The sequence below is a fragment of the Streptomyces sp. NPDC014623 genome (assembly GCF_043088245.1).
Lineage (GTDB): Bacteria > Actinomycetota > Actinomycetes > Streptomycetales > Streptomycetaceae > Streptomyces.
Window position 1 is genome coordinate 108,433 of sequence record NZ_JBIBZU010000002.1, and the last position, 57,393, is coordinate 165,825.

The 57,393-nt window shown below is 72.7% G+C and carries 43 protein-coding genes and 5 pseudogenes (1 of these 48 only partly in view); 23 read left to right on the forward strand and 25 right to left on the reverse strand.

The window, feature by feature from the left end; all coding sequences use genetic code 11:
- On the reverse strand, positions 1-430 hold a 430-nt coding region (locus ACF1FZ_RS04520), incomplete at its 3' end, for a hypothetical protein (RefSeq protein ID WP_391771886.1).
- A gap of 251 nt (positions 431-681) precedes the next feature.
- Here ACF1FZ_RS04520 and ACF1FZ_RS04525 point away from each other — a divergent pair.
- Positions 682-1,010: pseudogene (locus tag ACF1FZ_RS04525) on the forward strand (VOC family protein); the annotation flags it as partial.
- A 130-nt stretch (positions 1,011-1,140) separates the two neighbouring features.
- Here the strand turns inward: ACF1FZ_RS04525 and ACF1FZ_RS04530 are convergent.
- Positions 1,141-1,797, reverse strand: coding sequence for an NAD(P)-dependent oxidoreductase (locus ACF1FZ_RS04530; RefSeq protein WP_391771887.1), 657 nt, complete (start codon positions 1,795-1,797; stop codon positions 1,141-1,143).
- A gap of 14 nt (positions 1,798-1,811) precedes the next feature.
- Here ACF1FZ_RS04530 and ACF1FZ_RS04535 point away from each other — a divergent pair.
- The 7 genes and pseudogenes from ACF1FZ_RS04535 to ACF1FZ_RS04565 all read left to right on the forward strand — a co-directional run.
- Positions 1,812-3,466 (forward strand): annotated as a pseudogene (locus ACF1FZ_RS04535) (TerD family protein); the annotation flags it as partial.
- 157 nt (positions 3,467-3,623) lie between these two features.
- The gene (locus ACF1FZ_RS04540) at positions 3,624-4,898 is read left to right on the forward strand and encodes a phosphoribosyltransferase family protein (RefSeq protein WP_391771888.1); all 1,275 of its coding nucleotides are present in this window, start codon (positions 3,624-3,626) and stop codon (positions 4,896-4,898) included.
- 826 nt (positions 4,899-5,724) lie between these two features.
- Positions 5,725-7,248: a sugar ABC transporter ATP-binding protein gene (locus ACF1FZ_RS04545; RefSeq protein ID WP_391771889.1), complete on the forward strand. Its 1,524-nt coding sequence runs from the start codon at positions 5,725-5,727 to the stop codon at positions 7,246-7,248.
- A complete protein-coding gene (locus ACF1FZ_RS04550) occupies positions 7,245-8,297 on the forward strand; it encodes an ABC transporter permease (protein ID WP_391771890.1) in 1,053 nt (350 codons plus the stop codon). The genes ACF1FZ_RS04545 and ACF1FZ_RS04550 overlap by 4 nt, the downstream gene beginning before the upstream one ends.
- A complete protein-coding gene (locus tag ACF1FZ_RS04555; protein WP_391771891.1) occupies positions 8,281-9,396 on the forward strand; it encodes an ABC transporter permease in 1,116 nt (371 codons plus the stop codon). Before ACF1FZ_RS04550 ends, ACF1FZ_RS04555 begins: the two co-directional genes overlap by 17 nt.
- Entirely contained in the window at positions 9,383-10,468 is a 1,086-nt protein-coding gene (rhaS, locus tag ACF1FZ_RS04560) for a rhamnose ABC transporter substrate-binding protein (RefSeq protein ID WP_391771892.1), read from the forward strand. The genes ACF1FZ_RS04555 and rhaS overlap by 14 nt, the downstream gene beginning before the upstream one ends.
- 17 nt (positions 10,469-10,485) lie before the next feature.
- On the forward strand, positions 10,486-10,800 hold the full coding sequence (locus tag ACF1FZ_RS04565; RefSeq protein WP_391771893.1) for an L-rhamnose mutarotase: 315 nt from the start codon (positions 10,486-10,488) through the stop codon (positions 10,798-10,800).
- A 68-nt stretch (positions 10,801-10,868) separates the two neighbouring features.
- Here the strand turns inward: ACF1FZ_RS04565 and ACF1FZ_RS04570 are convergent, their stop codons facing one another.
- From ACF1FZ_RS04570 to ACF1FZ_RS04580, 3 genes are all read right to left on the reverse strand, one after another.
- Positions 10,869-12,461, reverse strand: coding sequence for a von Willebrand factor type A domain-containing protein (locus tag ACF1FZ_RS04570; protein ID WP_391772208.1), 1,593 nt, complete (start codon positions 12,459-12,461; stop codon positions 10,869-10,871).
- A 125-nt stretch (positions 12,462-12,586) separates the two neighbouring features.
- Positions 12,587-13,477, reverse strand: coding sequence for an ABC transporter permease (locus tag ACF1FZ_RS04575; protein WP_391771894.1), 891 nt, complete (start codon positions 13,475-13,477; stop codon positions 12,587-12,589).
- The gene (locus tag ACF1FZ_RS04580; RefSeq protein ID WP_391771895.1) at positions 13,474-16,188 is read right to left on the reverse strand and encodes an alpha/beta fold hydrolase; all 2,715 of its coding nucleotides are present in this window, start codon (positions 16,186-16,188) and stop codon (positions 13,474-13,476) included. The genes ACF1FZ_RS04575 and ACF1FZ_RS04580 overlap by 4 nt, the downstream gene beginning before the upstream one ends.
- 170 nt (positions 16,189-16,358) lie before the next feature.
- Between ACF1FZ_RS04580 and ACF1FZ_RS04585 the strand changes: the two are divergent.
- The 3 pseudogenes from ACF1FZ_RS04585 to ACF1FZ_RS04595 form a co-directional block, all read left to right on the forward strand.
- Positions 16,359-16,628 (forward strand): annotated as a pseudogene (locus ACF1FZ_RS04585) (zinc ribbon domain-containing protein); the annotation flags it as partial.
- A gap of 178 nt (positions 16,629-16,806) precedes the next feature.
- Positions 16,807-17,238 (forward strand): annotated as a pseudogene (locus ACF1FZ_RS04590) (GNAT family N-acetyltransferase).
- A gap of 90 nt (positions 17,239-17,328) precedes the next feature.
- Positions 17,329-17,916 (forward strand): annotated as a pseudogene (locus ACF1FZ_RS04595) (phosphatase PAP2 family protein); the annotation flags it as partial.
- 81 nt (positions 17,917-17,997) lie between these two features.
- On the opposite strand, the gene ACF1FZ_RS04600 reads toward ACF1FZ_RS04595, so the two are convergent.
- The 4 genes from ACF1FZ_RS04600 to ACF1FZ_RS04615 are packed head-to-tail and all read right to left on the reverse strand — an operon-like array spanning position 17,998 to position 20,990.
- Positions 17,998-18,681: a response regulator gene (locus tag ACF1FZ_RS04600; RefSeq protein WP_391771896.1), complete on the reverse strand. Its 684-nt coding sequence runs from the start codon at positions 18,679-18,681 to the stop codon at positions 17,998-18,000.
- Positions 18,682-18,688: 7 nt separating this feature from the next.
- On the reverse strand, positions 18,689-20,152 hold the full coding sequence (locus ACF1FZ_RS04605; RefSeq protein ID WP_391771897.1) for a sensor histidine kinase: 1,464 nt from the start codon (positions 20,150-20,152) through the stop codon (positions 18,689-18,691).
- A gap of 52 nt (positions 20,153-20,204) precedes the next feature.
- Positions 20,205-20,816, reverse strand: coding sequence for a DUF4291 domain-containing protein (locus ACF1FZ_RS04610; protein ID WP_391771898.1), 612 nt, complete (start codon positions 20,814-20,816; stop codon positions 20,205-20,207).
- A gap of 27 nt (positions 20,817-20,843) precedes the next feature.
- Complete coding sequence (locus ACF1FZ_RS04615) at positions 20,844-20,990, reverse strand: DUF397 domain-containing protein (protein WP_391771899.1); 147 nt, start codon at positions 20,988-20,990, stop codon at positions 20,844-20,846.
- A 35-nt stretch (positions 20,991-21,025) separates the two neighbouring features.
- On the opposite strand from ACF1FZ_RS04615, the gene ACF1FZ_RS04620 reads away from it, so the two are divergent.
- Positions 21,026-21,490, forward strand: a complete 465-nt coding sequence (locus ACF1FZ_RS04620) for a hypothetical protein (RefSeq protein ID WP_391771900.1) — start codon at positions 21,026-21,028, stop codon at positions 21,488-21,490.
- On the opposite strand, the gene ACF1FZ_RS04625 is transcribed toward ACF1FZ_RS04620, so the two are convergent.
- Genes ACF1FZ_RS04625 through iolC form a run of 6 tightly spaced genes read right to left on the reverse strand, consistent with a single transcriptional unit; the run spans position 21,491 to position 28,859 of the window.
- Complete coding sequence (locus ACF1FZ_RS04625; protein ID WP_391771901.1) at positions 21,491-22,534, reverse strand: phosphotransferase family protein; 1,044 nt, start codon at positions 22,532-22,534, stop codon at positions 21,491-21,493.
- A gap of 51 nt (positions 22,535-22,585) precedes the next feature.
- A complete protein-coding gene (locus tag ACF1FZ_RS04630) occupies positions 22,586-24,085 on the reverse strand; it encodes a CoA-acylating methylmalonate-semialdehyde dehydrogenase (protein WP_391771902.1) in 1,500 nt (499 codons plus the stop codon).
- A gap of 12 nt (positions 24,086-24,097) precedes the next feature.
- Positions 24,098-26,014 (reverse strand): 3D-(3,5/4)-trihydroxycyclohexane-1,2-dione acylhydrolase (decyclizing), encoded by a 1,917-nt coding sequence (gene iolD, locus ACF1FZ_RS04635; protein WP_391771903.1) that lies wholly within the window; start codon positions 26,012-26,014, stop codon positions 24,098-24,100.
- On the reverse strand, positions 26,011-26,895 hold the full coding sequence (gene iolB / locus ACF1FZ_RS04640) for a 5-deoxy-glucuronate isomerase (protein WP_391771904.1): 885 nt from the start codon (positions 26,893-26,895) through the stop codon (positions 26,011-26,013). Before iolB ends, iolD begins: the two co-directional genes overlap by 4 nt.
- Before the next feature lie 54 nt (positions 26,896-26,949).
- The gene (locus ACF1FZ_RS04645) at positions 26,950-27,840 is read right to left on the reverse strand and encodes a deoxyribose-phosphate aldolase (RefSeq protein ID WP_391771905.1); all 891 of its coding nucleotides are present in this window, start codon (positions 27,838-27,840) and stop codon (positions 26,950-26,952) included.
- Complete coding sequence (gene iolC / locus ACF1FZ_RS04650) at positions 27,837-28,859, reverse strand: 5-dehydro-2-deoxygluconokinase (protein WP_391771906.1); 1,023 nt, start codon at positions 28,857-28,859, stop codon at positions 27,837-27,839. Before iolC ends, ACF1FZ_RS04645 begins: the two co-directional genes overlap by 4 nt.
- Positions 28,860-29,027: 168 nt before the next feature.
- On the opposite strand from iolC, the gene ACF1FZ_RS04655 reads away from it, so the two are divergent.
- On the forward strand, positions 29,028-29,954 hold the full coding sequence (locus tag ACF1FZ_RS04655) for a sugar phosphate isomerase/epimerase family protein (RefSeq protein ID WP_391771907.1): 927 nt from the start codon (positions 29,028-29,030) through the stop codon (positions 29,952-29,954).
- 51 nt (positions 29,955-30,005) lie between these two features.
- On the opposite strand, the gene ACF1FZ_RS04660 is transcribed toward ACF1FZ_RS04655, so the two are convergent.
- Entirely contained in the window at positions 30,006-31,052 is a 1,047-nt protein-coding gene (locus tag ACF1FZ_RS04660; RefSeq protein WP_391771908.1) for a zinc-dependent alcohol dehydrogenase family protein, read from the reverse strand.
- Between the two features lie 223 nt (positions 31,053-31,275).
- Here ACF1FZ_RS04660 and ACF1FZ_RS04665 point away from each other — a divergent pair, with 223 nt between their 5' ends.
- The gene (locus ACF1FZ_RS04665) at positions 31,276-31,578 is read left to right on the forward strand and encodes a heavy-metal-associated domain-containing protein (protein WP_391771909.1); all 303 of its coding nucleotides are present in this window, start codon (positions 31,276-31,278) and stop codon (positions 31,576-31,578) included.
- A gap of 152 nt (positions 31,579-31,730) precedes the next feature.
- Positions 31,731-34,148 (forward strand): heavy metal translocating P-type ATPase, encoded by a 2,418-nt coding sequence (locus ACF1FZ_RS04670; protein WP_391771910.1) that lies wholly within the window; start codon positions 31,731-31,733, stop codon positions 34,146-34,148.
- Positions 34,149-34,662: 514 nt separating this feature from the next.
- On the opposite strand, the gene ACF1FZ_RS04675 is transcribed toward ACF1FZ_RS04670, so the two are convergent.
- The gene (locus ACF1FZ_RS04675; protein ID WP_391771911.1) at positions 34,663-35,958 is read right to left on the reverse strand and encodes a citrate synthase; all 1,296 of its coding nucleotides are present in this window, start codon (positions 35,956-35,958) and stop codon (positions 34,663-34,665) included.
- Positions 35,959-36,126: 168 nt separating this feature from the next.
- Complete coding sequence (locus ACF1FZ_RS04680; protein WP_391771912.1) at positions 36,127-38,388, reverse strand: ATP-dependent RecD-like DNA helicase; 2,262 nt, start codon at positions 38,386-38,388, stop codon at positions 36,127-36,129.
- Positions 38,389-38,630: 242 nt separating this feature from the next.
- Between ACF1FZ_RS04680 and ACF1FZ_RS04685 the strand changes: the two genes are divergently transcribed.
- Both ACF1FZ_RS04685 and ACF1FZ_RS04690 read left to right on the forward strand, forming a co-directional pair.
- Positions 38,631-38,789, forward strand: coding sequence for a hypothetical protein (locus ACF1FZ_RS04685; protein WP_391771913.1), 159 nt, complete (start codon positions 38,631-38,633; stop codon positions 38,787-38,789).
- A gap of 471 nt (positions 38,790-39,260) precedes the next feature.
- Entirely contained in the window at positions 39,261-40,007 is a 747-nt protein-coding gene (locus tag ACF1FZ_RS04690; RefSeq protein WP_391771914.1) for a class I SAM-dependent methyltransferase, read from the forward strand.
- A 165-nt stretch (positions 40,008-40,172) separates the two neighbouring features.
- Here the strand turns inward: ACF1FZ_RS04690 and ACF1FZ_RS04695 are convergent, their stop codons facing one another.
- Positions 40,173-41,423: a hydrogenase expression protein HypA gene (locus tag ACF1FZ_RS04695; RefSeq protein ID WP_391771915.1), complete on the reverse strand. Its 1,251-nt coding sequence runs from the start codon at positions 41,421-41,423 to the stop codon at positions 40,173-40,175.
- 535 nt (positions 41,424-41,958) lie between these two features.
- Positions 41,959-42,366 carry a RidA family protein gene (locus tag ACF1FZ_RS04700; RefSeq protein ID WP_391771916.1) on the reverse strand — a complete coding sequence of 136 codons (408 nt, stop codon included), beginning with the start codon at positions 42,364-42,366 and terminating at the stop codon, positions 41,959-41,961.
- 128 nt (positions 42,367-42,494) lie between these two features.
- Between ACF1FZ_RS04700 and ACF1FZ_RS04705 the strand changes: the two genes are divergently transcribed.
- The gene (locus ACF1FZ_RS04705) at positions 42,495-42,878 is read left to right on the forward strand and encodes a winged helix-turn-helix transcriptional regulator (RefSeq protein ID WP_391771917.1); all 384 of its coding nucleotides are present in this window, start codon (positions 42,495-42,497) and stop codon (positions 42,876-42,878) included.
- Positions 42,879-42,943: 65 nt separating this feature from the next.
- Here the strand turns inward: ACF1FZ_RS04705 and ACF1FZ_RS04710 are convergent, their stop codons facing one another.
- The 4 genes from ACF1FZ_RS04710 to ACF1FZ_RS04725 all read right to left on the reverse strand — a co-directional run bounded on the left by ACF1FZ_RS04710 (position 42,944) and on the right by ACF1FZ_RS04725 (position 46,860).
- Positions 42,944-43,228: a hypothetical protein gene (locus tag ACF1FZ_RS04710; RefSeq protein WP_391771918.1), complete on the reverse strand. Its 285-nt coding sequence runs from the start codon at positions 43,226-43,228 to the stop codon at positions 42,944-42,946.
- Positions 43,229-43,739: 511 nt separating this feature from the next.
- Positions 43,740-44,573, reverse strand: a complete 834-nt coding sequence (locus ACF1FZ_RS04715) for a sugar phosphate isomerase/epimerase family protein (protein ID WP_391771919.1) — start codon at positions 44,571-44,573, stop codon at positions 43,740-43,742.
- Entirely contained in the window at positions 44,570-45,712 is a 1,143-nt protein-coding gene (locus tag ACF1FZ_RS04720; RefSeq protein WP_391771920.1) for a dihydrodipicolinate synthase family protein, read from the reverse strand. Before ACF1FZ_RS04720 ends, ACF1FZ_RS04715 begins: the two co-directional genes overlap by 4 nt.
- Positions 45,709-46,860: a Gfo/Idh/MocA family protein gene (locus ACF1FZ_RS04725; RefSeq protein ID WP_391771921.1), complete on the reverse strand. Its 1,152-nt coding sequence runs from the start codon at positions 46,858-46,860 to the stop codon at positions 45,709-45,711. The genes ACF1FZ_RS04720 and ACF1FZ_RS04725 overlap by 4 nt, the downstream gene beginning before the upstream one ends.
- A 110-nt stretch (positions 46,861-46,970) precedes the next feature.
- Here ACF1FZ_RS04725 and ACF1FZ_RS04730 point away from each other — a divergent pair, with 110 nt between their 5' ends.
- The 5 genes from ACF1FZ_RS04730 to ACF1FZ_RS04750 all read left to right on the forward strand — a co-directional run bounded on the left by ACF1FZ_RS04730 (position 46,971) and on the right by ACF1FZ_RS04750 (position 56,629).
- Entirely contained in the window at positions 46,971-48,035 is a 1,065-nt protein-coding gene (locus ACF1FZ_RS04730) for a LacI family DNA-binding transcriptional regulator (protein ID WP_391771922.1), read from the forward strand.
- A gap of 231 nt (positions 48,036-48,266) precedes the next feature.
- The gene (locus tag ACF1FZ_RS04735; protein WP_391771923.1) at positions 48,267-51,332 is read left to right on the forward strand and encodes a type 2 lanthipeptide synthetase LanM family protein; all 3,066 of its coding nucleotides are present in this window, start codon (positions 48,267-48,269) and stop codon (positions 51,330-51,332) included.
- A gap of 11 nt (positions 51,333-51,343) precedes the next feature.
- A complete protein-coding gene (locus tag ACF1FZ_RS04740) occupies positions 51,344-51,538 on the forward strand; it encodes a hypothetical protein (RefSeq protein WP_391771924.1) in 195 nt (64 codons plus the stop codon).
- Positions 51,539-51,618: 80 nt separating this feature from the next.
- Entirely contained in the window at positions 51,619-54,534 is a 2,916-nt protein-coding gene (locus tag ACF1FZ_RS04745; protein ID WP_391771925.1) for a helix-turn-helix transcriptional regulator, read from the forward strand.
- 214 nt (positions 54,535-54,748) lie between these two features.
- Entirely contained in the window at positions 54,749-56,629 is a 1,881-nt protein-coding gene (locus ACF1FZ_RS04750) for a BTAD domain-containing putative transcriptional regulator (RefSeq protein WP_391771926.1), read from the forward strand.
- Here the strand turns inward: ACF1FZ_RS04750 and lanKC are convergent.
- A protein-coding gene (gene lanKC, locus ACF1FZ_RS04755; RefSeq protein WP_391771927.1) for a class III lanthionine synthetase LanKC crosses the window boundary here: on the reverse strand, positions 56,616-57,393 show its end. It continues 1,820 nt past the right edge of the window; 778 of the gene's 2,598 nt are visible here — the last part of the coding sequence; its start codon lies off the right edge, out of view; its stop codon occupies positions 56,616-56,618. The genes ACF1FZ_RS04750 and lanKC overlap by 14 nt on opposite strands.

Consider the following 57,393-nt stretch of genomic DNA (forward strand, 5'->3'; position numbering starts at 1 on the left):
GGCACGTGCCCGTGTCCTCCCCGATGGAGTTGATCTCGGCGTTGGACCGCGGGTCGCCCGCGTAGTCGAGCTGGTCCGTGCACTTCACGTCGGACGGCGGCTTCTGGACCGGCGGGCACGTGCCCGTGTCCTCCCCGATGGAGTTGATCTCGGCGTTGGACCGCGGGTCGCCCGCGTAGTCGAGCTGGTCCGTGCACTTCACGTCGGACTGGGCGGGCGCGCCCGACGTCTGGGCCGGGGTGCCCGGCGCCTGGGCCGGGGTGCCCGGCGCCTGGGCCGGGGTGCCCGGCGCCTTGCTCTCCGCGGCGCCGGACCGGGGGGTGCTCGCGGCCGCCGCTGATGAGCTGCTCGCGGCGGAGGACGCGTGGCCGGCGCCGTCGTTGCCACATGCCGTCAACGCCAGACCGAGGGCCACCGCGGTCATGGTCATTACCGAGATCTTCCGAGTACGCATGCTGGTGTCTGTCCTCTGCATGGAGTTGTCGCCCCTGGGGAGCGGGCGAGCGAGTGACCGGGCGACTGGTCGTCCGTGTGGCTTCCTGTCCTCCATGAGAGTGGGTGCGGTTGTGCCCGTTGCCTCTTGAACACGCTCAGGACAGGTTCGTGACATGCCGGTGGCCGCACCGTGAAGTCAGCCGCTCCGGGGTTTCGACGAGCAGCTCGCGCCGATACGGTGACCGGATGACGCCGGCCGGGGCGTTCCAGGTCGCCTTCGACCGCACGGAGCCTGAGCGCGTCACTCGTTCCTGGTGCGAGGTGTGGAGGCACGTCGTACCGCCACCACCGCAGGGATGTGCCACGTGAGACGGCTTCGGACGCTCGCAGCCACCTGAGCGACGGGATGTGTCGTTCACCTGCGGCGATCCCTCGGATGTGGGCCCATGCCTGTACTTCCAGCGCGTCCCCGGGGTGGCGGGGCCGCGAAGAACAGGGTGTGTCCCGACACGCGGACCGGCACCGGCCTCGTGGGCGCGGAGCGCCTCGCCGCACTTGAGGCCGGATGCGCGCGACCGGCCCTGCGGCGGCGCGGTACACATGCGCGCGGTACGGCGATGATGATCCGTGTCATTCCGATGCCGAGGGCACCTAGGTCGACGAGTTCTGTATCGACCGGGGCGCCGGGCACGGGACGTGAGCCCCTCACTCGCCTCCGAGCGGACCGGCGGTGCCCGCCAGGCCCTCGTCGCCGTGGCCCCGGGCGGCCCTGTGGCGCATCAGCTCCATGCAGGGGGTGAGAAGCCGGGGGTCGGCGGACTGGTCCCGCGCCGTGGCCAGAAGTGTGTCGTTGGCGGCCGACATCATGGCGAGGCCGGAAGTGACCCCCTCGGTGCAGTCGCCGCTCTCCAGTTGGGCGGCGAGCTCGTGGGCCGCTCCGGACATGACGCCGAGCCGTTCCGCGAGCAGCGTGGCGAACCGGGCCCGGTCGTAGTCCTTCTCAGGGCGCATCAAGGCGAAGGCGTGCGTGATTCCTGCGAACATCCCGGTCATCGCGCTGAGGAGGGCGATGTCGTGCAGCGCCGCTCGGCCGGGGTCCGCGCCGGCGGACTCCGCACCCGCCGGGGCCTCCAGCACCTCGCGATGGCGCTCGAACCGCACGGCGTCGCCGCTGTGGAAGATGTAGCCGCCGGTCTCCGGCCGGCCGGTCATCGGAGGGACGGCCATGATCCCGCCGTCCAGGAAACGAGCCCCGCGCCCCTCGGCCCAACGGGCGCGCTGCCGGGCCTGGACGGGAGTGCTGGTGGTCAGGTTGACCACGTCCTTGCCGTTCAGGTCGATGCCGTCCAGAGCTTCTCCCACGGAGGCGTCGTCGAGACGTGCACGGACTCACCGCCGAACGGCTGCGTGGCGCGCCGACCTTCTATCAGGTCGCGGGAAAGATCAGCGCGATGCTCCAGGACCGGGTGCTGGTCGCCCACAACGCCCGGTTCGACTACGCCTTCCTCCCCATGAGTTCGCACGGGCGGGACTGAGCCTTCCGGTCTCCCGGCGCCTGTGCACCCCTGCACTGAACCGGCGGGTGGATCCGCCGGCCGAGGACCTGCGGCTGGGCACGCCGGCCGCCCGCTACGGCGTCACGCAAGTGGCGGCCCACGACGCCCCGGACGACAGCCGCGTCCTGGCGGGGGTGCTGCGCGGCACCCTGCGGGATACGGCGCGGCTCGGTCCGCCGTTGCCTCTGATCGCCTGTCCGCCCCGCCAGGACCCGAAGCTCACGCCCAGCTCGCCCAAGGCCCCGTGTGCCTTCCGCAATCCGGGGCGCCTGGCCGCCGGCGGCTCGTTGGTCCAGGGCATGAAGGTCGCCGTCACCGGGGAGACCGCCACCCTGCGGCCCTATCCGGCCGGACGTTCCGTTGCCGCCGGGCCGAACCTGATGTCCTCCGTCAGCCGTCACACCAGCCTTCTGGTCACCAACGACCAGGCTTCGGGCTCCGCCAGGGCAAGACGTGCCCTCGCCGAGGGGATCCCCGTGATCGACGAGCTCACCTTCCTGCGCCTGCTCGATGACGTACGCCCTGGCACCCCGCACGAGAGGGCGGCCGGCGCCGTGGTCCCGGCACCGGCTTCCGCCCCCCTTCCCGCGCGGGCAGCACCATCCGCACAGTTCTCCCCCGCCCAGGCGGGCGCCCCTTCGGCAGACCGGGCGCGGACCGCCGCCGCGCCGCCGGTCGGACCCCTGGCCGGACGACGGGTCCTCGTCCTCGGCGGCACCCACCCCGAAGCCGTGGCCGCCCGGACCCGCATCGTCGAACTCGGCGGATCCGCCGCGATCGACCTCTCCGCGGGCGTCACCGATGTCGTGCTGCTCACCGGCGGGGCAGCCGACCGCCGCATGCGCCGGATCCCCTCGCTGGAACTTCCCACGCGTCCGGCCGCCTGGATCGAGGCGCCGGCCGTCGGGTCGCACAACGGGCGCAGCGGCCGGGGGCAGGCCCGGCACGTGCTGCCGCGCGGTGGCGTCCTGGACCTCCCCGAGGGTCAGGCCCCAGCGGTGCCGTGGACCGTCACGGCCACCTGGGTCCAGTGGACGGACTGCGGGATCGACATCGTCGCGTTCGTCCTCGACGAGGACGAACAGGTCTCCTTCGACGAGGACTTCGTGTTCTACGGCGCCCCGGAGAACCCTGCTGGTACGGTGCGCGTCCTCGGGGACGGGCCGACCGAGCAGACCGTCAGCGTCAGCCTCGGCGGGCTCACGCCCTCCGTCCGCCGGGTCGTCGTCGCGGCGGCCGTCGAAGGCGTACTCACTTTCGGCGACGTCGGGGCCATCCAGATCACCGCCGCCCCCGGCACCGGCGCCGCGCCCCTCGCCCGGTCCGCCCTCGACGCCGCGACCACGGAGCGCACCATGCTGCTCGCCGAGTTCTACCGCCGTGGGCCGGTGTGGCGACTGCGCGCCGTCGGGCAGGGTTACGACTACGGCCTCGACGGCCTCGCCCGCAGGTACGGAGTCGAGGTCGCGGGCTGAGGGACAGTGGGGCGCGGGCCGCTGCCGGGCGGCCTCGCCCGTCGCTCGGGCCGCCCCGGTTCGCTCCGTACGCCGGCCGTCCCCGACTTGCCGAACCCGGGCAGATGCGGTGCTCTCGGAGGTGGAAGGGTGCGCCCCTCGTTGGAGGTGAACCACCGTGCTGTTCACCGACCGTACGGACGCCGGGCGGCGGCTCGCCGTGGCGCTGCGGCACCTGGAGCGGCGCGATCCCGTCGTCCTGGGCCTGCCGCGCGGCGGGGTCCCGGTGGCGTACGAAGTCGCGCAGGAGCTGCGCGCCCCGCTCGATGTGATCGTGGTCCGCAAACTCGGGGTGCCGTACCACCCGGAGCTGGGGTTCGGTGCCATCGGTGAGGGCGGGGCACGGGTCATCAGCGACGAGATCGTCCGCCGTGCCGGGCTCCGGGAGAAGGACCTCGTTGCTGTCGAGCGCGCCGAGGAGGCGGAACTCGTGCGGCGGGCCCAGGCGTACCGGGAAGGGCGGCCGCGGCTGTCCCTGAAGGGTCGCGCGGTGGTCGTGGTGGACGACGGGGTCGCCACCGGAGCGACGGCGAGGGCGGCCTGCCAGGTGGCGCGGGCCCAGGGCGCCACCCACGTGGTCCTGGCCGTGCCGGTCGCGTCACCGGATGCCGCCGCCGGGCTGCGCGAGGACGTCGACGAGGTCGTGTGCCTCTCCGCGCCGAACCTGTTCTCCGCCGTGGGCGAGTGGTACCGGGACTTCTCCCAGACCTCCGACCAGGAGGTCGTCTCCCTGCTGGCACGGAACCCTGGAGACGTCGCGACGGCCGTGGAGGTCGAGGTGGACGCGGGCGGGGTCTCCCTCCCCGGGGACCTGGTGCTCCCCCGGGACGCCGGGGCGGTCGTGGTGTTCGCCCACGGATCGGGCAGCAGCCGCCGCAGTCCGCGCAACCGCGCCGTGGCCTCGGCGCTGAACCGTGCGGGCCTGGGCACCCTGCTCTTCGACCTGCTCACGCCCGGGGAGGAGGTCCACCGCGCCAACGTCTTCGACATCGCCCTGCTGGCGGGGCGGCTGGCGGACACCACCGGCTGGCTGAGGTGGCGCGTGCCCCTCCCGGTCGGTTCCTTCGGGGCGAGCACGGGGGCGGCGGCGGCACTGCGGGCCGCCGCCGGGACGGACTCGGGCGTCGGCGCCGTGGTCTCCCGGGGCGGGCGCCCCGATCTCGCCGGGGCCGGTCTCTCCGGGGTGCGTGCGCCCACCCTGCTCATCGTGGGCGGCGCCGACACGACGGTGATCGACCTCAACCGGCAGGCGCAGGCTGCGCTGCACTGCGAGAACCGGCTGGAGATCGTCCCAGGCGCCACCCACCTCTTCGAGGAGCCGGGCGCCCTGGACCGGGTCGCGGAGCTGGCCGAGGACTGGTTCACCACGCATCTGGTGCGCCCGGCCGGCTGAGGGCGACCCGTGGGGGGGGTGTGAGCCGCTGCCGTCCGGGCCTCCCCCTGCCGCCCGGACCCGTCCTGTTTTTTTCCGGGGCGGTCCGGAGGCGGGGAGTGGTGCGTTCATGCGGGTCCGGCCGGCCGGGAACGGAAGCCTCGCGGCGTACGCCGGCGGGATCCGCCAGGTGTCCACCGACGCGTTCTCGGCACCGTCGTGGAACGAGGGCCCGCCGGCGGCTTCGCCACCGCCTGGACCACGCCCGCCCCCTTCCCTCCCGGCCGCAGCTACGGGTACGTCGCCGAGGCGCTGGGCCCCGACCGCCCCGTCCCCCGGCTGTGCGGAGGCATGGAGGCCGACGAACCGGCCGCCGCCCGGCCGTACGCGGCGCGGGGCTCGGTGCGGCGCTGCTGCCGGCGGTCACCGGAGCCGCCCCGGAGGGGAGCGGTGCCGGCTGCTCACGTCTGTGCGCGCCGAGGCGACGCTGCGCTTCTGCCGGCGCGCGGCAGAGCGGGGCTCGCCGTCCTGCTCGGTCCGGGCCATCCGGGAGCCGTGAACGCAGTCCACGGGGAGTGGAGCGATGCGCGACCGGCTCATGAATCGATTCAAACGAACGGAAGACAGTGGGCCGCCTCAAGGGCTGCCAAGGGCGCCCATCCATTCCGCGGGCCATTCCCCTTCCGGTCCGCACACCGCTCCCTTCCAGGAACTTCTCCCCATCAACCCATTGACTGTGCCCGCAATCCCCGTTTAGCTTCCGAGCAACCTCATTGAAACCTTTCATGGGGGGTGGAGCGGAACAGTCCACCGCTTGCGGAACAGTCCCACCGCTTGAGGAGCTCCCATGAACCAGTCCGCCCCGGTCCCGGCTCCGGTCCTGGCCCTGAAAGGCGTGAGCAAGTCCTTCGGCGCCGTACGGGCCCTGCGGGACGTCTCCCTGGAGTTGTTCGCCGGCGAGGCGCACGCTCTCGCGGGCGAGAACGGCGCGGGCAAGTCGACCCTGATCAAAGCCCTCGCCGGAGTGCACCGCCCGGACAGCGGCGAGGTGCTCCTCGACGGTGAGCCCGTCGTCTTCCACGGCCCGGCGGACGCCCGCGACGCCGGCATCGCCGTCATCTACCAGGAGCCGACGCTCTTCCCCGACCTGTCCGTCGCCGAGAACATCTTCATGGGCCGCCAGCCCCGGCGGTCCCTGCGCCGGATCGACCGCAGGGCGGTGCACGGGATGACCGCCGGGCTGATGCGCAGGCTCGGCGTCGATCTGGCACCGGACCGGCCCGCACGCGGGCTGTCGATCGCCGACCAGCAGATCGTCGAGATCGCCAAGGCGCTCTCCTTCGACGCCCGCGTCCTGATCATGGACGAGCCGACGGCCGCGCTGACCGGCAGCGAGACCGCCAGGCTCTTCTCCGTCGTCCGTACGCTGCGCTCCGAGGGCGCAGCCGTGCTGTTCATCTCGCACCGCCTGGACGAGACGTTCGAGCTGTGCCAGCGCGTCACGACCCTGCGCGACGGCCGGTGGATCTCCTCCGAGCCGCTGGAGGGGCTCACCGAGGACGACTTGGTGCGCAGGATGGTCGGCCGCGACCTCGACGAGCTCTACCCCAAGCAGGACGCCGAGCTCGGCGAAGTCGCCCTGTCGGTGCACCGGCTGACCCGCGAGGGCGTTTTCCGCGACGTGTCCTTCGACGTCCGCCGCGGCGAGATCGTCGCCCTCGCCGGGCTCGTCGGCGCCGGGCGCACCGAGGTCGCCCAAGCGGTCTTCGGTGTGGACCGCGCCGACGCCGGCGAGGTGAAGGTGGCGGGCGCGGTGCTGCGCCCCGGTTCGCCGACCGCCGCGATGGACGCCGGTCTCGCACTCGTGCCCGAGGACCGGCGCCGGAGCGGACTGGTCATGGATATGTCGATCGAGCGCAACATCGGCCTGACCGGCCTGGGCGAGGTCCGCAGGCGCGGACTCGTCAGCCGGGCCCTGGAGCACGACCGCGCCGTGGACTGGGCAGTGCGTCTCCAGCTCAAGTACAGCCGGCCGGCCGACGCCGTGGGCGTGCTGTCCGGCGGCAACCAGCAGAAGGTCGTGCTGGCCAAGTGGCTTGCGACCGGCCCCGACGTGCTGATCGTCGACGAACCGACCCGGGGGATCGACGTCGGCACCAAGGCGGAGGTCCACCGTCTGCTCTCCTCGCTCGCGGCGGACGGTCTCGCCGTGCTGATGATCTCCTCCGACCTTCCCGAGGTCATCGGCATGGCCGACCGGGTGCTCGTGATGCACGAGGGCCGGCTCGTCGCCGAGATCCCGCGCGGGAGTGCCACCGAGGAGTCGGTCATGGCCGCGGCCACCGGACGCAACGAGAGGGCAGCGGCATGACCACCGGCGCCGAGAGCCCTCCGGACACCGCGAAGGCGCCGGTGCGGAGTGCTTCCTCGCTCGTGGACGCGGCATTCCGGGCGCGGGAGATCTCCATCGCCGGGGCGCTGGCCCTGCTGGTCCTCGGCACCTACCTGGCCAACCCCCGCTTCCTGTCCGACCAGGGCGTCAAGGACCTCCTGCTCAACGCGTCGATCCTGGTGCTGCTCGCGGTCGGCCAGTCCGCCGTCGTGATCACCCGCAACATCGACCTGTCCGTCGGCTCCGTCGTCGGCCTGTCCGCCTTCGCCTGCGGCAAGTTCGCCGCGGGGAGCGACCACGGTGTGCTGACCGTGATGCTGCTCGGCATCTCGATCGGCGTGGTCTGCGGCCTGGTCTCCGGCGCCCTCGTCAGCTTCGGCAAGGTCCCGGCGCTCGTCGTGACGCTGGGCATGCTCTACATCATCCAGGGCGCCGGCTACTGGTGGGCGCAGGGCGAGCAGATCAGCGCCTCCGAGGTGCCGGAGGCGGTCCTGGGTCTGGGCAGCGGCAGCGTGCTGGGCGTCCCGTACCTGCCGCTGATCGCACTCGTCCTGCTCGCGGCGACGGCGTACTTCCTGCGCGGCTACCGTTCGGGACGCGAGCTGTACGCCATCGGGTCGAGCCCGGAGGCCGCCCGGCTCGCCGGCGTCCCGATCCGCCGCCGGGCGCTCGCCGCGTACGCCTTCTCCGGGGCCGTCGCCGGTTTCGCGGGCACCCTGTGGCTGGCCCGCTTCGGCACTGTCGTCGCGGACAACGCGCACGGCTGGGAGCTGACCGTCGTCAGCGCCGTCGTCGTCGGCGGTGTCGCGATCACCGGCGGCACCGGCACCGTCTGGGGCGCCGCGCTCGGCGCCCTGCTGCTCACCACCATCGGCAGCGTCCTGGTGGTGCTGAAGGTGGACTCCTTCTGGCAGGGCGCCATCACCGGCGCGCTCCTCCTGCTGGCCATCAGCGTCGACCGGATCGTGAACCTGCGGATGACCGCCGCACTGAGGAGGAGGAACGCCCGCCATGACCACGGCGCCTGACACCGGAGCGGCTCCCACGCCGCGGCCCGGCAGGAAACCCTCTCCCGTGCGCGGCCTGGCATCGCGCTGGGACACCGCGGTCGGTGTCCTGCTGGTGGCGGTCCTCGTCGTCGGTCTCGGGAGCACGGAGGGCTTCGGTTCGGCCGAGAACCTCGCGTTCGCCTTCAACGACATCGTCGAGGTCGCCGTCATCGCGCTGCCGATGACCCTCCTGGTCGTCGCGGGGCAGGTCGACCTGTCGGTCGCCTCCATGCTCGGCCTGGGCAGCACCCTGACCGGGGCGCTGTGGGAGGCGGGCTGGGCCTTCGAGGTGATCGTGCCCGTGGTGCTCCTGGTGGGCGTCGCCGGAGGCCTGCTCAACGGCTGGCTGGTCACCGGGGTGGGGCTGCCGTCCCTGGCCGTCACCATCGGCACCCTGGCGCTCTACCGGGGCCTGGCCTCGGTGGTGCTCGGCAGCGACGCGGTGACGGACTTCCCGCGGGTGTACGCGGACTGGGCCGTCGACACCACGACCGTCCCCGGCACCTTCCTCACCTATCCGGTGCTGCTCTTCGCCGTTCTGGCCGTGGTCACCGCGGTGGTGCTGCACGCCACCGGGTTCGGCCGCTCGCTCTTCGCGATCGGAGCCCAGGAGGAGGCCGCGTACTTCGCCGGAATCCGGGTCAAGCGGATCAAGCTGCTGCTCTTCGTCCTCACCGGGCTGTTCTCGGCCTTCGCGGGCGTCGTCTTCACCCTCCGGTACGGAAGCGCGCGTGCGGACAACGGGCTGGGCTTCGAGATGCTCGTCATCGCCTCCGTCCTGCTGGGCGGCATCGACTTCGACGGCGGGAAGGGCACGCTCTTCGGCGCGGTCGCCGGTGTCCTGCTGATCGGTCTGCTGAAGAACCTGCTCACGCTCAACGACGTCGCCAACGAGGTGCAGGTCATCGTGACCGGGCTGCTGCTCGTGGCGTCCGTCCTGACCCCACGGGTCATCGCCACGGTCGTCGGACGACGGCACAGTCGGGCCGCGAACACCCCCGGTCGCCCTGAGGCCCCTCCTCTCCCCGCGCCTTCCCGCACTCCTCCGAAAGGCACACGCCGCCATGATGCTCCGTAATGCCGCCGGGCGCCGCGCCGTCGCGACCGCGGCCACCGCCGTCTCCCTCGCGCTCGCCCTCACCGCCTGCTCCGGAACCACGAAGGGCAGCGAGGAGAGCGGGAGCGCGAAGGCCGCCGGCTCCGCGAAGGCCGATCCGGACGCCCCGCTGAGGAAGGGCCTGAGGATCGCCTTCCTGCCCAAGCAGATCAACAACCCGTACGAGAAGATCGTCGACGAGGCGGGCATCGCGGCGGCGAAGGAGTACGGCGGCACGGGCAAGGAGGTCGGTCCGTCCGACGCGAACGCCTCCTCCCAGGTCTCCTACATCAACACCCTGATCCAGCAGCGCCAGGACGCCGTCCTCATCGCGGCGAACGACCCGAACGCGGTGTGCGGGCCGCTCAAGCAGGCCATGAAGAAGGGCATCAAGGTCGTCGCCTACGACTCGGACACGGCGAAGGACTGCCGTCAGCTCTTCATCAACCAGGCGAGCTCGGAGGAGATCGGCCGCAGCCTGGTCCGGCACCTCGGTGAGCAGATCGGCCACAAGGGCGAGATCGCGATCCTGTCGGCCACGCAGAACGCGACGAACCAGAACACCTGGATCAAGTACATGAAGGAGGAGCTGAAGCTCCCGAAGTACAAGGACATGAAGCTGGTCAAGGTCGCGTACGGCGACGACGCGGACCAGAAGTCCTTCCAGCAGACGCAGGGCCTCCTGCAGGCCTACCCCGGCCTCAAGGGCATCATCTCCCCCACGACGGTCGGCATCGCCGCCGCGGCACGCTACCTGAGCGGCTCCTCGTACAAGGGCGAGGTCGTGCTCAACGGGCTCGGCACGCCGAACCAGATGCGCACGTACGTCAAGGACGGAACCGTCGAGCAGTTCTCGCTCTGGAACCCGGAGGAGCTCGGCCGCCTCGGCTCGTACGCGGCCGCGGCACTGGCGTCGGGGCAGATCACCGGTGCGGAGGGCGAGAAGTTCAAGGCGGGCAAGCTCGGCGAGTACACCGTCGGCAAGGACGGCGAGGTCATCCTCGGCGAACCGACCGTCTTCGACGCCAGGAACATCGACACGTTCGACTTCTGACCGGAGGGGGCGGCTTCATGCAGCGCGTCTGCTTTCTGCTGAAGGTCCGCGAGGACCGCAAGGACGAGTACCGTGAGCGCCACGCGGCGGTGTGGCCCGACATGCTCGCCGCGCTCTCGGAGGCGGGCTGGCACAACTACTCGCTGTTCCTGCGCGAGGACGGCCTGCTGGTCGGTTATCTGGAGACGGAGGACTTCGACGCGGCCCGGAAGGCGATGGCCGCGACCGAGGTCAACGCACGGTGGCAGCGGGAGATGGCCCCGTTCTTCGAGCAGACGGAGGCCGCCGACGAGGCCGTGGTCCCGCTGCCCGAGGTCTTCCATCTGGCCTGAGGACTCCCGTCCGGGCCGTGCGGGCCGGGCCCGGCGGAAGCTCTCCTCGCCGGGCCCGGACGGCCGCGTCAGCCGGCTTCGCCTTCGCCCCCGTCACCGGACGGCCCGTCGCCCCCGCCGTTCTCGAGCCGGTCCGCCTGCTCGATCGCCGTGGCGAGTTTCGCCACCGAACTGTCCTCGGTGGAGGCCGCCAGCTTCCGTGCACGGGTGGCGAGTTCACCGAGGCCGGGCGTTCCCGGGAGGTCACCGCCGCGCAGCGTGTCCGCGAAGTAGGCGGCCACCGCCGTCACCTGGAGCCGCTCCGCGGCGCCGTCCCAGAGCTTTCCGTCGATCGCGCCGGTCCCCACCGCCCCGGTCTCCTCGTGCGCCTTCCGTGTCTTCGGGTCCAGCCAGCGCACCGTCGCCGTCGCCACGTGTCCGGAGGCGCCCTCCCGCAGCCGCACGGCGTAGAGGGCGGTCACCGTGTGGCCGGGGCCCACCTCGCCGCCGTCGACGCTGTCGTCCCGGAAGTCCTCGTCGGCGACCTTGCGGTTCTCGTAGCCGATGAGCTGGAACTGCTTGACCGTCTTACGGTCGAAGGCCACCTGGGCCTTGGCGTCGCGGGCCCGGAGTTCGACGTGGGCGGGCAGCTGGTCGACGAACACCTTTTCGGCCTGGGCCTCGTCGGCGATGTAGGTGGTGTTGCCGTCGCCCTTGTTGGTGAGGCGTTCCATCAGCTCGTCGCCGTAGTCGCTGCCGACCCCGACGCCGAACAAGGTGATGCCGTACTCCTCGCGCGCGTCACCGATGCGTTCCAGGATCGCGCCGGCGTCGGTCTCGCCGGTGTTGGCGAGCGCGTCGGAGAGCAGGACGACCCGGTTGGTGGCGCCCTCGCGGTGGCCTTCGACCGCTTCGTCGTAACCCCGCTCGACGCCGGCCGCCACATTCGTGGAGTCGGCGGGTTCCATCTCCTCGACGGCGTCCCGGACCTTGGTGCGGTTACCTCCGAGACGGGTCATCGGCAGCCGGGTCTCGGCCTCACCGCTGAAGGTGACCAGGGAGACGGAGTCGTCGTCGCGCAGTTCGCCGGCGACGATGCCCAGCGAGGTCTTCACCAGGTCGAGCCGGCCCGGCTCTGACATGGACCCGGAGATGTCGACGACGAAGGTCAGTGCGGCGGGCGGGCGTTCACCGGCGTCCGAGGCCGCCTCGGTGGCCAGCCCGACCCGTACGAGCGACCAGTCGGAGGCCGCGCCGGGCCGGGCGCCGTCGACGTGCACCGAGAAGCCGTTGCCCTCCGGCCCCTTGTAACCCTGGCGGAAGCTGTTGACGAATTCCTCGGGGCGCACCGTGTCCGCTTCCGGCAGCCGCCCGTCGCCCAGGGTGCGGCGTGCGTATCCGTAGCTGGCGGTGTCCACGTCCAGGGCGAACGTCGACAGGTAGTCGGGCGCCGCGCTCTCCCGCGCGGTGCCGTCCTCCGCCGCACGCGCCCCGTCCTCCTGCTGTCCGGGCGTGACGGCCGGGGCCCGCTTGCCCCCGGCCGGCCCGCCGCTGCCCGCGACACCGCGGTCCGCGGTGGCGGATTCGCCGCCCGTGCCCGACCCGCTGCAACCGGTCACCAGGATCCCGCCCGCCAGGAGCAGTGCGAGCGCTCCCCTGTACGTCCTTGCCCTGCGGTCCATCCGTACCCCCCACGTCGTAGACATTCGTGAATGTGACGTGTGAGGGGGCCGTGCGGAGTCGTCAGAAGCGTTGCGGAACCGTCTCGATGGTGCAACGGCGGGCGGTGGGTGGCGGAACACCAGGGTCAGGACACGATGTCCTTACGGCTGAACCCCCGGAAGGCGAGAGCGAAAAGAATCAGGGCGTAGGTCACCGATACGGCCGCGCCCTTCAGCATCCCGCCCCACACCAGATCGGGCTGGAGTGCGTCGGCCCAGGCGAACTGCCAGTGCGCGGGCAGGAATTCACGCCAGGTCCCGAGAGCGGTGACCGCGTCCAGGACATTGCCGACGATGGTCAGCCCGACCGCGCCGCCCACTGCGCCCAGCGGCGCGTCCGTCCTCGTCGACAGCCAGAACGCCAGCCCGGCGGTGACGAGCTGGGAGACGAAGACGAAGGCGACGACGAGCGCCAGGCGCGGCACGGTGTCCGCGGTGCTCAGCGCGCCCCCGGTGGGCAGCTTCAGCGGCCCCCACCCGTACGCGACGGCTCCCGCGCCCAGCGCGACGAGCGGCAGCAGCACCATCGCCGCCAGGCTGAAGCCGAGCGCCACGACGAGCTTGCTCCACAGCAGCCTGGACCGGGGAACGGGCGCCGCGAGCAGGTAGCGCAGCGAGGACCAGCTCGCTTCGGAGGCGACCGTGTCCCCGCAGAACAGGGCGACCGGCACCACCAGCAGGAAGCCGGCGGAGACGAAGAGGCAGGTCGCCGCGAAGTTCGCCGCGGACTCGGTCGCCACGTCCATGAGGTTGATCCGCGAGCCGCCTCCGCCGCCGCCTCCCTCGCCGCCGCCCGGGGTGCCGCCGACCGCGAAGGCGATGATCAGGACGAACGGCAGGGCCGCCAGCACCCCGCCCATGAGCAGGGTGCGGCGCCTGCGCAGCTGCCTCGTCGCCTCCACGCGCAGCGGCAGGGTGCGGCGGGCGTGGTAGCCGGGGGCTTCGGCGAGTGCCTGGATCTCTGTTGCGGAACTCATGCGGATCCTTGGGAGATGAGGGTGAGGAACGCGTCCTCCAGGCGGCGGTGCGGCCCGACACCCGTCACCGGCACGTCGAGCCGCACGAGTTCGGAGACCAGCTGCGAGGCCGTGGCGCCGTCGAGACGGACCAGCAGGCCGTGACCGTCGTCCAGGCGGACGGCGGAGCCGATGCCCGGGAAGGCGGCGACCTTGTCCACGAGCGGTTCGGCCACCTCGGCGCCCGTGGTGACGAGGAGCATGTCGCCGGATCCGGTGATCTCGGCGACCGGGCCGGTCTGGACGAGCCGGCCCCGGTCCATGACCACGAGGTGGGTGCAGGACTGTTCGACCTCGGAGAGGAGGTGGCTGGAGACGATCACGGTCCGGCCCCCGGCCGCGTACCGGATCATCACGTCCCGCATCTCACGGATCTGGGGCGGGTCCAGACCGTTCGTCGGTTCGTCGAGGATGAGGAGGTCCGGCATGCCGAGCATCGCCTGGGCGATGGCGAGACGCTGCCGCATGCCCTGGGAGTACGTGCGCACGGCGCGGGCCAGGGCGTCGCCGAGGCCGGCGATCTCCAGGGCCTCGTCGATGTGTGCGTCCTCGGCGGGCCGCCCGGTGGCCTGCCAGTACAGCTCCAGGTTGGAGCGGCCCGACAGGTGCGGGAGGAAACCCGCGCCCTCGACGAAGGACCCCACACGGGACAGCACGGGCGCGCCGGGGCGGATCGCGTGCCCGAAGACCCGGATCTCACCGGCGTCGGGGGTGATGAGCCCCATCAGCATGCGCAGGGTGGTGGTCTTGCCCGCACCGTTCGGCCCGAGGAGGCCGAGGACCTGCCCCTTCTCGACGCGGAAGCCGAGATCGCGCACGGCGTACCGGTCGGCGGACTTGGCGTACTTCTTGGACAGCCCGGTGATCTGCAGCGGTACACCGGTCAGCGCCGGGTCGGGGGCAGGGGTGGCGGTGCGCCTGCGTGCCGTGAGCAGGAGGACGGCGGCGATGACGAGCGCTGCCGCCGGGAGCCCCCAGGTCCACCAGGGCAGGGAGGCCGCCGCCGTCTTCACCGCGGGTGCGGTGGGGACGGTCAGCGGCCCGTCGAGGGAGACGGTGTACGTCGCGGGCTCGGCGGGCGAGGCGTAGGCGAGGTCGGTGGCGGAGAGGACGAGACGGAGGCGGTGCCCCGCGTCGACCTCGTGGTCGACGGCGGGCAGCGTCAGCTCGACCGGCTTGCCCTGCTCGTCGGGGGTGATCCGGTAGGGGGAGACGAGCTGGGAGGGCAGTACCTGCTGCCTGCCGTCCGGCGAGACGTCGTAGACCTTCCCGAAGAGCACCGCGTCCCCCTGGTCCGCCTTGACGTTCACACGGACCGTGGGCGATCCGGTGACGTGTACGGCGCTGTCCAGCGGGGCGGACTCGAAGCGCGCGTACTGCCCGGGGAAGTCGAGGGAGAGTCCGACACCGAGCGAGGACAGCTGGGAGAGCCCGCCCCCGATGCCGGGGAGGGCGGACACGGAGGGCGGGCCGGCCCCGGCGGGGTTGCGGAAGGTCTGGGTGAGGCCCCCGGCGGGGTCGTTCCGCGCACCGCCGGCGGCGGGCTGCTCCGGTCCGCCGCCACGCGCTCCCGCCAGGGTGATCTTCCGTCCGCCGCTGGTCAGCCCGGGGTACGTGTCACTGCTCGCGCCGCGCTTCAGGGCGGCGCCGTCGGTGGAGTCGACCCCACCGGTCCGGGTCACACGGAAGCCCGGCCCGGTGTCGGCGCCCTTCTCCTCCTTCAGGTACCGGTCGAACCAGGCACCGGTCCGGCTCCGGACACGGTCACCCTCGTCGTCCCCTCCGTCGTGCCCGCCCGAGATCCAGTCGACGGACACGGGCGCACCGTTGGCCTTGACGGCCTCGGCCATGGCGTCGGCCTGGCCGAGCGGGAAGAGCGAGTCGCTCTGTCCCTGGAGGATGAGCGCGGGTACGTCGATCCGGTCGGCCACGGCCTCGGGGGAACGTTCCGTCAGGAGTTCGCGCGCGGCCGCGTCCGGCTTGCCGCTGACGGCGACCCGCTCGTACATCTCGCACAGCTGTTTCTCGAACTTCTCGCAGCCGCCGCCGGAAGAAACGAAGACCCCGGCCCAGAGCTTCTTGAACACCCCGTCCGGGAAGAGCGCGTCGGCGAGGTTCCAGTAGCTGATCACCGGTGCGACGGCGTCGACCCGCTCGTCGTGGCCGGCGGCGAGCAGCGACACCGCGCCGCCGTACGAGGCGCCGGTGACACCGACGCGCGGGTCGCCCTTCGCGTCGAGCTCGACCTCGGGCCGGGCCGCCAGCCAGTCGATGAGGCCGGACACGTCCTTGACCTCGGCGTCGGGGGCGTTGAGCGTGATCTCCCCGCTCGTCCTCCCGAAGCCGCGGGCGGACCACGTCATGACGGCGTACCCGTCGGCGGCCAGTTCCTCGGCCTGGGCGCGCACGTCGTCCTTGCTGCCGCCGAAGCCGTGCCCGATGAGGACGGCCGGGCGGCGCTGTGTGCCTCCGGACGTGAAGTACGAGGTGTCGACCGACACCCCGTTCATCTTCATCATCCGGTCCTGCCGGTGCACGGGCGGGGCATTGTCGTCGGCGGTGGCGGTCCAGGTACCGGCCCCCACGAGCACGGCGAGGGCGGCGGCCACCGCGGCCCACCGGCCTGGGGTACGGGGCAGCCGGTTCCGCCACCGGGAAGTCGGTTTATCCATCAGTACCTGGCCAGGGGACGCCCCGCACCAGCGGGGCGGGGAATGGCTTCTGAGCCCTGCTCTGACCTCAACTGGGTGTACGAGTCTGCGCTGTTCACCTGGGTCGGCCTTTCTGCCGCACTAGACATGCGGCGCTTGTATGGTGATCGCGTGACTGTGGCCAGGAAGGGGCCGGCCTCAACCGCAGCATCCTCGACGCGGGCTGGGCGCAGTTCCTCGGAATCCTGGCGGACAAGGCTGAGAGTGCCGGCCGCCTCACGGTTCCGGTGGACGCGCGCAACACCTCCCGCACGTGCCCCGGGTGCGGGCACGTGGCGAAGGAGAACCGCGTCACCCGGGAAAGGTTCCGGTGCACGGCGTGCCGGTTCGCGGCGAACGCGGACCACGTCGGCGCGACGAACGTCCTCAACAGGGCCGGGCTGGTCCTCTGCGCGGCGGCTCAGCCACCGACACAGGAAGCCCGCGCGTTTACGCGTGGGTGGGGTCACGACTCGACCCTAAACGGACCGTGCGGTGCCGCAGGATGTCGCCAGGGGGAGTTCCCAGGCCTCCCTGAGAGGTACGGCGCGGCCCGCCGTACTCCACATGCGGTACGCCGACCTCGCAAAAGGCCCATGCGTGAACATCCGCCCCGCCACCACCCTCGCGGAGCTCCTCGCCACGGCGCATCTCTACCACGGCCCGCCCCGCCCCGGGTGGGCGGCCCGCTTCCTGCCGGCGGGGGCATCTGATGCTGATCGCGTACGTGGACGGCGCCCCCGCCGGCTTCGTCTCGGGCATCGAGATGCCGCACCCGGACAAGGACACGGAGATGTGCCTGTACGAACTCTCCGTCGACGAGCCGTACCGCCGCCGCGGCATCGGCCGGGCGCTGGCGGAAGCCCTGGCGGCGGAGGCCCGGGAGCGGGCTCCTACGGCATGTGGGTCGGCGTGGAGCGCGTCAACGAGGCGGCGCTCGCCACCTACCGCTCGGCGGGGGCGTCGGACGACGGAGTGTTCACCATGCTGACCTGGGAGTTCGGCGGTACGGACGCTCCCGGCCCCGCATGAGTACGCGCACCCACCCCTGACGAACGTCGCATACGGGCCCTGCCGTTCGGCCCGGGTGCCGGGCCCGCTGCCGCTCGTACGTTCGGCGGCATGACGAACCCACATCCCCGGGCCGCCCGACTGCTCCGCGCGGCAGCCCTTCTTGCGTCGGCCGGCGGCGCCGTCGCGCTCCTGTCACCGGGTGGGCTCGGCCGGGCCGAGCCCACCGAGGTGACCCAAGGTGTCTCCGTGTCCGCGTACCGGTGGCTGACGGCGGCGGTCGCGGACGCGCCCGACCGCCTCGCTCATCTCCTGGAACCGGTCACCGAGCTCACCCTGATCGCCCTGGGCCTGTTGCTGCTCCTGCTCGGGTGGACGGCCGTCCGCCGCAGGGACGCGCGCCTGGCTGCCGGAACGGTCCTGACCGGCGTCGGGACCGTAGTGGCGTACGCCCTCAGTGAGGCGCTGAAGCTGGTGGCCGACGAGGAACGCCCCTGCCGGGCCGTGGACGGGGCCGAGGCGGTGGCCGCGTGCCCGGAGGCAGGCGACTGGTCGTTCCCCAGCAACCACGCCACGCTGGCCGCCGCACTGGCGACGGGGCTTACGATCCGGCGGCCTCGTCTGGCCGCCGTGACCGTGCCGCTGGCCGTGGCGGCGGCGCTGCTGCGTGTCCTGACCGGGGTCCACTACCCGCACGACGTACTGGCGGGAGCACTGTTGGGCGCGGCCGTGGTGGCCGCGCTCGTGATCGTGGCGCAACAGCCGGTGGAGCGGCGTGCGTCAGCCGTTCTCCGTCGTGTGCGCGGGCACGACACCCGCCTCATGGGCCATGACGGCGGCGGCGGCGCGGTTCTCCACCCCCAGACGCGACAGGACGGAGCTGACATGCGCCTTGACGGTCCCCTCCACCACGTGGAGCCGCCGGGCGATCTGCCCGTTGGACAGTCCGCTGCCGAGGAACGACAGCACCTCGCGTTCCCTGGGGGTCAGCCCGGCGACCTTCTCCCGGGCGGCGGCCCGGCGCCCGGCCCGGTCCCCGGCTCCGCCGGACGCGAGGTGCGCGACCACGCGCGCGGCGACCTTCGGTGACAGACAGGCGGCGCCGCCGGCCACCGCCCGTACGCCCGCGAGGAGTTCCTCCGGCTCACCCGACTTGATCAGGAAGCCGGCGGCCCCGCAGCCGAGCGCCCGGAGGATGTAGTCGTCCTCACCGAAAGTCGTCAGCATGATGATGCCGGTGCCGGGAACGGTCCGGCTGATCTCCGCCGCGGCGTCGATGCCGTCGGTCCTCGGCATCCGTACGTCGAGCACGGCCACGTCGGGGCGGTGGAGCCGCACGAGCTCCACCGCCTCGTGTCCGTCACCGGCCTCGGCGACGATCTCGATGTCCGGGTCGGTGGAGAGCACGGCCCGGACACCGGCCCGGATCATCGGCTCGTCGTCGGCGATCAGCACCCTGGTCATCGCGCGCTCACCCGGTCAGGGCGTCGAGCGAGACCAGCGTGTCGTCGCGGAAGCAGAGCCGGTAGGCGTCCCCGGACCGGCTGTCGAAGCGGTCGGCCGTCATCGCGTAGTACTCGCACGTCTCTCCTCGTCCCTCGGGCCGCTCGCCACCGGAGGGCCGGTGGACCGACTGCCGGTCCGGCAGCACCCGCTGCACCTCCGCACGATCCTGCCCCACCCGGAGGCGGGCGTAGTCACCCGGATCGAGGGTCGACCGTGCCGCTGACACGATGTCCCACCCCGTCACCACGGCACTCAGGACCACGCCCACGCCCAGGGGGGCCAGGAGCGCGGTGACCAGAGTGCGACGGGCGCGCCGCCGTGCCGTGCGGAACTGGGCCGGAGCCGCGCCCTCGTCCTCGGGCCGGTCGGCCCCGGCCGGTGCGGGAGGGCCCGGCAGCCGGGCCGGAGGGTGGTGCGGCAACCGGGCGGACACGGCGAAGCCGCCGTCGCCCCGGGGACCGTGCTCGAAGGTGCCGCCGGCGAGCCGGACCCGCTCGTCGAGCCCGATGAGCCCGCGACCACCCCGGCCTGGTGGCCGTCCGGCCGGGGTGGTCGCGGCGCCGTTGACGACGGCCACCTCGGTCTCGGTCTCCGTGTGCCTGACCCGGACGGTCGCCGCCGCGCGGGGCGCGTGCCTGGCCACATTGGTCAGTGCCTCCTGCACGACCCGGTGCACGGCCCGTGCGACGACGGGAGGAAGCCCGTGGGGAGGAAGCCCGTCCGCCTCCCCGTCCACCCGCAGTTCGACCCTCAGCCCGGACTCGGCGGCATCGCCGACCAGGTCGGTCAGCTCCCTCCCGTGCGGCCGCAGCGGGGGCGGTTCCGCGTGGTCACTCAGCACGCCGACCACTTCGCCCAGGCGCTCGACCGCCGTGGCCGCCCGCGCCCTGATGTCCTTGGCGGCCCGCCGCTGCTGCTCGCCGAGCCCGGGCGCGAGCTGGAGAGCGCCCGCCGACAGGGCGATCAGGCTGAGGTCGTGGCCGAGCACGTCGTGCATGTCCTGTGCGATACGGGCCCGCTCCGCCAGCCGGGCCTGCTCGCCGACCAGCTGCCGCTCCCGCTCCAGGCGTTCGGCTCGCTCCCAGCCGGCCCTGACCAGCTCCTGGTACTGCCGCCAGAACCGCCCCGCGAGCCAGGGCAGCAGGACACCCAGCACCATCACCGAGACGAACCGGGTACCGAGCGCGAGCAGGGACGGCACGAGCCAGGTGGCCACCACACCGGCGGCGAGCACGGCGGCCAACGAGTAGAGCACCACCCCGGGACGTCCGGGCCCCCGCCCCGCCAGGAACGCGGCGACCACGGCCGGCACGGCGCACCATGTGTTCACCAGGCTCAGCCCGCCGAACACGGCCACGGCCGCAAGCACCAGGACAGCCCCCGCACGCGCCCCGTTCATGGTCCGGCGCGGATTCAGGTTCAGGTTCACCGGCCCGACGGTACGGAATCCGGGGCCCGCCCGGCACTGCCTAAAGTCATGGTCACATCCGGGAGGCCGAGGGAACCGGCCGAGGAGCGCTGAGATCGAGCGGGGTCTCCACGGGCACCAGGGCGGCGGCCTTCTCCCGCTCCCCCGCCCGGACGGCCGCGTGCACCTCACGGGCCAGGGGTGTGACATCGCGGATGGACACGGTCCACTCGTCGGCGTACCGCCGGGCGGCCTCCCCGGAGAGCCCGAGTTGGAGAGAGCGGTACGGGAGCGGGTTCAGGCCCAGATCGCGCTCGGGATCCCACTGGACGCGCGCGGGGGCGGACCGCAGCGCCCGCTTCCACGCGTCCTGGTCCTCGTGCACCCCGCGTACGTAGTGCGAGAGTTCGGCATTCTCCAGCGCCCAGACGAAGCCGTCACGGGTGATGTCGACGGCGAGCACGGTCTCCTGGCCCTCCTTGGTGCCCCAGCCGCAGCGGTACATCATCCACAGGAAGCTCGGCTTGATCCAGGTCATGCGGTCGCGCTTCCAGACAGGCGGGAAGCGCCCGTCACGGGCGGCGGGCAGGCCGATGGCAGGCCGGTAGGCCTGGTACACGGTGACGGTGGAGTCGGTGTGCTGCGCGCGGATCTCGTAACGGGGCGGGCCGGTGCGGTCGTTCATACGCCCAGGATGCGGGACCTCGCCACATCACAGCACCTGGTTTTCGCTAGGCCCCGCACCGATGCCCCCGATGAACGCGGACCACGCACGGCCCCCGAATACGAGCGTCGGGCCGTCGGGCACTTTGCTGTCACGGACGGGCAGCCCGCCGGGGAATCCGTCAGCGACTTCCACGCAGTCGCCGCCCTGCCCGTTGCTGTAGCCGGACTTTGGACGAGGCGCTCCAGGAGGAGATCGACGCGTGGGAGGAAGGGCTCCTCGACGAGGAGGAGGAAGACGAGGACGAACCGTCCTCGTCAGCGAGCTACGCGACGCATGAGGAGTACTCGGCGGCGATGGCCGCAGCCCATGCTGCCGAACCGGGCGAGATCACCTACATGAGCGATCTGTCGATCGCGCCTGGCCGGAAGGCCGGCGGCTTTGCGTCCTGGCATCTGACCGACCCCGCTCCGGTCGACTGCGGGGTGTGCGGGGCAGCGATGCCGCCCCTGCTCACCGTGGACATGTGGGAGTGCGACGGGGCCTCACGCAGCTGGCTGCCGGCCGAGGACCGGGACTCCGGCCACGACCCGCACGCGCCCGACCCGACTGACGTCCACCTCGGCCGTGGCCTGATGCGCGTGCACACCTGCCCGGCCGATCCCGGCCACCCGCACCGCCTGAGCTTCCAGTGACTACTCCGGACGCTTCTCCGGCACCGGCCGCAGCGTCGGCCAGCGGTCCAGGACGGCGCGCCGCAAGTCCGCCGCGAGAGCCCCGAGATGCCGCAGGTCCTCGTCCTCCGTGGCCATGCCGGCGACCACCCCGAGCCGGTGGGCGAGGCGTTGGCGGGCGGTGGCCGTGCCCCAGGCCCAGTCCTCGTCCGGGACGCGGGCCAGGTGGTCGGTGGTGCCGCGGTGAGCGCGCTGGACCAGGGCGTCCCCGCGGATCAGCCAGCCCGCGCAGGCGTCGGCGAGGCCGGTGTCCGGGAGCGGGGTGCCGGTCTCGGTGTGCCAGGCCGTGCGGTAGGCGGTCTCGGCCCGCTCCAGCAGGGGGCCGGCCGCCCTCGTGACGCACCAGCAGGTCGGGAACCCGATGCGGAGATAGGCGAGTTCCATCAGGCCGCTGCCCAGGGAAGCCTGCTCGAAGTCGATGAACCTGACCCCGTCCGGGGTGTGCAGGTCGTTGCCGGGGCACGGGTCCCCGTGGAGGAGTGCGGTCCCTTCCGCCCTGCCGAGGCGCTCCACGAGGGCGCGGAGTTCGCCCCGTACGCCTGACGGCACGACGGCACCGAGGGTTTCGGCCAGAGTGAGGAACGACGTGACGTCGGCACCGGTCGGACCCTGCCAGCGGGGCAGAGCTTCCGCGTCGCCGGGACCGGCGGTGGCGTGCAGCCGCGCGAGGGTGGTCGCGTAGTCGACGATCCAGTCGGCGGACGGCCGCCGGTGGTCGAGGTGTTCGAGGACCAGGACCCGCTCGGCCGGGTCGGTGCCGAGGAGCGCGGGCACGACCGGGGTGCCGGGCGCCCGGCCGGCGATGCGCAGGGCGGCGACCTCACGCTCGTACCGCTCGTCGGCCCCGGGGCCCGCCACCAGCTGCTTCAGCACCGCCGGGCGCCCGGACAGCTCGATACGCCAGACGTGCGAACGGGGGCTGCTCTCCAGGACGGACGGGTGTGAGGGTGGGCCGAGCCGGTCTCTCAGGATCTCGCCGAACGGAAGCTGCGACGCCGTCTCCATGCGGTCAGTCTTCCACTCGGCGAGCGCCCGCGTCCGCCGTGTCAGGGATTATCAATGATTGCGCGGGAATCCGAGGTCCACGCCCGCCGGGGCGTCGGCCGGGTCGGGCCAGCGGGTGGTGACGACCTTGCCGCGGGTGTAGAAGTGCACGCCGTCGTTGCCGTAGATGTGGTGGTCGCCGAAGAGGGAGTCCTTCCAGCCGCCGAAGGAGTGGTAGCCCACCGGCACCGGGATCGGAACGTTGACGCCGACCATGCCGGCCTCGATCTCCAGCTGGAAGCGGCGGGCCGCACCGCCGTCACGGGTGAAGATCGCGGTGCCGTTGCCGAAGGGCGAGGCGTTCATCAGGGCGACGCCGTCCTCGTACGTCTCGACGCGCAGGACGCACAGGACCGGGCCGAAGATCTCGTCGCGGTAGGCGTCGGAGTCCGTGGACACGTTGTCCAGGAGGGACAGGCCGATCCAGTGGCCGTCCTCGAAGCCCTCGACCGTGTGGCCGGTGCCGTCGAGGACGACATCGGCGCCCTGGGCGGCGGCCCCGGTGACGTAGGAGGCGACCTTGTCGCGGTGGGCGGCGGTGATCAGCGGGCCCATCTCGGAGGCGGGGTCCGTGCCGGGGCCGATCTTGATCTTCTCGGCGCGCTCACGGATCTTCGCGACCAGCTCGTCCGCGACGGAACTCACCGCGACGACCGCGGAGACGGCCATGCAGCGCTCACCGGCGGAGCCGTAGGCGGCCGAGACGGCGGCGTCGGCCGCGGCGTCCAGGTCGGCGTCGGGGAGGACGAGCATGTGGTTCTTCGCGCCGCCGAGAGCCTGGACGCGCTTGCCGTTGGCGGAGGCGGTGGCGTGGACGTACCGGGCGATGGGCGTGGAACCGACGAAGGAGACGGCGGCGACGTCGGGGTGGGCGAGGAGCCCGTCCACGGCGGCCTTGTCCCCGTGCAGGACGTTCAGCACGCCGTCGGGCAGCCCTGCCTCCGAGGCCAGCTCGGCCAGCAGGTTGGCGGCCGACGGGTCCTTCTCGCTGGGCTTCAGGACGAAGGTGTTGCCACAGGCGATGGCCAGCGGGAACATCCACATCGGCACCATCGCCGGGAAGTTGAACGGCGTGATGCCCGCGACGACGCCGAGCGGCTGCCGGATCGAGGAGACGTCCACCCGGCTGGAGACCTGGGTGGAGAGCTCGCCCTTGAGCTGGGTGGTGATGCCGCAGGCCAGCTCGACGATCTCCAGCCCGCGCGCGACCTCACCCAGCGCGTCGGAGTGCACCTTGCCGTGCTCGGCGGTGATCAGCGCGGCGATCTCGTCGCGGTGGGAGTCCAGGAGGGCCCGGTAGCGGAAGAGGACGGCGGTGCGGGCGGAGAGCGAGGAGGTGCCCCAGGTCTCGTACGCCGTCTTCGCGGCGGAGACCGCGGCGTCGACCTCCTCGGCGGAGGCGAGCGCCACCTGGGTCGTGACGGCACCGGTCGCCGGGTCGGTGACCGGACCGTAGTTGCCCGACGTGCCCTCGACGGCCTTGCCACCGATCCAGTGGTTGACGGTCTTCATGAGCGTGCTCCTTCACAGGTGGCGGCGTCGGGCTGCGATCTGCCGGTCGTACTCTTTCCTGGCCTCGACCGCCGACGGGCGGGTCGCGGTTTCGGCTACCGGAACATCCCACCACGCCTGTGCCGGCGGGACCCCCGACACTGTGTCTGCCGTTTCGGTCTCGACGTAGACACAAGTGGGACGGTTCGCGCCGCGCGCCTCGGCGAGGGCCCGGCGCAGCTCCCCCACCGACCCGGCGCGCAGCACGTCCATGCCCAGCGAGGCGGCGTTGGCGGCGAGGTCCACGGGCAGCGGGGCGCCGGTGAACGCGCCCTCCGGGGTGCGGTGCCGGTAGGCGGTGCCGAAGCGTTCGGCGCCGACGGACCCGGAGAGGCCGCCGATGGACGCGTAGCCGTGGTTCTGCAGGATGACGAGCTTGACGGGCAGTCCCTCCTGCACGGCGGTGACGATCTCGGTGGGGTTCATCAGATACGTGCCGTCGCCGACCAGGGCCCAGACGGGCCGGTCCGGTGCCGCGAGCTGGACACCGAGGGCGGCGGGGATCTCGTACCCCATGCAGGAGTAGCCGTATTCGACGTGGTACTGGCGCGGGGAGCGGGTCCGCCACAGTTTGTGGAGGTCGCCGGGGAGGGAACCCGCCGCGTTGATCAGGATGTCGTCCTCGGTGACCAGTTCGTCCAGCAGGCCGAGGACCTGGGCCTGGGTGGGCCGGGCGTCCGGGTCGCCGGTGGCGAAGGCAGCGCCGACGCGCTGTTCCCAGCGGTCCTTGGCGGCGGTGTACGCGCTCTCGTAGGCGGGGTCGACGCGGTGCCCGCGTGCGCCGAGTGCCTCGCCGAGCGCTTCGATCGCGGTGCGGGCGTCCGCGACGAGGGGGAGGGCGGCGAGCTTGTGCGCGTCGAAGCCGGTGATGTTGAGGTTGAGGAAGCGGACGGCCGGGCCGGCGAAGAGGGTGCCGGAGGCGGTCGTGAAGTCGGTGTAGCGGGTGCCGATGCCGATCACCAGGTCGGCTTCGCGGGCGAGTGCGTCCGCCGTGGCGGTGCCGGTGTGGCCGATGCCGCCCACATCGGCGGGGTGGTCGTGGCGCAGGGAGCCCTTGCCGGCCTGGGTCGAGGCGACGGGGACACGGGTCGCGGCGGCGAACGCGGCGAGGGCCTCCTCCGCGGCGCTGTGGTGGACTCCGCCGCCCGCGACGATCAGGGGGCGGCGTGCGGCGCGCACGGCACGGACGGCTTGTTCCAGCTCGTACGGATCGGGGGCCGGCCTGCGGACGTTCCAGACGCGTGTCGTGAAGAACTCCGCCGGCCAGTCGTACGCCTCGGCCTGCACGTCCTGCGGCAGTGCGAGCGTGACGGCGCCCGTGTCCGCCGGGTCGGCGAGGGTGCGCATGGCCTGGAGGGCGGCCGGGATCAGTGCCTCGGGGCGGGTGATCCGGTCGAAGTAGCGGGAGACGGGGCGCAGGCAGTCGTTGACCGACACGTCGCCCGTGTGCGGCACTTCGAGCTGCTGGAGCACGGGATCGGCGGGGCGGGTGGCGAAGGTGTCGCCGGGCAGGAGCAGCACGGGCAGGTGGTTGACGGTGGCGAGCGCGGCACCGGTGACGAGGTTGGTGGCGCCGGGGCCGATGGAGGTGGTGACGGCGTGGGCGGAGAGCCGCCCCGACTGGCGGGCGTAGCCGACGGCGGCGTGCACCATGGCCTGTTCGCTGCGGCCCTGGAGATAGGGCATCGCGGGGCCGGCCTCGACGAGTGCCTGTCCGATGCCCGCGACGTTTCCGTGGCCGAAGATGCCCCAGGTGGCGTTGATCAGGCGGTGGCGCCGGCCGTCGCGCTCGGTGTACTGGCGGGCGAGGAAGGCGATGAGGGCCTGGGCGGTGGTGAGCCTGCGGGTGGGCCCCCGGCCGGTGCGGGGCGTGTCGCGTGGTGTGGTCACCGGGCGGCCTCCGCACCGTGGAGCGGCAGTCGTGGGTCGACGGGCTGCGTGGGCCAGGTGTCGCGGATCCAGCGGTGGTCCGGATGGTCGCGGATCAGCCATTCACGCTGTTCGCCCGGGCCGGCCATCACGTTCAGGTAGTACAGGGTGCGGCCGGGCGGGGCGACGGACGGGCCGTGCCAGCCGTCGGGGACGAGGACGGCGTCACCGGTGGCGACCTCGGCGAGCACGTCGGTGCCCCCGGGCCGGGACGGTGACACCCGGTGGTAGCCGAGGCCGTCGCCCTCGACCTCGAAGTAGTAGATCTCCTCGAGCACGGACTCGGTACCGGGGTGGTGCTCGTCGTGCTTGTGCGGCGGGTACGAGGACCAGTTGCCGCCGGGAGTCAGAACCTCGACGGCGATGAGCCGGTCGCAGTCGAACGTGTCGGCGGCGGCGAAGTTGTTCACCTGGCGCGAGCAGGCGCCGGCGCCGCGGAGCTCGACCGGTACCTCCGGCGCGGGGCCGTAGCGAGCGGGGAGTCGTCGCTCGCACTTCGCTCCTGCCAGGGCGAAGCGGCCTCCTGCGCCGGAGGAGATCTGGGCTCGGGCGTCACGTGGGACATAGGCGAAGTCGGTGACAGCGCCGAACACGCTTTCCCTGCCCAGCAGTTCAAAGATCTCACCTGTCACCCGCACCGTACAGCCACCGGACAGCGGCAGGATGATCCATTCGCTCTCCCCGGTCGCCAGGGTATGGACACCGCCCGGTTCGAGCTCCAGGACGCGCAGGCTCGACCGCTCCCACCCGGCCCGCTCCGGGCCGATGTCGAGGGCGTAGGGGCCACGCGCCGCGTGACCGGCCCGGAGGTGGTGCCTCTGCTGCTCGTCGGTCGTCGTCATGCTTCATCCCTACCCGTCGTCCCGCCCGTTCACAGAAGACCCGGCGTCACTCGCTCACAGCAGCCCCACGGCCGTGTCGACCGCGCCCGTCACGTCCCCGTCGGCTGGGTAGAGCAGCGAACGTCCGACCACCAGCCCCTGGACGGTCGGCAGCCGCAGCGCGCCGCGCCACCTCTCGTACACCTTGTCCGGATCTCCCGTCACCTCGCCGCCGAGCAGGACGGCGGGGAGGGTCGAGGCCCTCATCACCCGGTCCATGTCGTCGGGGTCGTCGGTGACGGGGACCTTGAGCCAGGTGTACGCGGACGTCCCGCCCAGGCCCGAGGCGATGGCGATGGAGGTGGTGACGGCGGTGGCGCCCAGATCGGTGCGGAGCCCGTCACGGGTGCGGTGGCAGAGGAACGGCTCGATGAAGACCGGCAGCCGGAGGGCGGCCATCTCGTCCACGGTCCGTGCGGCGGTGTGCAGGGTGTCCAGGGACCCCGGGTCGTCGTGGTCGATCCTCAGCAGGAGTTTGCCCGCGTCGTAGCCGTGGCGGGCGAGGTCGGCGGGGCGGTGACCGGTGAAGCGGTCGTCGAGCTCGAAGGCGGCTCCCGCGAGGCCGCCGCGGTTCATCGAACCGAGGACGACCTTGCTTTCGAGGGCGCCGAGGAGCAGCAGGTCCTCCAGGACGTCGGCGCCCGCCAGCACCCCGTCGACGCCCGGGCGGGCGAGAGCGAGGCAGAGGCGTTCGAGCAGGTCGAAGCGGTCGGCCATGGCCAGGTCGTCGTCACCGACGGCGAGGGCGCCGCGGGCCGGGTGATCCGCCGCGACGATCATCAGCCGGCCGGTGGGTCCGACGAGGGGCCGTCTGCGGCGGGCGGCGGCGGCCTCGGCGACGGCTTCGGGGCGGTGGGCGCGGAGCCGGACGAGATCGGTGACGCCTGCGGCGGCGGGCGGGGTCACGGGGCGGTCCCCGCCGGGGCCCCGATGAAGCCGTCGGCGAGGGCCTGTTCCACCTCGTGCGGGAACGGCATCGCGGACGAACAGGCGAGGCGGGAGGCGACGATGGCCCCGGCCGCGTTGGCGTAGCGCATGACGTGTTCCGTGTCCCAGCCGGCCAGCAGGCCGTGGCAGAGGGCGCCGCCGAAGGCGTCCCCGGCGCCCAGTCCGTTGACGACGTCGACGGGCAGGGACGGGATCTCGGCGGTGGTGCCGTCGCGGTGGACGGCGAGGACACCCGCCGGCCCCTGTTTGACGACGGCGAGTTCGGGCCCGGATCCGAGGAGGGCGCGGGCGGCCGCGTGCGGTTCGCGTTCTCCGGTGGCGATCTCGCACTCGTCGATGTTGCCGACGGCGACCGTGGCGTGGGTGAGTGCCTCGCGGTAGTGGGTGCGGGCGGTCTCGGCGCCGGCGTTCTCTCCGGCGGCCCCTTCGCCCCAGAACATGGGGCGCCAGTCGAGGTCGAAGACGGTGACGCGCGGAGGGCCGGACGCGTCCGGTGCCGGGCTGCGGGCCCGGAGCGCGGCGAGGGTCGCGGTGCGGCTGGGTTCGGCGCACAGGCCGGTGCCGGTCATCCAGAAGACCCGGGCGGCCCGCACCGCGTCCAGGTCGAGTTCCCCGCTGTGGATCTCCAGGTCCGGCGCCTTGGGCTGCCGGTAGAAGTAGAGCGGGAAGTGGTCCGGCGGGAAGATCTCGCAGAAGGTGACGGGGGTCGGATACTCCGGCACGGCGCTCACCCACCGGTCGTCCACCCCGAACTCCTCCAGTGCCTGGTGGAGGTAGTCGCCGAAGGGGTCCCGGCCGGTCCGGGTGATCAGGGCCGTACGCCGCCCCAGCCGGGCCGCGGCCACCGCCACGTTGGACGGCGAGCCGCCGAGGAACTTCCCGAAGGTCTCGGCCCGGGCCAGCGGTACACCGGTCTGCAGCGGGTAGATGTCCACCCCGATCCGTCCCATGGTGATCACGTCGTACGGCTCAGGCATACGTATCCCTTCGACCCGGTGCTCCGGCCCGGCACTCCGTCCCGGGAGTCGGCCACGGCCGGACGGCCGCTCCCAGATCTAGCCCTCGCCCCGCGCCCTGTCAACACTTTGTCCGGACATTCGGACGAACTCTTGACACTCCCCCAGGAGGACTGGAGGGTGGGCGATATGACCTCCTCCGTACACTCTTCGGCCCGCATCCGCATCGGCTCGGCACCCGATTCGTGGGGCGTCTGGTTCCCCGACGATCCGCGGCAGGTGCCCTGGGAGCGGTTCCTCGACGAGGTCTGCGAGGCCGGCTACGAGTGGATCGAGCTCGGGCCGTACGGCTATCTGCCGACCGAGCCCGCCCGGCTGGCGGACGAGACCGCCCGCCGGAACCTGGCCGTCTCCGCGGGCACGGTCTTCACCGGATTGCACCACGGCCCGGCGGTCTGGGAGCGGACCTGGGAGCATGTCGCGGACATCGCGGCACTCACCCGGGCGATGGGTGCCGGGCATCTGGTGGTCATCCCGTCGTTCTGGCGGGACGACAGGACGGGAGAGGTCCTGGAGGACCGCACGCTCACCCCCGCCCAGTGGCGTGACCTCACCACCCAGACGGAGCGCCTGGCACGTGAGGTGCGGGACCGCTACGGGCTGCGGATCGTGGTGCACCCGCACGCCGACACGCACATCGACGGCGAGGAGAACGTCAACCGCTTCCTCGACGCCACCGATCCCGACCTGGTCTCCCTCTGCCTCGACACCGGCCATTACGCGTACTGCGGCGGGGACAGCGTGGAACTCATCCGGACCTACGGCGAGCGGATCGGCTATCTGCACCTCAAACAGGTGGACCCGGCGGTGCTGGCCGATGTCGTGGCGGACGAGGTGCCGTTCGGTCCGGCCGTGGCACGTGGCGTGATGTGCGAGCCGCCCGGCGGAGTGCCCGCCCTGGAGCCCGTACTGGATGCGGCGCGCGCCCTGGGCACCGATCTGTTCGCCATCGTCGAGCAGGACATGTACCCCTGCCCGCCCGAGAAGCCGCTGCCGATCGCACGCCGCACCCGCGAGTTCCTCCGCACCTGCGGGCCCGCGCGGCCGTCCTCCTGAGTCCGGGGCCCGCGGCCTTCGGGACGCCGGGTCCCGGACGGCTCGGGCCCTTCAGGTTCCCGGTTCGATGATCGTGACGCCCGCTCCGGGCGCGGCGCCCATCGCGGCGAGGGCGGCCGGGGCGGCGTCCAGGGTGAGGGTGGAGGTCACCAGCAGGTCCGGGCGCAGGGCGCCGGCCCGGACCATCTCCATCATCGGCGGGTAGTCGTGGGCGGCCATGCCGTGACTGCCGAGGATCTCCAGCTCCAGCTCGATCACCCGCGCCATGGGGACGACGGGGTCACCGGCCGCCGACGGCAGGAGCCCGACCTGGACGTGCCGGCCCTGCCGGCGCAGGCTGCGCACCGACGCGGCGCAGGTGACCGGGGAGCCCAGCGCGTCGAGCGACAGATGCGCCCCGCCGCCGGTCAGTTCACGCACGGCCCCGTCCGCGCCGGCGGGGTGCGCGGAGGCGTCCACACACGCGGTCGCCCCGAAGGCCCGCGCCAGCTCCAGGGCCCGCCGTGAGACGTCGACCGCGACGACCCTGGCTCCGCACGCCACCGCGATCATCACGGCCGACAGCCCGGCCCCGCCGCATCCGTGCACGGCCACCCACTCCCCCGGCGCCACCCGCCCCTGCCCCGCCACGGCCCGGAACGCCGTGGCGAACCGGCACCCGAGTCCGGCCGCCGTGGCGGACGAGAGCCCTTCGGGCACCGCGACCAGATTGACGTCGGCCTGCTCCAGCGCCACGTACTCGGCGAAGGACCCCCAGTGGGTGAAGCCCGGCTGGGTCTGCCGCTCACAGACCTGCTGGGCACCGGCCGCACAGGCGGAACACCGGCCGCAGGCGCAGACGAAGGGAACGGTGACCCGGTCGCCGGGGTGCCAGTCGCGCACGCCGGGGCCCACCGCCTCGACCACTCCGGCCAGTTCGTGCCCGGGGACGTGCGGGAGGACGATGCCGGGGTCGTGGCCCATCCAGCCGTGCCAGTCGCTCCGGCACAGCCCCGTGGCCTCGACCCGGACCACGGCTCCCCCGGCCGGGGGGGTGGGGTCCGGGAGGTCCCGGACACGGGCCTCCCGCCCGAACTCCTCGAACACCACTGCCCGCATCCGCCCCGCCTCCCATGGTCCCGGCCCCGGCCGTCGACTTCCCGGCCCGGCGAATCTACGCCCCGGCCGACAGGACGCACCCGACGCGGAGGCGACGAGACGATTTATACCCCCTAGGGGTATAGTTGTCCGTACGGGCAGGCACACCGGGCTTCCCGGCGCCCTCTCGTGCCACATCTGCCACATCTCTCACATTCCATGCACCTGCGAAGAGGAGAACGTCATGACCGCCGAGACCGACACGCCCCGGACCGCCGGCTCCTGCTGCTCGTCCACCGGTTCCTGCGACGACGGGGCGGCCGGCGCCCGGGCAGGCGTCACCACCGTCTACGAGGTGAAGGGCATGACCTGTGGCCACTGCGAAGGGGCGGTGTCCGAGGAGATCTCCGGAATCGAGGGTGTCACCTCGGTGAAGGCGGAGGCCTCGAGCGGCCGCGTCACCGTCGTCTCCACCGCGCCGCTGAGCGAGGACGCCGTACGCGCCGCCGTCGACGAGGCGGGTTACGAGCTCGTGGGCCGCGCCTGAAGCCGGACGCACCACGACGGCGCGCACCGCCCGCCACCGGCGGGCCCCGCGCCGTCCGGCACCTTCCGTCGGGCCCGTTCCGTCACCAGGGGAAGCAGATACTGGTGGGGAACGGCCCGACCGCTCGACGTCCGACCCAGGAGTCCGCACACATGGCCAGCACCACGGCAGCCGAGGCCCCGGCGGCGGAGGCCTCCGACGCCGAGCTCACGATCGGCGGGATGACCTGCGCCTCGTGCGCGGCCCGCGTCGAGAAGAAGCTCAACCGCATGGACGGAGTCACCGCCACCGTCAACTACGCGACCGAGAAGGCCCGCGTGTCCTACGGCGCCGGGACCACGCTCGACGATCTCGTCGCCACCGTCGTGAGGACCGGCTACACAGCTCGGCCCGCCACCCGCCCCGCTCCCCCGGCGCACCCGCCGGCGCCCGGGGGCGAGCTCCCCGCCCGAGCCCTCTCGGCGGACCGGGACGGCGAGCTCGACACCCTTGATCCCCTCGACGCCCACCGCGTCGAGGCCGGGCCTACGGCCGAAGGCCCCGGCGCGGAGCCCGTCCCCGCCGGCCGTGAGGCCGATGAAGCCCTCGCCGCGCTCCGGCAGCGGCTGCGGGTCTCGGCGGTGCTCGCCGTGCCGGTCGTCCTGATGGCCATGGTCCCCTCCCTGCAGTTCGACCACTGGCAGTGGCTCTCCCTCACCCTCGCCGCCCCCGTGGTCGCCTGGGGCGGGCTGCCCTTCCACCGCGCCGCCTGGGCGAATCTGCGGCACGGCGCCGCGACGATGGACACCCTGGTGTCGATCGGTACGCTCGCGGCCTTCTGCTGGTCGCTGTGGGCCCTGTTCCTCGGAGACGCGGGCATGCCGGAGATGCGGCACGGCTTCGATGCCACCGCCTCGGGGTCCGATCCCTCCTCCACCATCTACCTGGAGGTGGCGGCCGGGGTCATCGGCTTCATCCTGCTGGGCCGGTACCTGGAGGCGCGGGCCAAGCGGAAGGCGGGCGCCGCCCTGCGTGCGCTGCTCCGTCTCGGCGCGAAGGACGTCACAGTCGTCCGCGCGGGAGCGGAACCGGGCCACGGGGCCACCGAGGTGCGCGTCCCCGTCGGCCGGCTCGTCGTCGGCGACCGCTTCGTCGTGCGGCCCGGCGAGAAGATCGCCACCGACGGCACCGTCGTCGAGGGCACCTCGGCCGTCGACACCTCCATGCTCACCGGGGAGTCCCTTCCGGTGGACACCGTCCCGGGCGACTCCGTCACCGGTGCCACCCTCAACGTGTCCGGGCGGCTGGTCGTCGAGGCCACCCGCGTCGGCGCCGACACCCAACTGGCGCGGATGTCACAGCTCGTCGAGGACGCGCAGAGCGGCAAGGCCGCCGTCCAGCGCCTCGCGGACCGGATCTCCGCGGTCTTCGTCCCCGTGGTGCTGCTGATCGCCCTGGCCACGCTGGTCGTCCAGCTCCTCGTCACCGACGACGTCACGGGCTCGTTCACCGCCGCGGTGTCCGTGCTGATCATCGCCTGCCCCTGCGCGCTGGGCCTCGCCACGCCCACGGCCCTCATGGCCGGCACCGGCCGCGGTGCCCAGCTCGGCATCCTCATCAAGGGCCCCGAGGTCCTGGAGACCGTCCGGAGGATCGACACGGTCGTCCTCGACAAGACCGGCACGGTCACCACCGGTCGCATGACTCTCGGGCGCGTCCACACCGCGCCCGGCACGGCCGAGGCCGACGTGCTCCGCCTCGCGGGGGCCCTCGAGCACGCCTCCGGGCACCCGGTGGCCCGCGCGGTGGCCGCCGGAGCCGCAGCCCGCACGGGTGCGGCGCTCCCCACCCCGGTGGACTTCACCGAGGTCCCCGGCCTCGGGGTACGCGGCACGGTCGAGGGCCACCGCGTACTGGCCGGCCGGCCGCAGCTCCTCACCGAGGCCCGGATCGCCCTCCCGCCCTCCCTGGCGGACGCTCTGACCGGCGCGGCGGACCGTGGCCGCACGACCGTCGTCGTGGCGTGGGACGGCCTGGCCCGGGGCGTGCTGGAGGTGGCCGACACGGTGAAGGAGAGCAGCGCGGAGGCCGTCGCGGAGCTCCGTGCGCTGGGGCTCGACCCGATCCTGCTGACCGGTGACAACCGGGCCGCGGCGGACGCGGTCGCCCGCACGGTCGGGATCGACGAGGTGCACGCGGAGGTCCTGCCGGAGGACAAGGCCGAGGTCGTGCGGCGCCTCCAGGCCGAGGGCCGGTCCGTGGCCATGATCGGCGACGGGGCCAACGACGCCGCGGCGCTCGCGGTGGCCGATCTGGGCCTGTCGATGGGGACGGGGACGGACGCGGCGATCGAGGCGGGCGACCTCACCCTGGTTCGTGGAGATCTCAAGGTGGCCCCTGCCGCCATCCGCCTGTCGAGGCGTACCCTGTCCACCATCAGGAGCAATCTCTTCTGGGCGTTCGGCTACAACGTGGCCGCCCTGCCCCTCGCCGCGTTCGGGCTGCTCAGCCCCATGGTCGCGGGTGCGGCCATGGCGTTCTCGTCGGTCTTCGTCGTGACGAACAGCCTGAGGCTGCGCTCCTTCACATAACTTCTACAAAGAGACTTAGATCACACCGATTTGAGGGTAACCATCTGATGAGTTGGTGAGTCTAAGAGTGCGATGCCAAGGATGTCTTGGGGGACGTCCGATGGAGTGTCTTGGGGGACGCTCCTGGCTCGTGTTGGCCGGGGGACGTGCACCGGGGAGCTTTGAGCGGCCCTCCCGTGCGTACGTACCCCGGCAGTCGCACAGCAGGACCGAACTGAATACGCACCACCTGAAGAACAACGGGAGTTCAGGCTCCCTTCGGACGCCCGGCCGGATCCCGTGGGGGGAATCCGCTCCGGGATATGGGAAACGCCCTGTCCGTCGACCCGTGGGGGGATCGACGGCGGGGCGTTTCTCGCGTGCGCCGCAGGCGGACGTTCACCGCCGCCGCGGGTGGGCGCGTCCGGAAAACCGGAACGCCCCGCACACCGCGCTCCGACCGGTGCGGGCGCGGTATGCGGGGCGAAGGACCACCCGGCCGCGAACGGCCGGGGTGCGAGCGGTCCTGAGAGCGTCAGCGGCCCTCGACCGGGACGAAGTCGCGCAGGACCTCACCGGTGTAGATCTGGCGCGGGCGGCCGATGCGCGATCCCGGCTCCTTGATCATCTCGTGCCACTGGGCGATCCAGCCGGGAAGCCGGCCGAGCGCGAACAGCACGGTGAACATCTCCGTCGGGAAGCCCATGGCGCGGTAGATCAGACCCGTGTAGAAGTCCACGTTGGGGTAGAGGTTGCGCGAGACGAAGTACTCGTCGGAGAGCGCGTGCTCCTCCAGCTTGAGCGCGATGTCGAGCAGCTCGTCGGACTTGCCGAGCGACGACAGCACGTCGTGGGCGGCGGCCTTGATGATCTTGGCGCGCGGGTCGAAGGACTTGTACACCCGGTGGCCGAAGCCCATCAGGCGGACGCCGTCCTCCTTGTTCTTCACCTTCTGGATGAAGGAGTCGACGTCTCCGCCGTTGGCCTGGATGCCCTCGAGCATCTCCAGCACCGACTGGTTGGCGCCACCGTGCAGAGGGCCCCACAGGGCCGAGATGCCGGCGGAGATCGAGGCGAACATGTTCGCCTGCGAGGAGCCGACCAGACGCACGGTGGAGGTCGAGCAGTTCTGCTCGTGGTCCGCGTGCAGGATGAGCAGCTTCTCGAGCGCCGATACCACGACCGGGTCCGGCACGTACTCCTGGGCCGGGACGGAGAAGGTCATGCGCAGGAAGTTCTCGACGTAACCGAGGTCGTTACGCGGGTAGACGAACGGGTGGCCGATCGACTTCTTGTACGCGTACGCCGCGATCGTCGGGAGCTTGGCCATCAGCCGGATCGTCGAGAGGTGGCGCTGCTCCTCGTCGAACGGGTTGTGGCTGTCCTGGTAGAAGGTGGACAGCGCGCTGACGACCGAGGACAGCATGGCCATCGGGTGGGCGTCGCGCGGGAAGCCGTCGAAGAAGCGCTTGACGTCCTCGTGCAGCAGCGTGTGCTGGGTGATCTCGTTCTTGAAGGCCGACAGCTCGTCGGCCTTGGGAAGGTCACCGTTGATCAGCGTGTAGGCGACCTCGAGGAACGTCGAGCTCTCGGCGAGCTGCTCGATCGGGTAGCCGCGGTACCGCAGGATGCCCTGCTCGCCGTCGAGATAGGTGATGGCGGATTTGTACGCGGCTGTGTTGCCGTATCCGCTGTCCAGCGTGACCAGGCCCGTATTGGCCCGGAGCTTCCCGATATCGAAGCCCTTGTCGCCGACGGTGCTGTCGATCACCGGGTAGGTGTACTCGTCATCGCCGTACCGCAGTACTACAGAGTTGTCGCTCTCGCTCACGTCATCCCTCACCGACGTAGTGCCTCTTCTTCGAGGTGCCCTGACTGTTTCCACCCTCCCCCATTCGGCTCAGGAGAGTGCACTCGGGGTCGTCCATTGGACCTACTGGCGGCACTGAGTGCCGCTAACTTGCTCATCCTGCCCCCTGCGATCCGGTTCCGGAAGAGCTCAGTGATGTTTCCCACCGTTTTGATCGATCATTTTTTCGGGAGCATCTCCGGCCGTCCCGCCACGGAGCCGGAAGTCCAGCGCCGTACAGCGCCTGCCTGCGGAAACGGTGCGGACCGCCTGCCCGATGGCCCTGCGTGAACCGACCAGCACGACCAGCTTCTTGGCCCTGGTCACAGCGGTGTAGAGCAGGTTGCGCTGCAGCATCATCCAGGCGCTGGTGGTGACGGGGATGACGACCGCCGGATACTCACTGCCCTGCGAGCGGTGGATGGTCATCGCGTAGGCGTGGGCGAGCTCGTCCAGCTCGTCGAAGTCGTACGCGATCTCCTCGTCCTCGTCCGTGCGGACCGTCAGCTTCTGCTCGTCCGCGTCGAGGGCGGTGACGACACCGACCGTGCCGTTGAAGACCCCGTTCTCCCCCTTCTCGTAGTTGTTCCGGATCTGGGTCACCTTGTCGCCGACCCGGAAGACCCGGCCGCCGAACCGCTTCTCGGGCAGGTCGGGACGCCCCGGGGTGATGGCCTGCTGGAGCAGTCCGTTGAGATGGCCGGCGCCCGCCGGGCCGCGGTGCATCGGGGCGAGGACCTGCACGTCACGGCGGGGGTTCAGGCCGAACTTGGCGGGGATGCGGCGGGCCGCGACATCCACGGCGAGCACCCCGGCGTCCTCCGTCTCGTCCTCCACGAACAGGAAGAAGTCGTCCAGCCCCTGGGTCAGCGGCGGCACCCCTGAGTTGATGCGGTGGGCGTTGGTGACGACGCCGGACTTCTGGGCCTGCCGGAAGATGGTGGTCAGCCGGACCGCCGGTACGGGGCCGCCGTCGGCGAGCAGATCCCGCAGCACCTCCCCCGCTCCGACCGAGGGCAGCTGGTCCACATCGCCGACCAGCAGCAGATGGGCACCAGGTGCCACCGCCTTGATCAGTTTGTTGGCGAGCAGCAGGTCGAGCATCGACGCCTCGTCGACGACGATCAGATCGGCGTCCAGCGGCCGGTCCCGGTCGTACGCCGCGTCCCCGCCCGGCTTCAGCTCCAGCAGCCGGTGCACGGTGGACGCCTCGGCACCGGTCAGCTCCGAGAGCCGCTTCGCGGCCCGCCCGGTGGGGGCGGCCAGCACCACCTTGGCGTTCTTGGCGCGGGCCAGCTCGACGACGGAACGGACGGTGAACGACTTCCCGCAGCCGGGGCCGCCGGTGAGGACGGCCACCTTCCGGCTGAGCGCGAGCCGGACGGCCGCCTCCTGCCCGGGGGCCAGCGTCGCCCCCGTACGCCGCGCGAGCCAGGCCAGCGCCTTGTCCCAGTCGACGTCCCCGAAGCCGGGCATCCGGTCCTCCGGCGTACGCAGCAGGCGCTGCACCTGGGCGGCGAGCGAGATCTCGGCCCGGTGGAAGGGGACCAGGTACACGGCGGTGACGGGCTGCCCGTCCTCCGGGCCCGGTACCTTCTCCCGTACGACGCCCTCGGGATCCTCGGCGAGCTCGGCCAGGCATTCGATGACGAGCCCCGTGTCCACCTGGAGCAGCTTCACCCCGTCGGCGATCAGCCGTTCCTCGGGCAGGAAGCAGTGCCCCTGGTCGGTGGACTGCGAAAGGGCGTACTGGAGTCCGGCCTTGACCCGTTCGGGACTGTCGTGCGGGATGCCGACGGCCTGGGCGATGCGGTCGGCGGTGAGGAATCCGATGCCCCAGACGTCGGCGGCCAGCCGGTAGGGCTGGTTCTTCACGACGGAGATCGACGCGTCCTCGTACTTCTTGTAGATGCGCACGGCGATGGAGGTGGAGACGCCGACGCTCTGCAGGAAGACCATCACCTCCTTGATCGCCTTCTGTTCCTCCCAGGCCGCGGCGATCATCTTCGTCCGCTTGGGCCCGAGCCCGGGCACCTCGACGAGCCGCTCGGGCTGCTGCTCGATGATGTCCAGGGTGTCGACGCCGAAGTGGGTGGTGATGCGGTCGGCCATGACCGGCCCGATGCCCTTGATCAGGCCGGAGCCGAGGTAGCGGCGGATGCCCTGGATGGTGGCGGGCAGGATCGTCGTGTAGTTCTCCACGGTGAACTGCTTGCCGTACTGCGGATGGGAGCCCCAACGCCCCTCCATCCGCAGCGACTCACCGGGCTGGGCGCCGAGCAGCGAGCCGACGACGGTGAGCAGGTCGCTGCTCCCCCGTCCGGTGTCGACGCGGGCGACGGTGTAGCCGTTCTCCTCGTTGGCGTAGGTGATCCGCTCCAGGACGCCTTCGAGCACGGCGGTGTTGGACATGCTGCCGACGGTACCGGGTGGGGCTGACAGCGTGGGGGCCGTCCCCGAGAGCAGCTACGCGGCTCCTCGAACCGCTCGATGTCCTGCGGGGAGTACGGGGACGTCGCCTCGGCCATGTGCGCGGTGCGGGGGCCGGAGAACGCCTCCGTGCGCGGACCGTCGCCGAACCGGGTTCGTTCCCCCTGCCCGCCGGGACGTTCCTGCCGTTGGGACACCTCCTGAGGGGTCTGTACGACATGGCGATGAGGCACGAGATCCTCGTGGGCGCAGCTGAGCGCAACATCGAGGCAGACCTGCGGGAGGACGAGGAGCCGGCTGTGAATCTGCACCGGTGTGTGCCGATCGCCCTGCCCGACGACGGGGGCGTCGCCTTCGTCGATCACCGCCCGGGGCCTTCGTAGGAGTATGCGCACGAGAGGGGCATCGGGTCGGGAGACCTCGACGGCATACTCTGGGCGACCGGGCCGGCAGAGCTCTTCCGGCTCCTGACCGGCTCCCTGGAGACGGGTTCCCCCTTCCTGCACTACCGGCCGTCGGCCTACGAACACGAGTCGGGCCACCACTGCGCCGGCTGGGAGATCGAAGCCTGACCACCGGCACCCCGGCGCCGAGGCGACGGGGAGGCCGCTTCTCCCCCTCAGGGCCCTTCGCCTGCGGAGCGGTCGAGAAGCACACCTCGGCCACATCCAGGAAGGGCCCTCGGCGGCACTCGGACGGGTCCTGGACAAGGGAACGAGTCCCGTACGGGGGGCCGGGCCCGGGCGCTCCCCGGACGCTTCCCAACAGTCCCTCAGCAAGCTCCCACACCGGCTCCGAGCTGCACGAATACCGGCTCAGGGCCTAGAGTCGGGGCCTGGGGAAGGGAGTTGCGGGTGGACCGGACCGTGCGTTCCGTGGAGGACGTACTGAAGCTCATGGACAGCCTGTTCGCGCCGGAGGCCGACCGGTGGACCGACGACGCGAGCGGCTGGTGGGACGGGTTCTACGAGGACCGGTCGAAGCCGGTGCCGTTCTTCGTGGCCGAGCCGGACGAGAGCCTCGTGTCCCACCTCGGCCAAGGTCTGATCACGCCCGGCCGGGCTCTCGATCTCGGCTGCGGGCCGGGACGCAACGCCCTGTACCTCGCCTCGCGGGGGTTCGAGGTGGACGCCGTCGATCTGTCGCCCGCAGCCGTCGCGTGGGCCGAGGAGCGGGCCGGTGAGGCGGGGGCGGACATCCGCTTCCACTGCGGGGACGCCTTCGCCGAGGACGCGCCCGCAGGGCCGTACGACCTGATCTACGACTCGGGCTGCTTCCACCACCTGCCGCCCCACCGTCGCGTCAGCTACCTGGAGTTGGTGGAGCGCACCCTCGTCCCCGGCGGCCATCTCGCCCTCAGCTGCTTCGCGTCCGGCGCGATGGGTTCAGAGCAGCCCGACGCCGACTGCTACGGCGGTGCGGGGCTTCAGGGCGGCCTCGCCTACACACCCGAGTCGCTGCGCTGGATCTTCTCCGGGATGGAGGAGATCGAACTGCGGCGGATGCGGGACCAGCCGGCCGGCTCCCCGTGCTTCGGTGAGGACTTCCTCTGGACCGCGCTGTTCAGGAGGCCGGACGGGCCCGGCACCCTCAGGCGTTGACGCCGTGGTCCCGACCCCGGTGTTCAGCACGCGCATCGACAGCAGTGCGAGCGACGCCGCGCTCCTGGCGCTCGCTCCGGCGTGGTCCCCGTCCCCCGGGGCCGGACACGGCGAGCCCCCCGGTGACGGCCAGGGGGCTCCTCCTCGCGGACCGGAGCCCATCGGTCACACCGTGAGCTTCACAGCCTCGAACCAGCTCTTGTTGTCGGTGGTGCCGACGAACATGTACTCGGGCCGGCTGTTCTTGCAGTACTGCGGGCCCCAGCCTCCGCCGCGCAACCTGGCCGAGTGGCAGACGCCGCCCTTGCCGACGTTCATGGCGAAGCCCGTCATGAACGGGGCGCCCGGCTTCGAACTGCCTATGTAGTTGTTCTTGCCGTCCGCGACGGTGCTCGTCCAGCTCGGGGCCCAGGTGGCGTTGCCGCTCGTCGAACCCTGGTCGTGCAGCAGGGCGTTGGCGGAGGACCCGCCGACGTTCCACACCGCGATGTTGAGGGCCGTGATCTGCTTGCCCTGGCCGATCGTCCCGGCCATCGTCCCGTCGCACACCGGTGCCTGCCAGCCGCTCCCGGACACGAAGACCCGGTAACAGATGTGCCGCCCCTCGGGGTCCCCCTCGGCGAGGCTGCGCAACGCACTGGCGGCCGTGTTCGGCGGGGCCTTCGCCGTCACGGTGGCCGTGGGCTTGCGCTCAGGCGTGACCGGCGGCGGCACCATCACCGGCTTGGGGGCCGGCGGTTCGGACGGCTTCTCCTTCACCTGCTCCTGCTCCTGCTCCTTCTCCTTCTCCTTGCTCGGAGTCACGGAGGGGCTCGGCGACTTGCTGGTGTAGGTCTCCGGTTGCTCGGAGCGTTCAGTTCCCAGGACCGTTCCTGCCACGTTCTGCGTGCGGTCCTTCTCGGGCTCGGGGTCGTCCTGGCCCGCCACGAGGAACGGTACGGAGACCAGGAGCGCGCCGATGACCGCCGCCGCGGCCAGTACCGATTTCTTCGGCCGGCTGCCGAGCGGTTCGCTGTCCGTGCGCGTACCCGCGCCCGCGCTGCCGCTGACCGCCGCCGCGGCGACTGCGGCGTCCGGGGACCCGTCGGCGGTACCGGTGTCCGCATGCGCCGCGGCCGGGTCGGAGGCGGACGCCGAAGACGAAGCCGCCTTGGTCTCTTCGGAGCCGGCCGGTGCCGGTTCGGGCGCCTCCTCCGTCGACGGCTCCGGGACGCCGGTGCCCCGCCCGGCACCGGTGCCGGAATCAGGGACGGAGGCTCCGGCGGCACCCGCTCGCTTCGCGGTCCGTGTCCGGGCCTCCGCACCCTCGGGAGCCTCGCTCCCGGAGCCCTTGCTCTCCGGCCTCTCGCTCGTCGGGCCCTGCGCGCCGGCGTCCGGGTCGGCCGCCGTGGACGACGTGACCTCGCGGCCGGCCATGCCGCCCGGCCTCAGTGCGTCACCGGGGTCTCCGGCCGCCCCCTCCATCGGCACCGCCCGGCGGGCCGGATCCGGCGAACTCCCGGACGCGCCGGAAGACGTGCCTGAACTCGGCGGTATGCGTCTGGAAGGATCATGCTCACGTGCCATGCAATTTCCTTACTCGTATTCGGGTTCGGCGTCGTGCCGCGCCCCGCACCCACACACGACCGGGCCTCACCCTCCCCGGCCGCCCTCAGATGAGCGAAGTCCCGTTCACCACAGGCGCATTGGCGGGCAGTGGGGGCTAACACGCCTGAGCGGTCCGGGCCCGGGACGACGGTACAGGAACTCCGTTGACCACGGTCGGCCGACGGAGCCTGCCGACGACGGCCCGCCCCTTCGAGTGGCCTCCGGGTGGCGGAAGCCGACCGGAGGCCCCGGGCACACCCGGTACACGACTCGGGCTGCTCCGCCACCTGCCGCCCCACCCGCCCGGCGGCTGTCCGGAGCCGGTGGGGCGGCCCTCGTCCCGGCGGGGGCGGGCCCGGCCGCCTCAGTCGATGACGGCGGTGACCTCGATCTCGACCAGGTGCTCGGGGATGTCCAGTGCGGCGACGCCCAGCATGGTGGCCGGCGGTACCGGGGTGGTCCCCAGCCGGGCGGACGCCCGGGAGATCCCTTCCAGGAGCAGGGGCATCTTGTCGGGGGTCCAGTCGACCACGTGGACGTTCAGCTTCGCCACGTCGTCGAAGGAGGCGCCGGCACTCCTCAGCGCGGTGGCGGCGTTGACGTAGCACTGCTCGACCTGGGCCGCCAGGTCGCCTTCGCCGACCGTGGCGCCGTCGGCGTCCCAGGCGACCTGCCCGGCGACGAAGACCAGCTTCGATCCGGTCGCGACCGAGACCTGCCGGTAGACGTCGATCTCCGGGAGTCCCTCGGGGTTCGTCAGGGTGATGGCCATGCTGTCCGCCTCCTTGCCGCGCGGCCCCGGCGGGGCCGACACGTGCTCTCTTGTGGTTACTGGGAAACCGTAGGAGAGTGAGCGCTGACGTGGAAGAACGCACTTTTCAGTGACAGGGGAACCAAAAGGTGACCAAGCAGTTCAGCGGCTCCCCCGAGGAACAGGCCGACCTGAGGCGCGCGGACTCACTGGCGCGGGAGATCTTCTCGGACGTCGCCAACAAGTGGGCGCTCCTGATCATCGAGGCGCTGGGCGACCGCACCCTGCGCTTCAGCGAGGTGCGGGCCGAGGTCGAGGGGATCAGCCACAAGATGCTCACCCAGAACCTGCGCATGCTGGAGCGCAACGGTCTGGTCGGGCGCACCGTGTACCCCACGGTCCCGCCGAAGGTCGAGTACACCCTGACCGGGCCGGGCCAGGGGTTGCGGAAGACGGTCGACGTGATGTGCGACTGGACCCACCGGCACATCGGCCACATCGAGGCGGCCCGGAGAGGCTTCGACGGCGGCTGAGGCCACGGACGAGCGCACCGACCGGCTCCGGGGACGGCCCGCCCCGGAACCCGGTCACCCGCTGCTCAGGGAAACGTCAGCCCCGGATGCCGGTGGAGCGCTTCCCTCTGCCCGGGTGTGGCGAGGACCATGATGCTGTCGTAGCCGGCGCCCGGATCGCGCGCGAAGCCGGCGTTCCGCCATGAGCGCGGGCCGTCGCCGTGTGCGGTTTCGGCGATGGCCCGGCAGGCCGCCTCGTGGTCGAGGTAGTCCACTGCGAAGTGCTCGGCCGGGATGGGCACCGGCTTGCCGTCCTTCTCGAACTCGGGGACGTCGAAGCGGCCACCCTCGAACCCGCCTTCGCCCCCCACGACCCGGACGCCGGAAATGGTGGCTCCGCCACCGGCGGCCTCGGCGGCGGCCGGCAGCAGGCTCGCGTAACGTCGTGGACGGAGTCGATGTCGTCGGCGTGGACCGAGACCGCCACGCCGAAGCTCTCCAGCGCCTGGGCAGCCGCGTACTGGTCCAGTTCGCCGTCCGCGCAGGTGGCGGCGCGATCGGGAACGCCACGCGTCTTCTCCTCGGACACCACGCCGGTCTCGTGGAGGAACGCACCGACGCGCCTGCAGGTCATCGACGGATACTTCGGCACGCCGGTGATCCCGCCGGACCCGCGCCGGGCTCCGCCGCACCGCAGACGTCCCAGGAAAGCGGAATGGGGCCCGGCCCACAGGCCGGACCCCCCTCGCTTTCCCCCTCCGCCGGGCTTCCCGATCCCCCCGGACCCCTCCCCGGAAGTCCCGACGCTGAGTACGACCGGGGAGGGTACGCAAAGGTTGCACGCCTTTACGATCTCTTTACCTCCGGCCGTTCGAACCTCTCTCAGCAGGCATGTTCCAGGTACCGGGCGGCGACCTCGCCGATCACGTCGGCGCCGTCACGGGACCAGAGTTCCTCGTTGAAGATCTCGACCTCGATCGGTCCGTCGAAGCCCGTGGCCTCGACCTGCCGGCGCATCGTACGGAAGTCCACGCAGCCGTCACCCAGTTGGCCACGGCCCACCAGAACGCCCGCCGGGAGCGGAGTGATCCAGTCGGCCAGCTGGAAGGAGTGGATCCGCCCGCCCGCGCCCGCCCGGGCGATCTGCGCGGCCACCTGGTCGTCCCACCAGATGTGGTACGCGTCGACGACCACACCGACCTGCTCGGCCGGGAAGCGCTCCGCGAGGTCCAGGGCCTGGGAGAGGGTGGAGACCACGCAGCGGTCCGAGGCGAACATCGGGTGCAGCGGCTCGATCGCGAGACGGATGCCCCTCTCGTACGCGTACGGGGCCAACTCGCCCAGTGCGTCGGCGATGCGCTCCCGGGCGGCGTACAGGTCCTTCTCCCCTTCGGGGAGTCCGCCGCAGACCAGGACCAGCGTGTCGGTGTTCACGCCCGCGGCCTCGTCGACCGCCGCACGGTTGTCGTCCAGCGCGCGGGCGCGCTGGACGGGGTCGGTCGCGGTGAGGAAGCCCCCGCGGCAGAGGCTCGTGACGGTGAGGCCCGCGTCCTTCATCAGCTGTCCGGCGCGCTCGACGCCGTACGCCTGCACCGGAGCGCGCCACAGGCCGACCTGGCCGATGCCGGCCTTGGCGCAGCCCTCGACGAGCTCCGGCAGGGACAGTTGCCGGACCGTCTCCTGGTTGATGGACAGGCGGGACAGTTCGGTGCTCATCGGTTTCCTCCGTGGACGGTCAGCAGCGCGCGCATGCGCGCCTCGGCCAGCCCGGGGTCCGGGAACAGGCCGAGGCGGTCGGCCAGTTCGTACGCCTTCGCCAGGTGCGGCAGCGAGCGGGCGGACTGCAGGCCTCCGGCCATCGTGAAGTGGTCCTGGTGGCCCGCCAGCCAGGCGAGGAACACGACACCGGTCTTGTAGAAGCGGGTCGGGGCCTTGAACAGGTGGCGGGAGAGCTCCACCGTCGGGTCCAGGAGGGCACGGAAGCCGTCGACGTCCCCGGTGTCCAGGACCCGCACCGCGTGGGCGGCCAGCGGACCGAGCGGGTCGAAGATGCCGAGCAGGGCGTGACTGAAGCCCCGGTCGTCGCCCGCGATCAGTTCGGGGTAGTTGAAGTCGTCGCCGGTGTAGCAGCGCACCCCGCCCGGAAGCCGGCGCCGTACGTCGATCTCACGCTCGGCGTCCAGGAGCGAGATCTTGATGCCGTCGACCTTGTCCGGGTGCTCGCCGATGACCTTCAGGAAGGTGTCCGTGGCGGCGTCGAGGTCCGCGCTGCCCCAGTAGCCCTCCAGCGCGGGATCGAACATGGGGCCGAGCCAGTGCAGGACGACCGGTTCCGTGGCCTGGCGCAGGAGATGCGCGTACGTCTCCAGGTAGTCCTCGGGGCCCTTCGCGGCGGCGGCCAGCGCGCGGGAGGCCATCAGGACGGCCTGGGCCCCGGAGGCCTCGACCAGGGCGAGCTGCTCCTCGTACGCGGCGCGCACCTCGGGCAGGGTCGCGGGCCCCGTGAGCTGGTCGGTGCCCACACCGCAGGCGATCCTGCCGCCGGCGGACTTCGCCTCGGCGGCCGAGCGGCGGATCAGCTCCGCCGCGCCGGCCCAGTCCAGGCCCATGCCGCGCTGTGCGGTGTCCATGGCCTCGGCGACGCCCAGGCCGTGCGACCAGAGGTGGCGGCGGAAGGCGAGGGTGGCGTCCCAGTCGACGGCGACGGGGTCGTCGGGGCTGATGTCGGCGTACGGGTCGGCGACGACGTGCGCGGCGGAGAAGACCGTACGGGAGGCGAGGGGCGCCCCGGACGGCGCGAGGTCGAGCGGGGTGGCGCGGGGTTCGTACGGGCCTTGCGGCAGGTGGATGGTCACAGGCTCAGCTCCGGGACGTCGAAACGGCGGCCCTCGGCGGAGGACTTGAGGCCGAGCTCGGCGAGCTGGACGCCCCGGGCCCCGGCCATCAGGTCCCAGGTGTAGGGCTCGTCGAGGACGACATGGCGCAGGAAGAGCTCCCACTGGGCCTTGAAGCCGTTGTCGAAGACGGCGTTGTCGGGGACTTCCTGCCACTGGTCGCGGAACGGCTCGGTGACCGGGAGGTCCGGGTTCCAGACCGGCTTGGGGGTGGCCGAGCGGTGCTGGACACGGCAGTTGCGCAGACCCGCGACGGCGGAGCCGTGGGTGCCGTCGACCTGGAACTCGACGAGCTCGTCGCGGTTGACGCGGACCGCCCAGGAGGAGTTGATCTGGGCGACGGCGCCGCCCGCCAGCTGGAAGGTGCCGTACGCCGCGTCGTCGGCGGTGGCGGCGTAGGGCTTGCCCTCTTCGTCCCAGCGCTGCGGGATGTGTGTCTGCACGTGCGCGGAGACGCTCGTGACCTGGCCGAACAGCTCGTGCAGGACGTACTCCCAGTGCGGGAACATGTCGACGACGATGCCGCCGCCGTCCTCCGAACGGTAGTTCCAGGAGGGGCGCTGGGCTTCCTGCCAGTCGCCTTCGAAGACCCAGTAGCCGAACTCGCCGCGCACGGAGAGGATCTCCCCGAAGAAGCCGCCGTCGATGAGGCGCTTCAGCTTGAGCAGTCCGGGGAGGAAGATCTTGTCCTGGACGACGCCGTGCTTGATGCCGGCGTCGCGGGCGAGGCGGGCCAGTTCGAGCGCGCCCTCGACGTCGGTGGCGGTGGGCTTCTCGGTGTAGACGTGCTTGCCCGCGGCGATCGCCTTCTTGATCGCCTCGACGCGGGCCGAGGTGACCTGGGCGTCGAAGTAGACGTCGATCGATTCGTCGGCGAGCACCGCGTCCAGGTCGGTCGACCACTCGGTCAGACCGTGCTGCTCGGCGAGCGCCTCCAGCGCATGGGCCCGGCGGCCGACGAGCACGGGTTCCGGCCACAGCACCTCGCCGTTGCCGAGGTCGAGGCCGCCCTGCTCGCGGATCGCGAGGATCGAGCGCACCAGGTGCTGCCGGTACCCCATGCGTCCCGTGACGCCGTTCATGGCGATGCGCACTGTCCTGCGTGTCACGAAAGTTCCTCCATACAGCCGTAGCAAGCGCTTTCTATCCGGTATGACGCTAGCCTGCCGACAGCGGCCCGGACAAGGGGTGCCGCTCCACGACTCCTCGGAGGAGAGCGATGACAGTCACCCTGGCGGACGTCGCGGCCCGCGCCCGGGTGTCCCCGGCCACCGTGTCCCGTGTCCTGAACGGCAATTACCCGGTGGCCTCGTCCACCCGGGAGCGGGTCCTGCGCGCGGTGGACGATCTGGACTACGTACTGAACGGCCCGGCCAGCTCGCTCGCCGCCGCCACGTCCGACCTGGTGGGCATCCTGGTCAACGACATCGCCGACCCGTTCTTCGGCATCATGGCCGGAGCGGCGCAGAGCGAGATCGGCGGCCCGGGGGACGGATCCGGCCGCGCGGGCGGCGAGAAGCTCGCCGTCGTCTGCAACACCGGCGGCTCCCCCGAGCGCGAACTCACCTATCTCACCCTGCTCCAGCGTCAGCGCGCCGCGGCCGTCGTCCTCACCGGCGGCGCGCTGGAGGACCCGGCCCATCAGGCCGCGATGGCCGTGAAGCTGGCGAAGCTCGCGGACGCCGGCACCCGGATCGTCTTCTGCGGGCGGCCCCCACTGCCCGGCACCGACGCGGTGGCCGCCGCGCTGGCCTTCGACAACCGGGGCGGCGCCCGCCGCCTCACCGAGCATCTGATCGCCCTGGGCCACCGCCGGATCGGCTATGTCGCCGGCCCCCTGGAGCGCACCACGACCCGTCACCGGCTGGAGGGCCACCGCGAGGCCATGAAGGCGGCGGGGCTGTACGGGGACGAGGAGAGCGTCACCGTGCACGGGCCGTACGACCGGAGCTCCGGCTACGACGCCACCCTCGGACTCCTGCGCCGCGAACCGGAGGTGACGGCCGTCGTCGCCGCCAACGACACGGTGGCACTGGGCGCCTGCGCGGCCGTCCGGGACCTCGGACTCCGCATCCCCGAGGACGTCTCCGTGGCCGGCTTCGACGACCTGCCGTTCTCGGTGGACGCCGTGCCGGCCCTGACGACCGTACGACTCCCGCTGTACGAGGCGGGGGCGCGGGCGGGCCGGCTGGCGATGGGCAAGGAGGAGCTCCCGCCGGGAGGCATGGCGACCATCGCCGCGGATCTCATGGAACGGGGGTCGACGGCGGCACCGGCCCGCTGATCCCGGGACGGGCGGCGCCGCCGGGCCGCTGCCCCGGTCCTCGACAGGGCCGCCGGCCCGCCGGTCCGGGCCGGCGGTGGCCGTGTTGTCCCCCTCGGCCGGGAAGTCCGTACGGCGGGGCGCCGCGGACGGAAAGATGGGGGCGACTCCCCCATGTGCCCGTCCCTGACGCCCTCCAGGATGGGTGCGGGAGAACCGCTCGGGCCTCCCGCGGCCGGGGAGGTGAGCGCGATGGTGGAGAGGGAAGCGACCGGTGGTGCGGACCGGGCGTCCGCACCGTGCGCCCCGGCGGCCGCCGACGGGCCCCAGGACGCCCCGGCGCCGGGCACCGTCCGCCTCTTCGGCTCCCGGCAGCACGGTGGTCCCTGGTGGGCTCCCGGCACCGTCGGGCCGTGCCCCGGCACCGAGCCCGACTGGGCCCGGTTCGCCCGGGAGGCCGTGGCCCGGGCGCCGCGGGAGGCACGGATCGCGGACCGGGCGTATCCGGACCTGACCGGCTTCGCCCTGGTCGTCGCGCCGTTCGCGTCCCGGGCCGTCGACCGGATGGCGGGAGCGGGCGCCGTCGGGCGGCCCGGTCCGGCTCTCTGCCCCGCGGGTGTACTGGACGGCTTTCGGCACGACGTCGCACGGCGTCTGGCCGTGCTGGCCGCCAGGACACTCGTCTCGGAGCTGCACGCAGCGCGGACCGGCGGAAGGCTGAGAGGCGGGGGCACCCAGGAGCGCTTCCGGGACTTCCTGCGGCTGACCGCGAGCCAGGCCGGCCTCGCCTCCCTGCTCACCGGATATCCGGTCCTGGCCAGGGTCCTCGCACAGGCGGCCATGAACGCCGCCGACGCCTTCGCCGAGATGCTCGGCAGACTCGCGGCGGACCAGGAACTCCTGGGCTCTTCCGCGGTGTTCGGGGGACGGGGAGCAGGACGGTCCACCGCATACGGGCCGCACACCCTGACCCGGGTCGAGACCGGCACGGGTGACAGCCACCGCGGAGGCCGGTCCGTGATGCTCCTGCGGTTCGCCGACGGCGCCCGGCTGGTCTACAAGCCTCGTCCGCTCGCGGCCCACCGGCACTTCGAGACCCTGGTGGGGTGGTTCAACTCCCATACCGGGACGCCTGATCTGCGCGTACCCCGGTCCCTCGACCGAGGGGCGTACGGCTGGGCGGAGTTCGTCGTGGACGCGCCCTGCCGCTCGGCGGCCGAGACCACGCTCTTCTACCGGCGTCTCGGAGCGCTGCTGGCGCTGCTGCACGTCCTGGACGGCACGGACCTGCACCACGAGAACCTCATCGCCTGCGGACCTGACCCCGTCCTGGTGGATGTGGAGACGCTGTTCCACCCGCCCCTGACCCAGACCCCGCCCTCCGACCCGGCCGCTCGCGCCCTGCACGCCTCGGTCCACCGTGTCGGGCTGCTCCCTCAGTTGCTGGTCGGGGACACCAGCGCGCTCGACATGTCCGCCGTCGGCGGGGGCCGGGCGGCCTCCTCCCCACTGGAGACGGCTTCCTGGGCGGCGGCGGGCACCGACACCATGCACCTGGTACGCGCTGCCGGGCAGTTCGCCGAGTCGTCCAACCGCCCCACGCTCGACGGCGCCCCGGCCGATCCGTTCGGGTTCACCGAAGCGCTGTGCGACGGTTTCCGCTCCGCGTACACGACCGTCGGCGACTCACGCGGTGAACTGCTGGGGCCGAGGGGGCTCCTGCGTCTCTTCGCCGACGACGAGGTCCGTTTCGTGCCCAGGCCGACCTGGACGTACGCCACGCTGCTGCACGAGTCGACCCACCCCGACCTGATGCGGGACGCCGCCGAGCGCCAGCAGGTGTTCGCCCTGCTGCGCACCGGAGCCCTGGGCACCGCCGCGCTGCCGGGCCTGGAGGACGAGGAGATCGCGGAGCTGTGGCAGGGCGACGTGCCGGTGTTCACCACCCGGCCCGGCGTGACGGACGTGTGGAGCGGCGGCGGACGCAGGATGCGGGGGCCCGCCGGGCCCGCCGGGCTGGCGCGGGTGGAGGCGAGGATCCGGGCCCTGGACACGGTGGACCGGCAGGACCAGGAACGGATCATCCGCACCGCCATGGTGAGTACGTCCACCGAGCCCCCGCACCGTGCCGCCGGGTGCGGCAGGCAGCGGGCCGGGGCGAGCGCACCGGAACCGGAACGCCTGCTCTCCGCCGCGCGGTCGGTGGGCGACCAGCTCGTCTCGCTCGCGTACCACGGCGGAGGCCGGACCAACTGGATCGGCCTGGAGCTGCTCGGCGAACGCTACTGGCGGCTCACGCCGCTGGCGGCCGACCTCGCGGCCGGGTACACCGGTCCCGCGCTGTTCCTCGCGCAGCTGGCGTCACTGACCGGGGCGGCCCGGTACGCCGATGCGGCACGGACCGCGCTGGCCCCCGTACCGGGTCTCCTGGACGCGTTGCACCAGCGCGGCGACGATCTCGGGGTGCTCGGTTCCGGCGCCTTCTCCGGTCTCGGGGGCATCGCGTACGCCCTGGCGGAGATCGGCACGCTCCTGGACGACGAGCGGGTGCTGGACTGGGCGGGCCCCGCCGTCCGGCTGGCCTGTGCCGCGAGCTCGGCCGAGGAGGGGCTCGGGGTGCGGGGCGGAGCGGCCGGCGGCCTGGTGTCGCTGCTCGCCGTGCACCGGACCACCGGGCGGGCCGAGGCCTGGCGTGGCGCGGAGCGCTGCGCCGAGCGGCTCGCGGCGACGCCGCCCCCGGCGCCCGGGGGCTTCGCGGACGGGGCGGCGGGCATCGGCTGGGCGCTGCTGCGGTTCGCCGGGGCGGGCGGCGGTCCGCACCACCTGAGCGCCGGGCTGGACGCCCTGCGTGGCGCGGTGCGCGGTGCGGCCGGCGGGCCGGCCTGGTGCGAGGGGGCGGCGGGGGTCGCGCTCGCGGTCGCCGACAGCCCCGAGGCCCTGGCCGATCCGGAGCTGGGCCACTGGCTGGCGGAGCACGCCGGTGAGGTGGCCCGCTCCACCCCGCCGGGGAACGACAGCCTCTGCCACGGCGAACTGGGCGTGCTGGAGCTGCTCGGCCACGCCGCCCTGCCCCGTCTGCGCCCCCACTGGCTGCGCCGGACCGGCACCCTGCTGGCCGCCGCCGACCGGGCGCAGCCGCACTGCGGGACGCCGGGACACACACCTCACCCGGGACTGCTCACCGGTCTGTCGGGCATCGGACACGGGCTGCTGCGGGCGGGTTTCCCCGACCGGGTCGGCCCGGCACTGCTCGTGCGCCACTCCACGGGGGCCGACCGGTCCACCGCACCCATGACGTTGTCGACCAACGACCAGTAGATGAGGCAGAGATGACGCAGATCAGCGAATCGGCCGGGTACGCGGACGTCACCACGGCACACGAGGGAGCTTCCGAGCACCCCGCCGGCAGGATATCGCTCGGCAACAGGGGCGGGCTCGGTCTGCGCAGCAGGCTCCTCAGTGCCACGGACGGGGACACGAACGGCCCCGACCTGCCCTGGACCACCTTCACGGTCCCGATGTAGCCCTTTCCCACCGGGGCGCACCGTCATGAGCGGGAATGCGCCTACTGCCGCCCTCTGTACGGGTCCAGTAGCCTGCGGCCATGCGTGCGAATTCGCCGGTCGTCGTCGGTCGTGACGAGGAGATCGGTTTACTGAGCAGCGCCCTGGACGCCGCACGACGGCGTTCGGGGCGCGCGCTGTTCCTCGTCGGCGAGGCGGGGATCGGCAAGTCCCGGCTGGCGGGTCAGTGCGCCTACCAGGCCTACGGGCTGGGCATGCCGGTACTGCGTGGACGGGCGGGCTCCACCGGCCTGGTCGTGCCCCTGCGCCCCCTGGTGGAGGCCCTTTCGTCGCACTTCCGGGCCGCGGGGACACCGACCGATCCGGAACTCGCGCCGTACCACCCGGCGTTGGCCAGGCTCGTGCCGGAGTGGCGCAGCGGGGCGCCCACCGGTTACACCGAGACCGTCGTCGAGCTGGCCGAGGCCCTTCTGCGGCTGCTGTCGGTCCTGGGCCGGGACACCGGCTGCGTGATGCTGCTGGAGGACCTGCACGACTGCGACACGGAGACCGTCGCGGTCGTCGAGTACGTCATCGACAACCTGGCGGACCTCCCGGTCCTGCTGCTGGGCACCCTGCGCCCCGGGCCGGGGGCCGTGCCGGACCTCGTGCGCTCCGCCGAGGAGCGCCACACCGCGACGGTCGTGGAGTTACGGGGGCTGGAGGACGCGCAGGTGCGCGCCCTGACCGGCGCGTGCCTGGAGACACCGCCCGAGCGGATACCCGAGGCGGTCCAGCGGCGTCTGGTCGAACGCGCGGCGGGCAACCCCTACCTGGTCGAGGTTCTGCTCGACGACCTGCTCGACACGGGCAGGCTGCGGCGTACGGAGGACGGCTGGGAAGCGGTGGACCAGCCGGACGGCATCCTTCCCCCGCGCATCCTCCGGAGCTGGTCCCACCGGCTCGACCGGATGGACGAACCGGTGCGGGACCTGCTGCTGACCGCGGCCACCCTGGGCGGCCAGTTCTCCGTGGCCGTCCTCCAGACCGTCACCGGGCTGGAGGACCGGGCCCTGTTCACCCACCTGAGGTCCGCCGTCGAGACGGGGGTGATCGCCCCTGACGGGGCGGCCCCCGACCGCTACACCTTCCGGCACGCCCTCACGGCGGAGGCGCTGGTCTCCTCCCTCGCCCCGGCCGAACGCGCCGCACTGGCCCGGCGTGCCGCCGCGGCCGTCGAGCACTCGGGGGAGCCGCTCGACGAGGACCGGCGGCAGCTCGTGGCCTCGCTGGAGCTCGCGGCGGGCAACCGCGCCGGCGCGGCCCTCCAGTTCGCCGAGGCGGGGCGCCGGATGCTCGCGTCGGGTGCGCACGGCTCGGCCGTGGTCCTGCTGGAACGTTCCCGCGCACTGGCGGCGGACGGCGACCTGGCCGCCGTCACCGAGTCCCTGGCGGTGGCCCGGGCCGAGGGCGGCGATCTGGACGGTGCCCTGGCGCTGGCCGAGTCCCTGCCTCCGGTCCCCGCGCGCTCCGAGGCGGCCGCCCGGCGCGGGGACGCCCACATCAAGATCGCCTGGGTGGCCGTCATGGCGGAGCGGGCGGCCGACACGTCCCGTCAGATCGAAGCGGCACGGGCCCTGTTCGGCCCGGCGCCGTCCCCGGCGCGCCGGGCGTCACTCGCGGTCGTCGACGGCCACCTCTCCCTGCTCCCCGGTGAGGAACGGCGGGACCCGGAGGCGGCCGAGCGGGCCGCGCTCACGGCTGCGGAGACGGCCGAGGCGGAGGGGCTTCCGGTCGTGGCCTGCCAGGCCTGGCAGTTGCTGGCCCTGCTCTCCCGGGAGAGGGGGTTCGACGCGGCCGACGCGTGTCTGGAGCGGATGCTCACCCTGTCCACGGAGCACTCACTGCCGTTGTGGCGGGTGGAGGCGCTGGTGCGTCTGGGGGTGAACGGTTTCATGCGGACCGGTGACGCGGCCCGCCTCCACTCGGCGCGGGTGGCTGCGGCCGAACTGGGGTCGCTGCTGCTCACGCAGACGGTCGACGGACTGCTCGCGATGAACGCGGTGATGTGTGCCCGCTGGGACGAGGCGGAGGAGATCACCGGACGGTCGGTGGAGGCGAGCGCCAGGATCGGCAACCACGGCGCCCACCGGTATCTGCTGCTGGCCGCGGCCGCGGCGGCGGCCCACCGCGGCCGCCGGCGGGAGACGGACCGCTCCCTCGCCGCGTTCCGCAGGGCGGGCGGGGACCGCTCCGCGCTGGTGCCGCTGCGGCTGGGCTTCTGCGGGGCGATCGGGGCGCTGCTGGAGGAGGACCGCCCCCGGGCCCTGGCGGAACTGGACGCCGCGCTGGCCTGGGAGCGCGACCACCCCAGCTACTACTACCTGTCCGGCCGCTACGGACTGCGTCCGCTGCTGCGGGTGCTGGCGGGTGGGGCGGCGCGCGGGGAGTACGAGGAGGTGGCAGGTGCGCCCGGGGCCGCCCTGGCCTGGAACCGGCAGTTCCTCGAACTGGCGGAGGCGGTGCTGCTCGGCCGGGAGGGCGACCAGGCGGGCGCCGCACGGCGGATGGCCGCCTTCCACGCCCGGTCCGCGGCGTTTCCGGTGGCGCGCCACCTCGGTCTGAGGCTCGTCGCGGATCCCGCGCTCGCCGACGGGTGGGGCGAACCGGTCCTGTGGCTGCGGACCGCCGAGGAGTTCTTCCACGGGGCCGGGGTGCAGTCGGTGGCGTCCGCGTGCCGGGCGTCCCTGCGGCGTGCCGGGGTGAGTGTGACCCAGCACCGCGGGGGCCGGGAGCGGATCCCCCCGCCGCTGCGGAGCAACGGGGTCACTCCCCGCGAGTACGAGGTGTTCGTGCTGCTGGCGGAGCGGCCGGGCAACCAGCAGATCGCCCGGCGGCTGTCCATCTCGCCCCGCACGGTGGAGAAGCACCTGGCCAGTCTGCTCAGCAAGACGGGACGGACCAACCGTACGGCTCTGTGCGAGTTCGCCGCGGAGTGCGTGGCCGACCAGACCTGAGCGGTCCCCTCGTGCGGGAACCGGCTTCCGCGTACGGGGAGCCGCCCGCCGGGGTGGGGGAACGGCCCCGCGGCATGGGGGTGCCGGGCACCGGAGGCCGGGTGCACGCCCCGGAAGATGCGGGGCGTGCACCGATGTGCGCGCTTCCGCGGCCCGGCAGGATCGGCCGGTGTACGGCAGCCCGTCGCCCCTCCCCCGGCCAGGAGGCCCGCTGATGCCCTTGTCCCCCGTTCACCCCGGCTCCGCAGGCGCCGTGTACTTCTCGCTGCTCGGGCCGCTCTCGGCGGTGATCGACGGCAGGCCGCTGCCACTCGGTCCCCGCAAGCAGAGGCTGGTCCTGGCCACCCTGCTGGCGCGCCCCAACACCCCCGTACCGGTAGGTGTGCTGACCGACGTGGTGTGGCCCGAGGGGCCGCCGCGGACCGCGCGCAAGAACCTGCAGGTCTACGTCAGCGCCGCCCGTGGGCTGTTCGGGGGCGTGGACGGCGCCGGCCGGGACCGGGTGGTGCACGACTGCGGCGGTTACCGGCTGCGGGTGGAGGAGGGCGAACTCGACACCCTCCGCTTCCGGTCGCTGGCCCGGGCGGGCCGGGCGGCCGGGGAGCGGGGTGACCTGCGCACCGCCGCCCGGCTGCTCCGGGAGGCCCTGGACCTGTGGGGGGAGCGCCCGCCCCTGCACGACCTGCGGGACTCCGCCGGGGTGGCTGAGGAGGCCGAACGGCTGGAGGCCCGCTGCCTCACGGTCTACGAGGACTGGGCCGAGGCCGAGATCGAGACGGGCCGGGCGGGCCTGGCGCTGGACGGGCTGCGGGACCTGGTGGAGCGCCACCCGTTCCGGGAGCGGCTCCGGGCGGCGTGGATGAACTGCCTGCACCAGACCGGGCGGCGGGCGGAGGCGCTGGAGGTCTACGACGACTACCGGCAACTGCTCGCCAGGGAACTGGGCCTGGAACCCAGCCCGGCGATGGCGGCCCTCTACCGGGCGATGCTCGGCGGGGGCCGGACGTCCCGTCCCGCCCCCGCCCGTAACGCCGCGTGCGGGGTGTCGCTGCCCGCGGACAGCAGGCACTTCACCGGCCGCGACGACGAACTGGCCCGGCTGCTCGACGTGTCGGGCGGACCGGACGGAGCTGTCGTGATCGTCTCCGGCCCGGCCGGGGTGGGGAAGTCGGCACTGGCCGTCCGGGCGGCGCACCTGCTCGCGGACGGCTTCCCCGACGGGCGCGTCCATGTCCGGGCCCGGCGGGAGGACGGTGCGGCACGCTCCGGGAACGACATGCTGGACGAGCTGGGGCGGCTGTGCGACGTGGGCGGGCCGCGCCGGCCGGATCCGGCGCAGGCCGAGAACGCCTGGCAGGACTGGCTGGCGCGGCACCGGGCGCTGATCGTGCTGGACGACGTCGCGGACGAGGCGTCGGTGCGCGGGCTGCTGCCCCGGTCGGGGCGGTGCGCGGTCGTGCTCACCGCCCGCGGACAGCTGGCCGGACTGGAGGCCGTGCACCGGACAGCGCTGGCCGCGCCCGAGGACGGCGAGGCGCTGGAACTGCTGGGGACCCTGATCGGCGGGGACCGGCTGCGGACCGACCCGGAGGCGGCCCTGCGTATCGTGCGGGCCTGCGGGAACCTGCCGCTGGCGGTGACGGTGAGCGGGATGCGGCTGGCGGTCCTGCGGCACCTTCCGCTGGCGGAGTACGCGGACCGGCTCGACGATCCGGCGGCGGCCCTGGACGAGCTGGTGGCCGGGGACGTGTCCGTACGCTCCCGTCTCGCCGCGGGCTGGCGGGACCTGAGCGCCCGTGACCGGACGGCGCTGGCCGGGCTCGCGGGGCTGGGGCGGGGCGGGTTCTTCACCCTGGAGCGGGCGATGGCGGCACTGGGCGGCGACGAACGGAGCACCATACGAGCGGTCGAGGCGCTCATCGGCACCGGTGCGGTGACCTCCCCCGCCGGTGAGGTCACCGCACACGCCGCGCTGTACGAGGTGCCGCGTCTGCTCTGTCTGTACGTCCGCGAGAACGCGGGACCGGACGGGGGTGCTCCCGGGCCGGCTCACCACCGCGGAAGCGGTGTTCCCCTGCTCCTCAGCCGAGGGTGAGCAGGTCCAGCAGCCCGGGGAGGTGCTTGCCGGCCGCATCGCCGCCGGCCGTGTCCCGGCCCCCGGAGAGGAAGTGCAGGGCGAGCAGCAGCCCCGCCGCCCCGGTGGCGAGGTCCGCGGAGAAACGCCGCAGCGTCGCGCCGGGGACGAGCAGCCGGTCCTCGTCCGCGACGAGATGCCAGGTGAGGTTGCGTACGGAGGTCAGGACGCCGGGTGCGGTCCGGGTGCCGGGGGTGAGCTGGGCGGCGGCGGCGGCGAGGCCCGCGCGGCCGGTGAACAGCCCTGGTTCACGGACGAATTCCATGGTGCAGCCCTTGCGCACCCCCGGGATCAGTGCGCTCAGCTCGGTGTCCTCGTACCGGGCCGTGTACGCCTGGGCCACCAGCGCGACCCCTGAGCTGCCCTGACCCAGGTAGAGCAGGTGGCGCCGGCCGTCCTTCACCTGGCGGGTGCCGTCGGGCATGACGACGGTGTGTCCGGCCTCGCGCCGGAGGGCGGTGCGTGCGGCCCGGCGCAGCCAGGCCTCGCCGGTCAGTTCGTGCAGTTCCAGCTGGAGCAGGGCGGCCCCGCTCAGTCCGCGCAGCAGTCCCGCCGACTCGGGAAGGCGTACCCCCTCCACCGGCTCGCCGCGCACCAGCCGGTCCAGGTCCCGGGCGGTGCTCAGGGCCGTGTCGATCAGCCGTGTGCCGGGCTCCGTGCCGTCGGCCCGGGCCATGCGCAGAGCGGCGAGCGCGATACCCGCGCGGCCGGTGAACAGGTCCGCC

Excerpts from the sequence above, each read along its gene's own strand:
- ACF1FZ_RS04545 (WP_391771889.1), top strand. The coding sequence starts at position 5,725 with ATGAACCAGTCCGCCCCGGTCCCGGCTCCGGTCCTGGCCCTGAAAGGC.
- ACF1FZ_RS04550 (WP_391771890.1), top strand. The coding sequence starts at position 7,245 with ATGACCACCGGCGCCGAGAGCCCTCCGGACACCGCGAAGGCGCCGGTG.
- ACF1FZ_RS04555 (WP_391771891.1), top strand. The coding sequence starts at position 8,281 with ATGACCACGGCGCCTGACACCGGAGCGGCTCCCACGCCGCGGCCCGGC.
- rhaS (WP_391771892.1), top strand. The coding sequence starts at position 9,383 with ATGATGCTCCGTAATGCCGCCGGGCGCCGCGCCGTCGCGACCGCGGCC.
- ACF1FZ_RS04565 (WP_391771893.1), top strand. The coding sequence starts at position 10,486 with ATGCAGCGCGTCTGCTTTCTGCTGAAGGTCCGCGAGGACCGCAAGGAC.
- ACF1FZ_RS04570 (WP_391772208.1), bottom strand. The coding sequence starts at position 12,461 with ATGGACCGCAGGGCAAGGACGTACAGGGGAGCGCTCGCACTGCTCCTG.
- ACF1FZ_RS04575 (WP_391771894.1), bottom strand. The coding sequence starts at position 13,477 with ATGAGTTCCGCAACAGAGATCCAGGCACTCGCCGAAGCCCCCGGCTAC.
- ACF1FZ_RS04580 (WP_391771895.1), bottom strand. The coding sequence starts at position 16,188 with ATGGATAAACCGACTTCCCGGTGGCGGAACCGGCTGCCCCGTACCCCA.
- ACF1FZ_RS04600 (WP_391771896.1), bottom strand. The coding sequence starts at position 18,681 with ATGACCAGGGTGCTGATCGCCGACGACGAGCCGATGATCCGGGCCGGT.
- ACF1FZ_RS04610 (WP_391771898.1), bottom strand. The coding sequence starts at position 20,816 with ATGAACGACCGCACCGGCCCGCCCCGTTACGAGATCCGCGCGCAGCAC.
- ACF1FZ_RS04625 (WP_391771901.1), bottom strand. The coding sequence starts at position 22,534 with ATGGAGACGGCGTCGCAGCTTCCGTTCGGCGAGATCCTGAGAGACCGG.
- ACF1FZ_RS04630 (WP_391771902.1), bottom strand. The coding sequence starts at position 24,085 with ATGAAGACCGTCAACCACTGGATCGGTGGCAAGGCCGTCGAGGGCACG.
- iolB (WP_391771904.1), bottom strand. The coding sequence starts at position 26,895 with ATGACGACGACCGACGAGCAGCAGAGGCACCACCTCCGGGCCGGTCAC.
- iolC (WP_391771906.1), bottom strand. The coding sequence starts at position 28,859 with ATGCCTGAGCCGTACGACGTGATCACCATGGGACGGATCGGGGTGGAC.
- ACF1FZ_RS04655 (WP_391771907.1), top strand. The coding sequence starts at position 29,028 with ATGACCTCCTCCGTACACTCTTCGGCCCGCATCCGCATCGGCTCGGCA.
- ACF1FZ_RS04660 (WP_391771908.1), bottom strand. The coding sequence starts at position 31,052 with ATGCGGGCAGTGGTGTTCGAGGAGTTCGGGCGGGAGGCCCGTGTCCGG.
- ACF1FZ_RS04665 (WP_391771909.1), top strand. The coding sequence starts at position 31,276 with ATGACCGCCGAGACCGACACGCCCCGGACCGCCGGCTCCTGCTGCTCG.
- ACF1FZ_RS04670 (WP_391771910.1), top strand. The coding sequence starts at position 31,731 with ATGGCCAGCACCACGGCAGCCGAGGCCCCGGCGGCGGAGGCCTCCGAC.
- ACF1FZ_RS04680 (WP_391771912.1), bottom strand. The coding sequence starts at position 38,388 with ATGTCCAACACCGCCGTGCTCGAAGGCGTCCTGGAGCGGATCACCTAC.
- ACF1FZ_RS04685 (WP_391771913.1), top strand. The coding sequence starts at position 38,631 with ATGAGGCACGAGATCCTCGTGGGCGCAGCTGAGCGCAACATCGAGGCA.
- ACF1FZ_RS04695 (WP_391771915.1), bottom strand. The coding sequence starts at position 41,423 with ATGGCCGGCCGCGAGGTCACGTCGTCCACGGCGGCCGACCCGGACGCC.
- ACF1FZ_RS04700 (WP_391771916.1), bottom strand. The coding sequence starts at position 42,366 with ATGGCCATCACCCTGACGAACCCCGAGGGACTCCCGGAGATCGACGTC.
- ACF1FZ_RS04715 (WP_391771919.1), bottom strand. The coding sequence starts at position 44,573 with ATGAGCACCGAACTGTCCCGCCTGTCCATCAACCAGGAGACGGTCCGG.
- ACF1FZ_RS04730 (WP_391771922.1), top strand. The coding sequence starts at position 46,971 with ATGACAGTCACCCTGGCGGACGTCGCGGCCCGCGCCCGGGTGTCCCCG.
- ACF1FZ_RS04735 (WP_391771923.1), top strand. The coding sequence starts at position 48,267 with ATGGTGGAGAGGGAAGCGACCGGTGGTGCGGACCGGGCGTCCGCACCG.
- ACF1FZ_RS04740 (WP_391771924.1), top strand. The coding sequence starts at position 51,344 with ATGACGCAGATCAGCGAATCGGCCGGGTACGCGGACGTCACCACGGCA.
- ACF1FZ_RS04745 (WP_391771925.1), top strand. The coding sequence starts at position 51,619 with ATGCGTGCGAATTCGCCGGTCGTCGTCGGTCGTGACGAGGAGATCGGT.
- ACF1FZ_RS04750 (WP_391771926.1), top strand. The coding sequence starts at position 54,749 with ATGCCCTTGTCCCCCGTTCACCCCGGCTCCGCAGGCGCCGTGTACTTC.